Origin of the sequence: Pseudoalteromonas nanhaiensis (assembly GCF_051235485.1) — a bacterium.
Lineage (GTDB): Bacteria > Pseudomonadota > Gammaproteobacteria > Enterobacterales > Alteromonadaceae > Pseudoalteromonas > Pseudoalteromonas lipolytica_C.
The window spans coordinates 230686-288356 of sequence record NZ_JBPNYQ010000001.1; the positions used below are offsets into that span (position 1 = coordinate 230686).

The 57671-nt window shown below is 41.2% G+C and carries 53 protein-coding genes (2 of these 53 only partly in view); 30 read left to right on the forward strand and 23 right to left on the reverse strand.

Annotated elements, in window-relative coordinates; genetic code table 11:
• The 3 genes in view from ACSFVZ_RS00995 to ACSFVZ_RS01005 are tightly spaced (at most 16 nt apart) and all read right to left on the reverse strand, a layout consistent with a single transcriptional unit that may run on beyond the window.
• Nucleotides 1-381, reverse strand: partial view of an ABC transporter permease gene (locus tag ACSFVZ_RS00995; protein ID WP_435557933.1) — the 5' end (the start) only. Its footprint begins 942 nt before the window's first position; only the first 381 of its 1323 coding nucleotides appear in the window; its start codon is at nucleotides 379-381; its stop codon lies beyond the left edge, outside the window.
• The gene (locus tag ACSFVZ_RS01000; protein ID WP_435557934.1) at nucleotides 368-1066 is read right to left on the reverse strand and encodes an ABC transporter ATP-binding protein; all 699 of its coding nucleotides are present in this window, start codon (nucleotides 1064-1066) and stop codon (nucleotides 368-370) included. Before ACSFVZ_RS01000 ends, ACSFVZ_RS00995 begins: the two co-directional genes overlap by 14 nt.
• A gap of 16 nt (nucleotides 1067-1082) precedes the next feature.
• Nucleotides 1083-2156, reverse strand: coding sequence for a CDP-glycerol glycerophosphotransferase family protein (locus ACSFVZ_RS01005; RefSeq protein ID WP_235403855.1), 1074 nt, complete (start codon nucleotides 2154-2156; stop codon nucleotides 1083-1085).
• 217 nt (nucleotides 2157-2373) lie between these two features.
• Here ACSFVZ_RS01005 and ACSFVZ_RS01010 point away from each other — a divergent pair, with 217 nt between their 5' ends.
• From ACSFVZ_RS01010 to ACSFVZ_RS01050, 9 genes are all read left to right on the forward strand, one after another.
• Nucleotides 2374-3480 carry a phosphoribosylaminoimidazolesuccinocarboxamide synthase gene (locus ACSFVZ_RS01010; RefSeq protein WP_138557026.1) on the forward strand — a complete coding sequence of 369 codons (1107 nt, stop codon included), beginning with the start codon at nucleotides 2374-2376 and terminating at the stop codon, nucleotides 3478-3480.
• A gap of 166 nt (nucleotides 3481-3646) precedes the next feature.
• Nucleotides 3647-4294, forward strand: a complete 648-nt coding sequence (locus ACSFVZ_RS01015) for a methylamine utilization protein (protein WP_138557025.1) — start codon at nucleotides 3647-3649, stop codon at nucleotides 4292-4294.
• Nucleotides 4287-6602: a bifunctional diguanylate cyclase/phosphodiesterase gene (locus ACSFVZ_RS01020; RefSeq protein WP_435557935.1), complete on the forward strand. Its 2316-nt coding sequence runs from the start codon at nucleotides 4287-4289 to the stop codon at nucleotides 6600-6602. Before ACSFVZ_RS01015 ends, ACSFVZ_RS01020 begins: the two co-directional genes overlap by 8 nt.
• Nucleotides 6589-7422, forward strand: a complete 834-nt coding sequence (locus ACSFVZ_RS01025) for a DUF3034 family protein (protein ID WP_138557024.1) — start codon at nucleotides 6589-6591, stop codon at nucleotides 7420-7422. Before ACSFVZ_RS01020 ends, ACSFVZ_RS01025 begins: the two co-directional genes overlap by 14 nt.
• A gap of 2 nt (nucleotides 7423-7424) precedes the next feature.
• Complete coding sequence (locus ACSFVZ_RS01030; RefSeq protein WP_135926319.1) at nucleotides 7425-7841, forward strand: group I truncated hemoglobin; 417 nt, start codon at nucleotides 7425-7427, stop codon at nucleotides 7839-7841.
• Between the two features lie 86 nt (nucleotides 7842-7927).
• Nucleotides 7928-8995 (forward strand): CDP-glycerol glycerophosphotransferase family protein, encoded by a 1068-nt coding sequence (locus tag ACSFVZ_RS01035; protein ID WP_135926139.1) that lies wholly within the window; start codon nucleotides 7928-7930, stop codon nucleotides 8993-8995.
• Nucleotides 8992-9384 carry an FAD synthase family protein gene (locus ACSFVZ_RS01040; RefSeq protein ID WP_135926138.1) on the forward strand — a complete coding sequence of 131 codons (393 nt, stop codon included), beginning with the start codon at nucleotides 8992-8994 and terminating at the stop codon, nucleotides 9382-9384. Before ACSFVZ_RS01035 ends, ACSFVZ_RS01040 begins: the two co-directional genes overlap by 4 nt.
• A 77-nt stretch (nucleotides 9385-9461) precedes the next feature.
• Nucleotides 9462-10625, forward strand: a complete 1164-nt coding sequence (locus ACSFVZ_RS01045) for a capsular polysaccharide export protein, LipB/KpsS family (protein ID WP_348714831.1) — start codon at nucleotides 9462-9464, stop codon at nucleotides 10623-10625.
• Entirely contained in the window at nucleotides 10625-11464 is an 840-nt protein-coding gene (locus tag ACSFVZ_RS01050; protein ID WP_435557936.1) for a sulfurtransferase, read from the forward strand. The genes ACSFVZ_RS01045 and ACSFVZ_RS01050 overlap by 1 nt, the downstream gene beginning before the upstream one ends.
• On the opposite strand, the gene ACSFVZ_RS01055 is transcribed toward ACSFVZ_RS01050, so the two are convergent.
• From ACSFVZ_RS01055 to ACSFVZ_RS01065, 3 genes are all read right to left on the reverse strand, one after another.
• Nucleotides 11439-12977: a tetratricopeptide repeat-containing sulfotransferase family protein gene (locus ACSFVZ_RS01055; RefSeq protein WP_435557937.1), complete on the reverse strand. Its 1539-nt coding sequence runs from the start codon at nucleotides 12975-12977 to the stop codon at nucleotides 11439-11441. The genes ACSFVZ_RS01050 and ACSFVZ_RS01055 overlap by 26 nt on opposite strands.
• 86 nt (nucleotides 12978-13063) lie before the next feature.
• Entirely contained in the window at nucleotides 13064-15496 is a 2433-nt protein-coding gene (locus ACSFVZ_RS01060; protein WP_435557938.1) for a TonB-dependent receptor, read from the reverse strand.
• Nucleotides 15497-15680: 184 nt separating this feature from the next.
• Nucleotides 15681-16031, reverse strand: coding sequence for a DUF5522 domain-containing protein (locus ACSFVZ_RS01065; protein ID WP_135926133.1), 351 nt, complete (start codon nucleotides 16029-16031; stop codon nucleotides 15681-15683).
• Nucleotides 16032-16075: 44 nt separating this feature from the next.
• Between ACSFVZ_RS01065 and ACSFVZ_RS01070 the strand changes: the two genes are divergently transcribed.
• The 6 genes from ACSFVZ_RS01070 (at nucleotide 16076) to ACSFVZ_RS01095 (ending at nucleotide 22717) form a co-directional block, all read left to right on the forward strand.
• A complete protein-coding gene (locus ACSFVZ_RS01070) occupies nucleotides 16076-16393 on the forward strand; it encodes a hypothetical protein (RefSeq protein WP_295512637.1) in 318 nt (105 codons plus the stop codon).
• 131 nt (nucleotides 16394-16524) lie between these two features.
• Complete coding sequence (locus tag ACSFVZ_RS01075; protein ID WP_135926318.1) at nucleotides 16525-17166, forward strand: tRNA-uridine aminocarboxypropyltransferase; 642 nt, start codon at nucleotides 16525-16527, stop codon at nucleotides 17164-17166.
• A gap of 839 nt (nucleotides 17167-18005) precedes the next feature.
• Entirely contained in the window at nucleotides 18006-19010 is a 1005-nt protein-coding gene (locus ACSFVZ_RS01080; RefSeq protein ID WP_435557939.1) for a Fe(3+) ABC transporter substrate-binding protein, read from the forward strand.
• A gap of 71 nt (nucleotides 19011-19081) precedes the next feature.
• Nucleotides 19082-20716, forward strand: a complete 1635-nt coding sequence (locus ACSFVZ_RS01085; RefSeq protein ID WP_199527359.1) for an ABC transporter permease — start codon at nucleotides 19082-19084, stop codon at nucleotides 20714-20716.
• The gene (locus ACSFVZ_RS01090; protein ID WP_435557940.1) at nucleotides 20713-21756 is read left to right on the forward strand and encodes an ABC transporter ATP-binding protein; all 1044 of its coding nucleotides are present in this window, start codon (nucleotides 20713-20715) and stop codon (nucleotides 21754-21756) included. The genes ACSFVZ_RS01085 and ACSFVZ_RS01090 overlap by 4 nt, the downstream gene beginning before the upstream one ends.
• Nucleotides 21757-21817: 61 nt before the next feature.
• On the forward strand, nucleotides 21818-22717 hold the full coding sequence (locus ACSFVZ_RS01095; RefSeq protein ID WP_435557941.1) for a Dyp-type peroxidase: 900 nt from the start codon (nucleotides 21818-21820) through the stop codon (nucleotides 22715-22717).
• Here the strand turns inward: ACSFVZ_RS01095 and argR are convergent.
• Nucleotides 22714-23181: a transcriptional regulator ArgR gene (gene argR / locus ACSFVZ_RS01100; protein WP_063702957.1), complete on the reverse strand. Its 468-nt coding sequence runs from the start codon at nucleotides 23179-23181 to the stop codon at nucleotides 22714-22716. The two genes, ACSFVZ_RS01095 and argR, sit on opposite strands and share 4 nt — an antisense overlap.
• A 225-nt stretch (nucleotides 23182-23406) precedes the next feature.
• Here argR and mdh point away from each other — a divergent pair, with 225 nt between their 5' ends.
• Nucleotides 23407-24342: a malate dehydrogenase gene (gene mdh / locus ACSFVZ_RS01105; RefSeq protein ID WP_138557013.1), complete on the forward strand. Its 936-nt coding sequence runs from the start codon at nucleotides 23407-23409 to the stop codon at nucleotides 24340-24342.
• An 87-nt stretch (nucleotides 24343-24429) separates the two neighbouring features.
• On the opposite strand, the gene ispB is transcribed toward mdh, so the two are convergent.
• Nucleotides 24430-25401 (reverse strand): octaprenyl diphosphate synthase, encoded by a 972-nt coding sequence (ispB, locus tag ACSFVZ_RS01110; protein WP_435557942.1) that lies wholly within the window; start codon nucleotides 25399-25401, stop codon nucleotides 24430-24432.
• Between the two features lie 410 nt (nucleotides 25402-25811).
• On the opposite strand from ispB, the gene rplU reads away from it, so the two are divergent.
• The 5 genes from rplU (at nucleotide 25812) to ACSFVZ_RS01135 (ending at nucleotide 28722) form a co-directional block, all read left to right on the forward strand.
• Nucleotides 25812-26123 (forward strand): 50S ribosomal protein L21, encoded by a 312-nt coding sequence (gene rplU / locus ACSFVZ_RS01115; protein ID WP_036965957.1) that lies wholly within the window; start codon nucleotides 25812-25814, stop codon nucleotides 26121-26123.
• A gap of 16 nt (nucleotides 26124-26139) precedes the next feature.
• Nucleotides 26140-26397 (forward strand): 50S ribosomal protein L27, encoded by a 258-nt coding sequence (rpmA, locus tag ACSFVZ_RS01120; protein ID WP_054551015.1) that lies wholly within the window; start codon nucleotides 26140-26142, stop codon nucleotides 26395-26397.
• 154 nt (nucleotides 26398-26551) lie between these two features.
• Nucleotides 26552-27706 carry an Obg family GTPase CgtA gene (cgtA, locus tag ACSFVZ_RS01125; protein WP_135926125.1) on the forward strand — a complete coding sequence of 385 codons (1155 nt, stop codon included), beginning with the start codon at nucleotides 26552-26554 and terminating at the stop codon, nucleotides 27704-27706.
• 79 nt (nucleotides 27707-27785) lie between these two features.
• Nucleotides 27786-28265, forward strand: a complete 480-nt coding sequence (gene folA / locus ACSFVZ_RS01130; protein WP_135926317.1) for a type 3 dihydrofolate reductase — start codon at nucleotides 27786-27788, stop codon at nucleotides 28263-28265.
• A gap of 79 nt (nucleotides 28266-28344) precedes the next feature.
• Entirely contained in the window at nucleotides 28345-28722 is a 378-nt protein-coding gene (locus ACSFVZ_RS01135; RefSeq protein ID WP_135926124.1) for a DUF3718 domain-containing protein, read from the forward strand.
• 145 nt (nucleotides 28723-28867) lie between these two features.
• On the opposite strand, the gene ACSFVZ_RS01140 is transcribed toward ACSFVZ_RS01135, so the two are convergent.
• Together ACSFVZ_RS01140 and rsuA are read right to left on the reverse strand one after the other, a co-directional pair.
• On the reverse strand, nucleotides 28868-30442 hold the full coding sequence (locus tag ACSFVZ_RS01140) for a methyl-accepting chemotaxis protein (protein ID WP_435557989.1): 1575 nt from the start codon (nucleotides 30440-30442) through the stop codon (nucleotides 28868-28870).
• A 154-nt stretch (nucleotides 30443-30596) separates the two neighbouring features.
• On the reverse strand, nucleotides 30597-31295 hold the full coding sequence (gene rsuA / locus ACSFVZ_RS01145; protein ID WP_135926123.1) for a 16S rRNA pseudouridine(516) synthase RsuA: 699 nt from the start codon (nucleotides 31293-31295) through the stop codon (nucleotides 30597-30599).
• Between the two features lie 58 nt (nucleotides 31296-31353).
• On the opposite strand from rsuA, the gene zapE reads away from it, so the two are divergent.
• Nucleotides 31354-32466: a cell division protein ZapE gene (gene zapE, locus ACSFVZ_RS01150; RefSeq protein WP_435557943.1), complete on the forward strand. Its 1113-nt coding sequence runs from the start codon at nucleotides 31354-31356 to the stop codon at nucleotides 32464-32466.
• Between the two features lie 60 nt (nucleotides 32467-32526).
• On the opposite strand, the gene ACSFVZ_RS01155 is transcribed toward zapE, so the two are convergent.
• Nucleotides 32527-35547, reverse strand: a complete 3021-nt coding sequence (locus ACSFVZ_RS01155; RefSeq protein WP_435557944.1) for a TonB-dependent receptor domain-containing protein — start codon at nucleotides 35545-35547, stop codon at nucleotides 32527-32529.
• A gap of 330 nt (nucleotides 35548-35877) precedes the next feature.
• On the opposite strand from ACSFVZ_RS01155, the gene ACSFVZ_RS01160 reads away from it, so the two are divergent.
• Complete coding sequence (locus ACSFVZ_RS01160) at nucleotides 35878-38007, forward strand: winged helix-turn-helix domain-containing protein (protein WP_435557945.1); 2130 nt, start codon at nucleotides 35878-35880, stop codon at nucleotides 38005-38007.
• On the opposite strand, the gene ACSFVZ_RS01165 is transcribed toward ACSFVZ_RS01160, so the two are convergent.
• Both ACSFVZ_RS01165 and ACSFVZ_RS01170 read right to left on the reverse strand, forming a co-directional pair.
• A complete protein-coding gene (locus ACSFVZ_RS01165) occupies nucleotides 38008-38337 on the reverse strand; it encodes a 5-carboxymethyl-2-hydroxymuconate Delta-isomerase (protein WP_054560998.1) in 330 nt (109 codons plus the stop codon).
• Nucleotides 38338-38347: 10 nt separating this feature from the next.
• Nucleotides 38348-38935: an outer membrane beta-barrel protein gene (locus ACSFVZ_RS01170; RefSeq protein WP_135926119.1), complete on the reverse strand. Its 588-nt coding sequence runs from the start codon at nucleotides 38933-38935 to the stop codon at nucleotides 38348-38350.
• Nucleotides 38936-39038: 103 nt separating this feature from the next.
• Between ACSFVZ_RS01170 and ACSFVZ_RS01175 the strand changes: the two genes are divergently transcribed.
• The 6 genes from ACSFVZ_RS01175 (at nucleotide 39039) to ACSFVZ_RS01200 (ending at nucleotide 43978) form a co-directional block, all read left to right on the forward strand.
• Nucleotides 39039-39509 carry a CreA family protein gene (locus ACSFVZ_RS01175; protein ID WP_135926118.1) on the forward strand — a complete coding sequence of 157 codons (471 nt, stop codon included), beginning with the start codon at nucleotides 39039-39041 and terminating at the stop codon, nucleotides 39507-39509.
• A 3-nt stretch (nucleotides 39510-39512) separates the two neighbouring features.
• On the forward strand, nucleotides 39513-40295 hold the full coding sequence (locus ACSFVZ_RS01180; protein WP_421966856.1) for a hypothetical protein: 783 nt from the start codon (nucleotides 39513-39515) through the stop codon (nucleotides 40293-40295).
• A gap of 6 nt (nucleotides 40296-40301) precedes the next feature.
• Nucleotides 40302-40922 carry a LysE family translocator gene (locus tag ACSFVZ_RS01185; protein ID WP_138557008.1) on the forward strand — a complete coding sequence of 207 codons (621 nt, stop codon included), beginning with the start codon at nucleotides 40302-40304 and terminating at the stop codon, nucleotides 40920-40922.
• Nucleotides 40923-40929: 7 nt separating this feature from the next.
• Nucleotides 40930-41445, forward strand: coding sequence for a gamma-glutamylcyclotransferase family protein (locus tag ACSFVZ_RS01190; protein ID WP_135926115.1), 516 nt, complete (start codon nucleotides 40930-40932; stop codon nucleotides 41443-41445).
• Nucleotides 41442-42989, forward strand: coding sequence for a serine hydrolase (locus ACSFVZ_RS01195; RefSeq protein WP_435557946.1), 1548 nt, complete (start codon nucleotides 41442-41444; stop codon nucleotides 42987-42989). The genes ACSFVZ_RS01190 and ACSFVZ_RS01195 overlap by 4 nt, the downstream gene beginning before the upstream one ends.
• 68 nt (nucleotides 42990-43057) lie before the next feature.
• The gene (locus ACSFVZ_RS01200) at nucleotides 43058-43978 is read left to right on the forward strand and encodes a histone deacetylase family protein (protein WP_135926113.1); all 921 of its coding nucleotides are present in this window, start codon (nucleotides 43058-43060) and stop codon (nucleotides 43976-43978) included.
• On the opposite strand, the gene ACSFVZ_RS01205 is transcribed toward ACSFVZ_RS01200, so the two are convergent.
• Complete coding sequence (locus tag ACSFVZ_RS01205; protein ID WP_253038245.1) at nucleotides 43975-44268, reverse strand: DUF4144 family protein; 294 nt, start codon at nucleotides 44266-44268, stop codon at nucleotides 43975-43977. The genes ACSFVZ_RS01200 and ACSFVZ_RS01205 overlap by 4 nt on opposite strands.
• 78 nt (nucleotides 44269-44346) lie before the next feature.
• Between ACSFVZ_RS01205 and ACSFVZ_RS01210 the strand changes: the two genes are divergently transcribed.
• Nucleotides 44347-46851 carry an EAL domain-containing protein gene (locus ACSFVZ_RS01210; protein WP_135926111.1) on the forward strand — a complete coding sequence of 835 codons (2505 nt, stop codon included), beginning with the start codon at nucleotides 44347-44349 and terminating at the stop codon, nucleotides 46849-46851.
• Here ACSFVZ_RS01210 and ACSFVZ_RS01215 read toward each other — a convergent pair.
• From ACSFVZ_RS01215 to rpoD, 9 genes are all read right to left on the reverse strand, one after another.
• Nucleotides 46848-47657, reverse strand: coding sequence for a DUF2797 domain-containing protein (locus ACSFVZ_RS01215; RefSeq protein ID WP_135926110.1), 810 nt, complete (start codon nucleotides 47655-47657; stop codon nucleotides 46848-46850). The two genes, ACSFVZ_RS01210 and ACSFVZ_RS01215, sit on opposite strands and share 4 nt — an antisense overlap.
• Nucleotides 47658-47704: 47 nt before the next feature.
• Nucleotides 47705-50206, reverse strand: a complete 2502-nt coding sequence (locus tag ACSFVZ_RS01220) for an EAL domain-containing protein (RefSeq protein WP_435557947.1) — start codon at nucleotides 50204-50206, stop codon at nucleotides 47705-47707.
• A gap of 94 nt (nucleotides 50207-50300) precedes the next feature.
• Nucleotides 50301-51587, reverse strand: coding sequence for a phosphoribosylamine--glycine ligase (purD, locus tag ACSFVZ_RS01225; RefSeq protein WP_435557948.1), 1287 nt, complete (start codon nucleotides 51585-51587; stop codon nucleotides 50301-50303).
• A gap of 15 nt (nucleotides 51588-51602) precedes the next feature.
• On the reverse strand, nucleotides 51603-52424 hold the full coding sequence (locus ACSFVZ_RS01230; RefSeq protein ID WP_135926107.1) for a class I SAM-dependent methyltransferase: 822 nt from the start codon (nucleotides 52422-52424) through the stop codon (nucleotides 51603-51605).
• 102 nt (nucleotides 52425-52526) lie between these two features.
• On the reverse strand, nucleotides 52527-54113 hold the full coding sequence (gene purH / locus ACSFVZ_RS01235) for a bifunctional phosphoribosylaminoimidazolecarboxamide formyltransferase/IMP cyclohydrolase (protein WP_135926106.1): 1587 nt from the start codon (nucleotides 54111-54113) through the stop codon (nucleotides 52527-52529).
• Between the two features lie 234 nt (nucleotides 54114-54347).
• The gene (gene fis / locus ACSFVZ_RS01240) at nucleotides 54348-54638 is read right to left on the reverse strand and encodes a DNA-binding transcriptional regulator Fis (protein WP_002957804.1); all 291 of its coding nucleotides are present in this window, start codon (nucleotides 54636-54638) and stop codon (nucleotides 54348-54350) included.
• A gap of 21 nt (nucleotides 54639-54659) precedes the next feature.
• Entirely contained in the window at nucleotides 54660-55631 is a 972-nt protein-coding gene (gene dusB, locus ACSFVZ_RS01245; RefSeq protein WP_171040393.1) for a tRNA dihydrouridine synthase DusB, read from the reverse strand.
• Between the two features lie 269 nt (nucleotides 55632-55900).
• Complete coding sequence (gene prmA / locus ACSFVZ_RS01250) at nucleotides 55901-56782, reverse strand: 50S ribosomal protein L11 methyltransferase (RefSeq protein ID WP_135926104.1); 882 nt, start codon at nucleotides 56780-56782, stop codon at nucleotides 55901-55903.
• 64 nt (nucleotides 56783-56846) lie between these two features.
• A protein-coding gene (rpoD, locus tag ACSFVZ_RS01255; RefSeq protein WP_135926103.1) for an RNA polymerase sigma factor RpoD crosses the window boundary here: on the reverse strand, nucleotides 56847-57671 show its end. 1032 nt of this gene lie beyond the right edge of the window; the window shows 825 of its 1857 coding nt (coding positions 1033-1857); the start codon falls outside the window, past its right edge; its stop codon occupies nucleotides 56847-56849.

Sequence of the window (57671 nt, forward strand, 5' to 3'; positions counted from 1 at the left end):
TTTAGCAAAGCGATAGTGCTCAAAATAGTCTTTATTTGTGCCAAGCACAGCTAAGCCTTTGTGGCTGTCGCCAAGCGACATAGGAATAGCCCATTTTACGCCGCGTTGCCCTGTGATGTATTGGTAACTTTTCCAGCTCACGCCATTGTTAGCATGACCAATACGAAATACTGAAGACAGCAATAGTTGGATGTCACCGGTACGTGCGCCAACAATTAAATCAGTGCCTGAAATTGTATTGCTAAAGCTACTTTTGGCATCGACTCGAACGCGCTCAATCGACATCAGTAGCATCACGCTTATGGCTATTGTAAACAAAGTGAGTAGGGCGCTGGCTTTACGGTTTAATAAACTTTTTGTGGCGAGTTTAATGAGTAGCATCTGTGCCTCCTTGTAACTCGACCAGGCTGATACTGCGGGTAAATAGTGTTTGTAATGTTTCATCATGACTAACAAAAATTAGCGTGCTATTTGCTGCGCTTGCCTGCTCAAATAACAATTTTACGAAGGCTTGGCGATTTTGCGTGTCGAGTGCTGAGGTCGGTTCATCTGCAATGATAATTTCAGGGCTGCCAATAAAGGCTCGTGCTGCGGCAACTCTTTGTTGCTGACCAATGCTCAGCTGTGCAACTGCTTGATGCTGCAAGTTATTGTTTAGTCCTAAAGCAGTGAGTAAGCGGCTTGCTTCAGCGGCTATTGTTGTACTATTTTTTAATGCGTTTTTTTGCCTTTGCTTTGAAAATTGGCAACCTAAGGTCACGTTTTCAATGGGCGATAAATAGGGTAGTAAATTAAAGTTTTGAAAAATATAGCCAATATGGTCGGCACGAAAACGGTCACGTTGACTGTTGCTAAGCTCGTTTATCGCCTTATTAAGTAATTCGATACGACCTTGATTAGGAATAGTAACACCAGCGAGCAGTGATAATAAGGTTGATTTACCACAGCCGCTTGGACCATGAAGAAAAACATGTTCGCCTTGATCAATATCTAATTTAGAAATATTGATCGTCGGCTCAGGTTGTTTTGTGTGCCACTTGAATAGCACGTTTGCAAGCGTGATCATAACGACCTATCAATTGTTACCATCGCCAGTAATTTAATTTTTTGCGCATCTTAAAGTTACGAATAAAGTTACGTGGTTTTGGCTTAAGTGCTGGATTGCTCAATAGTAATTCATTGCTTGCAGCAAGTACACGTTGACTCGATAAGCCGTCTTGATATGGGTGAAGCTGTTGACAAAACTGCTCAATTTTTTCCATTAATTCAGCTGGTCGTGTAAAGGCATAATCTATCGCCTCAGTTAGCTTATCGGCATCAGTGATATCTATTAGGTGTTCGCCAGGTGCTTGGTTACAGAAAGTGACAACAGGCTTTCTTTGTAAGATAAACATCAACAAAATAGACGATGTATCACATAGCATGACATCTGCCGCTTGTAATAGCGGTAATACATTATCGGTCTCGACAAAGGTAAGATTCTCATTTTGAAGCGCTTTGTATTTCGCAACAAGCTCGCTTGGCATTTTCGGGTGAAACTGCATTAAAATACGCCACTTTCCTTGCTCACTGTACGCTTTTATCTGCTCGTATAATTTAGGGGCAAGAGATAGGTTGCGAGAAAATGTTGAACAAATTAAAAGCGTTTGCCTTTGATCGCTTTCATCTATGTATGGATTGTTCGCCATTTTCGAAAATAACGGATCAAGAGTTGGCCAACCTGTTTCTTTGGTTATAAAAAAGCCATGTGCTTTAGCTAACTCTGAAAATCTTTTACTCGTATTTGGGCCTTGAGTGCAATATAAGTCAAAACAACCTCTTATATTGAAGTGATCTTCATATCCTCTTCGATTTAACTTTCCTGAGTTAAAGCCATGAAAAACAGCTACTTTTTTACCGGGTATAAAGTTTGGAATAATATTGCCAGGTATAAAAGAAATATCCGGATTCCAATCTATTACCGATTCAATTGAAGTGAGACAAGATTCATCAGAGTGCAAAAAGTCAGGATTAACTTCATCACCCTCTAAAAACCATTTTACTTCGCCTCCGCGCGCTAGAATCTCTTTCTGTAAAGGGCGCAAAATAGCGTAAGAGTAGTTTTGAGAAATATACATTAAGTATTTTTTGTCTGCTGTAGCTGCTAAATAATCCAAGAACACCTCCTATTGCGAGACAATATTATAACGAAATCGCGGTTATGACAGCAAAATTACAGAATCGTGAATTATTTATTGTGTTTAGCGTTCTTGATTATGCGCAGATAACCGGGCAATGATTGAGCTTTAAGCACGTCTGGATTATTATAGGCGGCCATAACCCCAATCCCATACATGTGCTCACAGGAGCATGCCAAATACTATCGGAGATAGCATGACTAGCTATAAAGTTTTAGACGTAAACGATGATTTACCGATCCGTACAAAAGGTGCGGTTCATAGTGGTAAAGTGCGTTCAGTTTATTGGTTAACTGATGAAGACAGCGCTCGTTTAATTAGTGAAAAAGGGTACCAAGTTCCAAAAGGTACTGAGCTGGCTATTATGGTTATTTCTGACCGCATTTCAGCGTTTGATTGTATTTGGCAAGGTGAAAACGGCTTAAATGGCGTGCCAGGTAAAGGGATTGCACTGAACTCAGTGGCATCTCATTGGTTTAAGTTATTTGATAAAGCAGGCCTTGCAGGTAATCACATTGTTGATATTCCTCATCCATATGTGTGGATTGTCCGTAAAGCGAGTACGGTTAAAGTAGAAGCGATTGCTCGTCAGTATATTACGGGTAGCATGTGGCGTGATTACGCTAAAGGTACGCGTAATTTCTGTGGTATTGATTTACCTGAGGGCTTAGCCGCGAACCAGAAGCTAGAAGAAGTGTTAATCACGCCATCAACCAAAGGCATTATCCGCGGTGTTGCTGATATTCCAGAAGTTGATGATGTGAATATCACGCGTGAAAACATCACGAATAACTTAGCTGTTTTTAACTTTAAGTCTGAAGACGATGTCGCTAAATACGAGCAATTACTTGTTGAGGGCTTTAAGCTGATCAGTGATGAACTTGCACAGCTAGACCAAATCTTTGTCGATACTAAGTTTGAATTTGGTTATGTTGAAGACATTGATGGCTCAGATAAGCTTATTTACATCGATGAAGTGGGTACACCTGATTCATCACGCATTTGGGATGGCCCTGCTTATCGTGACGGTAAAATTATTGAAAACTCAAAAGAGGGTTTCCGTCAGTTATTAATTAATAACGTACCAGACAGCGACGTGTTATTAAATAAAGACCGCATGGATGAGCGCGAGCAGTTAGCAAAAGATTACACATTGCCAGAATCTGTGATGCTTGAAGTGTCTAATACCTATGTTGGCATTGCCAGCAAAATAATTGGGCAAGAAATTACGATTCCAGCTGATCCTCGTAGTGAGGTCATTGCGATATTAGATAAAGAGTACGGCTTAATTAAGCACGGTTAACTTTTATCAATCAGATTTAGCAATTTGCTAGGTCAATAATACTAAAGCCAAGCTTTTTTCTAAGAAAACAGCTTGGCTTTTTCTTGCTTTTAACGCTTCTAGTCATTAACTTAAACTAAGATTAACCTATACTAATTAGCTAACTAAGCTAAGCAAGGATCTAATTATGTCGATTTTTGCGCATTGTGCTCGCGCTGTGTGTGGTCTTGCAATATTTTTCAGCTCTATAAACTTATTCGCTGCAGATCTTTCGTTTGTTGTGCGTGATCAATCTGGAGAGCCTTTAGCTAACGCCGTTATTGAGCTTGAAAGTTCAGCACATTCGTCACCGCAATCTTTGCCAGTAGCGATAATGGATCAGGTAGATAAACAATTCTCACCGTCAGTTTTAGTGATCCAACCAGGGCAGTCTGTGGACTTTCCTAACAGTGATAACATTCGCCACCATGTATATTCATTCAAGCACAGTAAAGTATTTGATATTAAATTATATTCAGACCGTCCAGAGCAGCCGGAGCGCTTTGAAGACCCTGGTGTTGTTGTGCTGGGTTGTAATATTCATGACTCAATGGTGGGGTATATCTATGTGGCAAATTCGAACAAAGTCATAAAAACCAATGCTGATGGCAAAGTGACTCTAAACGGCGTGACTTTACCTACTACCTTTACTGTGTGGCATCCTAATCAATTAACACCGCTCACTAAAAAGCAATCAGTCACCTTATCTGAGCAAGGCAAAGATGTAAGCATTAACGTTCAAGAACCTGCACCACGAAACACATTTGGTGAAATGTTTAAGGGCAACAATGATTAATAGTTTAAGAGGGCGCATCATTGCATTGTGTGTGAGCCTAGTCCTTTTGACTAGCTTAGTTAGCTTGGTAAGTTCCTGGTGGTCAGCGAATCGCTTTAATGATCAAAAGTTACTTGAAGACATTAATGTTGCTGAAAATGTTTTTAAACAGTATCTAAGTGCTAAAGAAAGTTTATTACTTACAGCTGCAAAAGTGTTGACCGCTGATTTTGGGTTTAAGCAAGCGGTTGCTACTCAAGACGCAGACACAATTAGTAGTGTGTTGAATAATCACAGTCGTCGCATAAATGCTGATGTGATGATGCTAATTGATTTATCTGGGCAATTAATTTCCGCAAATACTGATTTTAATCATACGCCTAGTGAATTTACCCCATTAATGAATCAGCTTATGGTCAATGCTGATCAATCGAACTTCATTGTGTTAGATAAAACGCTTTATCAGGTCATTTTATTGCCAGTTCGAGCTCCTCGTACTGTGGCATATAGTTTAGTGGGATTTGAAATCACAGACCGTGTGGCTGAAGAGCTGAAAAATCTCACCACGATGGATGTTAGTTTTATTGGCGAAGATGATGGTGTGGTTGAAACATCACTGGCCGAGCAGCCAAAAAATAACTCAGTATTAGCGCATTTTAATACGCAAACAACACAACGTATTTTTGGTGAAAAGCCCGTTTATCGTAATCGACTTGTGCAGTTACCCTCTCTACCAGGACATTTAGTTTCTGTATTGTTAAGTGCAGATCTTACTCATAGTTACCGAGAATTTGAGCAGCTGTTTTTTACTATTATTATTCTTGCTGCCATAACGGTTGTGATAGGTGTACTTACTAGTGGCATATTAGCAAAAAACCTTACCACTCCCTTATCAAAGCTCACCTCACTGGCACAACAATTTGCGCTTGGAAACTATAAAGCTGAGTTTGTAGGTAATAAGCAAAGTACAGAAATCATTACCTTAGTTGATGCATTTAATAACATGGGTAATGACATAAAAGAGCGTGAGCGGCAAATAAGTTTTCAAGCAAGTCATGACTCTTTAACGGGCTTTTTAACCCGCTCTGCGATGTTAGAAGCAATGGAGTCATTATTTGAAGAAGGTGCAGAATACACGCTGGTTGCAATCGATATACGTGGCTTACGTCATATTAATGATAAGTTAGGACCACGTATTGGTGATGATTGTTTAAAAGCGGTTGCACAACGTATTGCCGAATTTGCAGCGCACTCAAAAGGAATGAACGCACGTATTGGGGGGGATGAGTTTTTAACCATTCTGCCAGCAAGAGATACCGGGCAGTTTAAAGATGCTGTCATGAAGATGCTTGCACAATTACAAGCGGGTTATTTAATTCAAAGCTTAAACATCACGTTACGCTTTAGTGTAGGAGTTGTGCATTGCTTTTCACAAAGTGTCAGTCCTGAAGATCTAATGAGACGAGCATTGATTGCGGTTGACACCGCTTCTTGTGAGCACAAAGCCATTCATTATTACCAAGAAGGCGAAGATGAAGAACACCTTGAGCGTTTAGCGATTATTGATGAATTAAAGCAGGCATTATTGGATGATGATGGTCAGTTGTTTATGACTTATCAACCTAAGCTAAATATTAAAACACAGCGTATTGATAAAGTTGAATCGCTGATCCGTTGGCAGCGAAAAGACGGTCAATGGGTGTCTCCAGAGTTGTTTATCGACTTAGCAGAACAGTCGGGTGTTATTGTTGAGCTGACATCATGGGTTGTGAAGACCGTGGTTTCGCAAGTTGCACAGTGGCAACAGCAAGGGATTACGATGCAAGCTGCTATTAATGTTTCTGCACAAGATATTGCTTATCCTCATTTTTATTCGCACCTAGCAAAACAGCTAGAGCAACATAATTTAAGTGGCCATTTGATCACGATAGAGCTAACAGAGCGCGACATGATCGAAAATGAAGAGCAAGGCATTAAAGCGCTAGAAAACTTAAAAACATTAGGTGTAAAAATATCACTTGATGACTATGGCGTTGGGCAAACCTCATTGGGGCGCTTGAAGCTACTACCTATTGATGAGTTAAAGCTGGATAAGTGTTTTATTTTACAACTCGATCAATCGAAGCAAGATCAATTTATTGTTGAGTCAACGGTGAACTTAGGCCACCAGTTAGGTTTCTCTGTTGTAGCTGAAGGTGTTGAAAATAAACCATCGCTAGACTTATTGATAGACATGAAGTGTGATTATGCACAAGGTTACTATTTGAGTAGACCACTAAAATCAGAGCAATTTTTGCAGTGGTTAGAGGTATACAATGAAGCATCTTAATGGTTTTTTTAGCTTAGTTCTTTTAGCTTTTGCAAGTACGGGGCACGCAGCTTCAGGAAAATTATTAGCAACACCAGGCGTATCGCAAGTTGAAGGCAGCGCTGGCGGCGGTATCGTACCTTGGGCGCAACTTGCGGGCTATGCAAGCGATAACGAAATAGCCATCAATGGTTTTTGTAGCCGTGCAGATGTGAGTGATTACAGCTTAGATGTATGTGGTGCACAAGTTAACTTTTATGATCGTGTTGAGCTTAGCTACGCGGAGCAGCGCTTTGAAGTTCCTGCATTAAATACCGATATTGAGCAATCAATTACTAGCGCAAAAGTACGTGTCTATGGCGATATTGTTTACAGTAAATGGCCACAGTTGAGCGTGGGTGTACAACATAAATCATTGGATGATGGGAGTATTGCAAACCTATTAGGTGCAAAAGACACCAGCGGTACTGATATCTACTTAGCTGCCAGTAAGTTGCACTTGGGCGCTCTTGCAGGTTACAACTGGTTTTGGAATACCACCTTTCGCTACAGCGATGCGAATCAACTAGGTTTGTTAGGCTTTGGCGGTGCTGATAGCGATAAAGAGGTATTATTTGAAGCATCGACAGCGGTGTTTTTAACGCACCAATTAGCTGTAGGGGTTGAGTATCGTGAAAAATCCAACAACCTTGGCTTAGGGGAGCAAGATTGGCAGGATGTGTTTATTGCCTGGTTTCCTAATAAACATGTAAGTGTAACAGCTGCGTGGCTCGATTTAGGGCGTATAGCTGGTGCTGACGACCAAACTGGTTGGTATCTTTCTGTAACAGGGTATTGGTAATGATGAAACGTCTTTTTATTCTAGTGTGTTGTATTACTTTTCTTGGTTGTGCAGGCAAAAGTAATAACACCGTTTATCAGCAGATAGGCGGCCAACAAGGTATTGAAAGTCTGGTCGATAGTTTTATCAATCAAATAGGCCGTGATGCTGATATTTTGCCTTATTTTAAGCAAACGAATGTTGCACACTTTCGTCAAGGATTCATTATCCACTTGTGCAGTGTTACCAATGGCCCATGTGAGTATCAAGGTGATAGCATGGTCGATATCCATACTGGCATGCATATCACAGAGAAAGACTTTAATCGAGTTGTTGAACTATTAATAAACGCGATGGATGAGCAACAGATCCCGCAAACAGTGCAAAACAAGATTTTAAGCCGTTTAGCACCCCTTCGCCCTGAAGTCATTAATATTTAGCTTTTAACAAACTTTTTATTGATGGCTGAAACAAAAATGTAATTTATGTACAATGGCCGGCATTATCAACTATAAAGCTGTAAAAAATGCAACTATACTTTGATGTTCAACATCTTTATTACATTCCGCAGTACACCCCTGTATTAAAGGAGTTGTTATCAAATGGTCACCAAGTGTCGATGGTTTTCTATGAAAATCAAGATGCACGCAGTTTGGCTGCATGTAAAAGGTTTATAGAAGAACAGGGTATTAATGCGTTTTGGTTAACAAATAAAGAGGAAACCTTCTCTTTCTATCAAAACTCAGACGCAGATTGGGTTATTTTTGGTAATACCTTTGCCGGGGCTGAGCAGCTCAATAAGAAAACGGCGTTGATGCAACATGGTATTGGCCCCAAGCAGTGTTATTATGATGTATCGCATAATAAAACAACGGTACGTTTTGTTGAGGGAGAGCACAGGTTGCAGCGCCTCCAAGCGTTATACCCAGACGGTAACTTTGTTGATAGTGGCTACGCCAAATTAGATCCTATTTTCAACCAAACAATGAGTCATATTGACCTCAGTCGCTTAGGGTTAGACCCTAGTAAAAAAACACTTTTATATGCCCCTACTTTTTATCCAAGCTCGATAGAGTGTATGAGTGACAGTTTTCCTGCACACTGTGAGAAGTTTAATATCATCATTAAGCCGCACTTCTTTAGCTTGTTTAAACAAAAGTACAAAAAGCAGCGAACAAAACTTCAGCGATGGTCAGAGTTTAAAAATGTTTATGTAGCGAACGAGCATGACTTTGATCTAACGCCTTTTTTAGCAATCGCTGATATTATGGTATCTGATGCTTCATCAGCCATATTTGAATTTGCAGCACTTGAAAAGCCTGTCGTATGGTGTGATTTTTATAAGTTACGCTGGTCATATCGTGGTATTTTTTCATTCCGACTTAAATCTCGATTAGATGAAGATATTAAATACTTCAACAAGCTTTGCTCTCGGGCAGGAGACTATAACGAGTTGCAAACTATACTTAACTCCGATTTTTGTGAGACAGCAGAGTTTAAAGAGTCAAGAAAACACATTATTAATAAACTAGCGGGTAAAACGGACGGTCGCTCAGCTAAAAGAATAGTATCTTATTTAGAGGAGCATAAATGAAACGTGTAATAACGTTTGGAACATTTGATATTTTCCATGTGGGACATATTAATATTTTGGAACGGGCAAAAGCTTTGGGCGATTATTTAATCGTTGGAGTATCTTCTGATGAACTAAATCAAACTAAAAAGGGTCGTAAGCCTGTATATAGTGAATCAGACAGACTGAAAATTATTAGTTCTCTAAAGTGTGTTGATGAAGTGTTTGTCGAACACTCTCTTGAACTAAAAGGCGAATATATTAAAAATCATCAAGCTCACCTACTTGTTATGGGCGATGATTGGGCAGGACGCTTCGATCAATTTAAACATCTATGCGATGTGACTTATTTAACGCGAACCCCTTCTATATCGACTACAGAAATAATTGAGGTCGTAAGGCAGCCATAATACTGTCATCTAAAATTAACATAATAGCTATATGCACATTTATCTTCTTTCTAATTTAGGTTTTAAGATTTTCTCATATGGCTTTTATTTTTATCTCTCGCAGCAATGTACATGCACGCTATTATAAAAAATTAATTAAACAACTATCCTTCAATTGCACACTGCATATTATGGGCGTACCGCGATTAGGCGCTTTAAAATACCTAAAAATAGCGTCGCAAGTTGACTTTAATAAAGTTATTGCAAATCAACTATTACGCAAGCAGGCACGAAATAGCTTGTGGAGTAATGCAGTAATCATAAAAGTTTATACGATGTTTATGTTATGTGTAGAGCGCTGCCGCTTTGCTAAGTACTATGATTTACTTAAATCAGAGTCACCCGAAGCATTGGTGATTTGGAATGGCAATAAGCTGCCAAATATCACAGTATGTATGGCTGCTAAACAGCTAGGACTGACTACTTATTTTTATGAAAATGGGCTGCTACCGGGCACGACTAGTTTAGATCCGAGTGGTATTAACTATGCTGCATCTTTGCCAAGAAACAGTCAGTTTTATTTGAATTTCGACAAAGCTAACCAGCTACCATTTTCAGCTCCTGAGTTAATCCCTCGTATAAATCATAAAAAGCGTTGTCAATTTGATGCTATTGAGCTGCCCGAAAGGTATCTTTTTGTGCCTTTTCAAGTGCCTCATGATACACAGATAGCATGTTATTCACCTTGGTTAAAATCAATGGAAGCGTTATATGATGCAGTTGTGGCCTCGGTGAGAGAATTAGCAGATCCAAACCTTAAAGTTGTATTTAAAGAACACCCATCTTGGCATAAGCATTATGCGCACTTGTACGACAAAGACGACGTTGCAATTTTTGCAAATGGCAACTGTACTCGAGAACTCATCAATGGCGCTGAGGCAGTAATTACAATTAACTCGACAGTCGGCTTAGAGTCCTTATTACTAGATAAACAAGTGATTACCTTGGGACTTGCTTGTTACAACATTGATGAGCTTGTACTACACGCCAGTGATCAAGCTACTTTGATTAAGTCCTTAGAAAAACTACAAAATGGCTGGCAAGCAAATAGTATTGTAAGAGATAAATTTTTTACTTACTTAAAGCATGTGTATTGCTTGCCCGGTGTTTGGAAAGAATGTACAACTGAGCATGTTGAAGCGGTCGAAAAGCGCTTAACTCAGCAAGATACATTTGTACAGCTATCGCAAAAGGAAAGTTAATGAAAAACATTGTCTCGCCAGAGTGGCTTAACGAGCATTTAAACCACGATAATTTGGTTATTTTTGATGCCGGAATGGTGCGTCCTGGCCTGCCTGGGGAATATGCGCCTAAAGCAATGCTACCTAATGCACAGCGTTTTGATTTTAAAAATACGCTGGCAGATAGCACTAACCCTGTACCAAGTATGATGTGCAGTAGCGAGCAGTTTACAGAACATATGCAGTTTGCGGGGGTTAACCAAGACTCACTGGTTGTAATTTATGAAGACCAAGGCTTATTCAGTTCAGCGCGTGCGTGGTGGATGTTTAAAGCCATGGGTTTTGATAACGTAAAAGTTTTAAGTGGCGGTTTAGCTAAGTGGCAGGTACTTGGCTTTGCAACACAAGCAAGCTATTCAGCTGCTTCTGGGCAAGGCAATTTTGTTGCAAGCCCGCGTGCTGATTACTTTATTAGTGCTGAGCAAGTGCTTAACTCACTTGATGAGCAAAGCACACTAACACTCGATGCACGCCCTTATGCTCGATTTACAGGAGAGCAAGCTGAGCCGCGTGAAGGTATGCGCAGTGGTCATATTCCTAATAGTCGTTGTTTATCGCTGTCAACCGTATTGAATGATGGTGAGCTTAAACCGCTTAGCGAGTTGCAGGCATTATTTGAGCAACATATAGCGCCGCATCATACCCAATTGCAATTTAGCTGTGGTTCGGGTGTGACCGCTTGTGCAATAGCATTGTGTGCCGATGAATGCGGTTACGCTAACTTACGTGTTTATGATGGCTCTTGGAGTGAATGGGGCGCTCGTCACGACCTACCTATTGAAACAGGCCCGCATCAATAAACTCAGCGTAATTTTGCCAGCTGCCGATACTGTTTTTATTCAGTGGCTGGCGAATTTGTTTTTTACTTGCGGTGGCTGATGCTGCATTGTTTTTATAAAAAGTTAGGCAGTTTTCCTGCCAGCTTAAATCACAAAAAGCATAGAGCTTCTGAGTTTGTTGGGTAGGCTCGGCCACTAATTGCTCATAGCTTTGTAAAAAAACGTTTTCAGGATACTTGTTGGCAAAATGACTGACTAAAGCCAAGTAATCTTGATGGAATGAGGCTATATCTTCAAGTGTAAAGCTGTAGTGATGAAACACACTTTGCGGGCTATACATCTGCCTAAAATTGGCAATGCTGCAATCACGCCACTCCCGTTGCATACAAACGATTTTAGCATTAGGAAATGCCGCTAAAATAAAATCAATATAGTAAAAGTTAAATGGCTGTTTATCACAACTTATAAGTCCATCACTCAGCAGCTGTGCTCTTTGCTGATAGCTAGCGAGTGCTTTAGTTACAGCGGTTGATGAATAAGCTTTATCAAGCATTTCGCTATCAATCACACGAGCTGATTGCGTGGCGTGTTGTATCAATTGCGCAATATCATTTAATTCCCCAATACCTCGTAGCTGTGTACTTTGATTTAGGATTTTTTCAACTAAGGTTGTGCCAGAGCGGGGCATGCCAACAACAAAAACTGGTGAGAACTCAGAGTCACTACTTGCAAGTACTTGCTGCTTACTTTGCGTAATGAGTTTTTGACAAAAGCGGTGGTGTTGGCTTGCTTGATAATTAAGTTTACTTGCTATGGCTTGCTTACTTAGTGCAAAGTACTTAAATGCATTTTTGTAGTCATTGAGGTGCTCATAATTAAGAGCAAGACTATGAAAATACACTTGTTGTTCAACAATGCTTTTTTCTTTATCCGCTAAAGTTTGTAGTTTTTGAATATGTTGCTCTGCATCTAGAACAGTATTGAGTTCAGCCTGCGAATAGTGGGCTTGATAAAAACTAGCTTGCTTTGTGGTTAGTTGCTGTAACAAGCTTTTAGCTTCATTGAACAGTCCGTGAATTTTATAACACACCGCCAAATTATAGCTAATTTGTAGGTTATCTTTATTGCGTTGGTAGGCTGCTTGTTGAAAGCTAAGGGCGTCGTCATAATGCCCTAAACGGGTGGCAATATTAGCTAATGTATCAAAGTCAGCGGCGCTAAAGTCAGCTGTTTGCAACGCGCTTTGATAGTGTACAGCTGCATTACTTACTTTGCCTAACAGTACGTATAACTTGGCAAGGGCTAAATGGTAAATCGCAAAAGAGGCTAGGCTTAGCGCTTTTTCAAGGAGTTTAATCGCTTTGTTGATATCACCAGCTGCGGTGTTAACTTCGCTGAGTAAAAAGTAACAAACGTGGTCTTCAGGATTTTGCTTTAGGCGCTGCACAAGTAGGTAATGTGCATCGTTTAGTTGCTTGTTGCTTAACAACTGTTGGATATGAGCGCGAAGCGCTTGTTGGGTATCATTTAGCATAAGCGCATATTATATCAATTCACCAGAATACTTAATTATTAAAAAGCCCTGCCTAAAGGTGGCAAGGCTTTTATGGGTATGTTTAATTACAGCTCAAAGTTGTAGCTAAACTTCATACCGATAGTACGAGGCGCAGTGGTGTAGTGACCATAAACACGCTGTAGCTCAGGTAGCTCTTTATTAAGCTCAGCATATTGCGACATACCAGCCCAAGACTTATCACGACGTACAGAAGTGAATGCATATTTATCGAATAAGTTGTCTACGTAAAGCGTTGCAGACCACATATCGCCAGTAATTTTGGCAGATAAGTTACTTAGTGCATAACCCGGTAATACTTCGCCGTCAGCTTTTAAGCCTACTTTGGTGATCACATCGCTTTGCGCTGTGATACCGTAGTTTACACTTAATAACTTATCACCTAAGACATCTTGCTCGTAACGAAGACCAAACGAGAATTGATGCTCAGGAGCGCCCGGTAAACGGTCGCCTTTAGCACCATCATAGTAGCTTTGGTACTGCGCTAAGTCATCGCCTAACACACCAAATAAGTAAGGTGCATCTTCGGTCAATTCAGCCTTTGCATACGCGTATGTCGCATATGCAGCCCAATTATCACCAATCATTGCGCGAGTAGAAAGCTCAACACCTTTCGAATTAGCAGAGCCTGCGTTCGAGGTAATTAATTCTTGGCCATTTACAGTGCTGCTACCAACTTGCGCATCTTTCCAATCAACATTAAATAGCGCTGCATTGAAGTGTAGGCGGTTACGTAACCATGACGACTTAAAGCCTAGCTCATAGTTGACTGTTGTATCTGGCTTGTAATCTTCTTCGTTTGGTAGAGCACAAACAATTTGTTGTTCAGGTAGTACATCAGGGCACGGGGCAATACCGTTACCACCACCAATACGGAAACCCTCACTCACGGTAAAGTAAGCAAGCACACCATTATCGAATGTATAGTTAGCATTAAACTTGAATAAGTTTCCGTTATCGCTGGCGCTTACATTTTCCATAACTAGATTATCGAGTGAATCAAAATCCCCTGAGTAAAGCGGTGTTGCAGAACCTGATGTTGTTGATACATCGTATTCGTAAAAACGAGCACCTAAAGTTATATCAAACTGATCTGTGATGCTGTAGCCGATTTCACCAAAAAGTGCTTTTTCTGTGGTTTCACTATCTGAAATTAGAATATACTCAAGGTCTTGTTCAACATTGGGAATACCGCCACCCCAATACTCAGTCAGACCCGGCGTGTACTCACGGTCATCTGAGTAACTTTCTACTTTGTTGTAGAAGCCGCCTACAATCCAGTTAAAAGCACTATTACTATTTGATACTAAACGAAGCTCTTGCGTAAAGGTATCGCGATCTGAGGTATCGTGCGTGTAGCCAACAAAAGAAGGGAAGTCAGCATAACCTGACCAAATATCGTAAAGTAGATCAGTTTGATCGCGTTGACCAGACTGCTCATAGCTAGACCAACCAGATGCAGATACCAGCTCAGCAAAACCAAGATCTGCTTTTACTTCTAAACTTAATAAATCATTTTCTTCTTCGCCAGGCTCAAGTACACGAGCTACGTTTTCGTACTTTCCTGGGACACCTTGTAGTGCACTACTATCAGCAAGTGAGCCGTATTGCGATGTCGAGTTACCGCCATTTTCTTGCTTTTGATAAAAGTAGTTTAGCGTTGCATCAACATCTTCGGTTGCAAGCCAACGCAGTGATAAACGTGCTGTGGTGATTTGCTCATCGTTAACATCGCTTACGCTTTTTAAGTTGGCATTTACATCGCTGCTGTCTGAAAAGTCAGGGTTTGGGTTTGATACACCCGGTTCTTGAACCACGTGCGTATAGTCAATGTAACCAGGGTTATCGTAATAGTTTAAGCTGGCACGAAATGCGAGTTTTTCTTCAATAAGCGGAGTGTTGAATACCACGCCAAACTCACCGCCGGTGCCGTCGCTTTCGTTGATACTAAATACATCACCTGTAACCTGACCTTCTGTTAGATCTAGATCGGGCTGCTTAAGTAAGTAACGGATCGCACCGCCTAAAGTTCCCGCACCATAAAGTGTACCTTGTGGACCAATTAACACCTCTACACGGTCAACATCAGTTAAACGTAAGTCGATGCTAAGTGGAATTTCACCAACATAAGTGGCCACTGTGCCACTATCAGAAATACGATCAGAGGTATTTGTGTTTAAACCACGAACGATTATCGGAGAACCTTCACGGCCACCTTGATCAGAAATTGTTAAGCCTGGTACCCAGCGCGCGACATCTTCAAGATCACCAATGTTTTGGTCGCTAATTACATCACCATTTAGGGCTGTGATATTAAGCGGTGCATCTTGCACTGAACCTGCACGTCGTGTTGCAGTGATTTGAATAGTTTCAATTGATTTATCAACTTCTATAGCATCTTCAGCTGCAAACGTCATATTGCTATTGATTAAAACCGCAGAAATTGCACTTGCAAGTAGAGCAGGCTTAAAGGTGTTCATGATTGATTCCGATTATGTTGTAGTAAATTTATGCTCAAAAATTAAACAAAGTTAATAATTTAAGCGTAATTCTAGAGTGAATTAGTGAATTTATATCCAATTATAATGTATTTTTATTCTTTTCGTCATGTCTTATTTGCAAAAAAATTCACGTTATTTGAATAAATACTCTAGTGAGGAGTCGTTAGTCATTGAAGGGACAATGAGTACACCCGTTGGTGCAGCACTTACCACGCTTTAAAAAGAACCAGCGGCTAAACACCATATAGTTGTTTTCTAATGTGTAATCGAGGTTTTCAATCAAATTACCATGCTGGTAAAAGGGTTTCGCAAAGGCTATTTGCTCAGCCAGGGGCTGTTCATATAGTTTTGATAAAAAGATATTTATCTGTTTTATAGTACACTCACGACATAAGCAGGATGTTGCATTATTAATAGGTAAGATTGCAGGCAGTTCGTTACACCAGCAGGCATTTATATCATCAGCACGACATGTTAATGAGGCACCGCAGTGTGAGCAGGTAAGGGTTGTCATTGAGTCAAGGATTAACCGGTCAGTTTAAAAGGTAAGCATAGCAAATGGATAAATTACACGCATTAAGTCAGTTCGCTTGTTTTGGGGAGCTTTGGGATGAGGCTATCACTGTAATTGCTGCCTGCCCAGATAGCCAAGAGGGTGAATATATATTGACCAAGGCAGTATTTCGCCAAGTTCTAGAGCGAGCCATTAATGGTGAAATTGATTTTGACGATCTGGTGCTTTGGGCCAGTGTTTTAGAGTCTCGTCAAGATATAGATGAGAGCGCCGTTGAAGGTGCTGTGTATGCTTTAAGTAATCATGAACAAATGGGTGAACTTACAAAGATGACATTAGTAAGGTTGTTAGCCTTGGTATAAAAATAACTCATCATTAGATGGTAGATTTCTATTACCATTAATTTTAGCTACAATATGCGCCGTTTAATTTTTCGGTAATCACAGTGGCTAATATTTTTAATAACGCAGTTTTAGCGCTTCGCGCACAGCAAATGAGCGAATCAAGGCGCGAATTTAAAGCACGAGGTGCAAAGCTTACTCGTTGTGAGCGTTGTTTATTAGCTGAAAACTATTGCATTTGTGAAGGTGTTGAACAAGCGCAGTGTAATGCCGCAGTGTGTTTACTGATGTATCATAATGAAAGCTTTAAACCATCGAATACAGGGCGTTTGATTGCTGAAATTATTCCTGAAAACTATGCATTTAAGTGGGACAGAACAGAACCTGATCACGCATTATTAGCCTTATTACAAGACCCACAATATCAGCCAATGGTGATTTTTCCGGCGAGTGATGTTGAAGATGAAACGCGAGTAATCGATGAAGTATCGCCACAGCAAGGTAAGCGCCCATTGTTTATCTTTTTAGATGGTACTTGGCGTGAAGCAAAAAAGATGATTCGCAAAAGCCCTTATTTAGATAACTTACCTGTATTGTCTATTACCCCAGAAAAGCTTTCAGATTATCGTTTACGAGTTGCTCCACATGAGCATCAACTTGGTACAGCTGAGGTCGCGATAATGGTGCTTGCTCTTGCAGGTGAAGTAGATGCTACACAAAAGCTCGAAACGCACTTTATAAAGTTTAGGGATGCATATTTACTAGGAAAGCGAAATAAAGGACGCCCAGAGTAATACTACTTTGCTTAATTAATCCCTCAAAATGATTAAGTATTGTTGCGGATTGGAATAACTATTTTTAGGCAAAAGAAAAGCGCGAACTATTGCTAGTCGCGCTTGCGGAATCTTCTTAATTTTTTGCATCCTGCAATTGAATCTAATCAACTCCCTAAACTTTGCCTATCCATGCGATTGCACTTTACTTTTTGGTTCTATGCAATGTAAGGCTTTCCAGCCTTGTTTCCTTGTCACTCCTTTACATCCATGCGGGTAATTTCTTTACCTATCCTTTACGCGTCGTCCTGACACATATCCATATGTTAGCAATTCCATTGCGATACCTTTCGGCCTGTCCTTTAATCCACTTTTTAAACATCCTGTATAACAACGTCCTGTTGTTATGCCATTTCACATCATCCTGATGTTGTCCTTAGTGTGTCATTCCATTGCGTTACTCTTCCTGAGCCTGTCCTTAGTTCCTTTTTATCCTAATGAACCTTATTCCGCGGTTTTATGAGTAATACTTCCATATCCGTTTACTCATTAAGCTTCTTGCTTAGTTGTTGTATATAAGTATAGGGAATTAGTGAGCATCGAATAGGTCAAAATCGCAATTAAAATAACGGTTACATTATTGTAATTAATAATAAATCACTATTTATCAATGCTTTAAGCTTTTTTAGGGGCGGTTTTTCGAGTTTTTTTACTCAATAACTGCCATTTAGGTGAGATATATCTTACAAGTAAGTTCTCAAATGGCAGTACATAAAGTTATAGGGGGAATATAAACGGGTGCACTTTTAGCAGAGTATAGGTAAAATATTTTGATAATTGTTATTATTTAGGTGCCAACAATGAAAAAAACAGCCTTACTGATTTTGACTACTTTAATGAGTACGTCAGCACTTTCTGCCGATGTGGTTAATATTTATTCGTTTCGTCAACCATTCTTAATTCAGCCAATTTTAGATGACTTCACCAAGCAGACTGGTATTAAAACCAATGTGGTGTTTGCGAAAAAAGGCTTAATTGAACGTGTGAAACGTGAAGGTAAGCACAGCAAAGCTGATTTGGTGCTTACTTCAAACTTTAGCGCACTTATTCAATTAGAAGATCTTGGCTTAACTCAATCAATAAAAAGCGATGTTATAGATGCAAATGTTCCTAGCACATTTCGTGATGCTGATGGCCAATGGATCGCTTTAACGAAACGAGTTCGTAATGTTTACTCTTCAAAAGAGCGTGTTGGCGCACTCGCTGATTTAAGTTATGAAGACTTGGCTGATCCTAAATATAAAGGCAAAATCTGTACTCGCTCAGGTAAGCATCCATACAATTTAGGTTTAGTTGCTTCTATGGTTGCGCACCATGGCGAAACAAAAACTAAACAATGGTTAGAGGGCGTTAAAGCCAATTTAGCACGTAAGCCACAAGGTAACGACAGAGCGCAAGTCAAAGCTGTGAAAGAAGGATTATGTGATCTGGCATTAGGCAACAGCTACTATTTTGGTAAAATGATGCAAGATGAGCAGCAAAAGTCATGGGCTGAAGCGGTTAATATTAACTTTCCAAACCAAACCAGTCGTGGCTCACATATTAATGTTTCGGGTGTTGTTATGACGCGATACGCTAAAAATCCGGAAAATGCCTTGAAACTGATTGAGTATATGACCGACAATAAAGCGCAAAATATGTATGCTTCGGTCAATATGGAATACCCAGTAAAGCAAGGGGTTGCATTGTCTGAGATGGTTGCGTCATGGGGTGAGTTTAAAGAAGATAGTCTTGCTCTTGATGAAATAAGTAAATACCGTCCTGTTGCGTTAAAGCTTATTGACGAAGTAAAGTTTGACTTATAACGAGGTTTTTCCTCGTCTTTTATAAAAGCTGTTTTTTAACAGCTTTTATTTTATCTGGTATTAATCCACTTATGCATGTGAAGTTTTCGTTGTCGCGTTGGCAAGTATTGGCTTGGCTAATCGGTTTGCTACTTGTTACGCCGCTAGGTTTTTTATTGTTTGAATCTCTGCAAGGTGGTTCGGATGTCTTTCAGCATTTATTCGATACTGTTTTGTGGGACTACACGCGTAATACCCTTGTACTCATAGCAGGGGTTGGGTTATTGAGCTGTGTTATTGCGCTGCCGCTTGCGTGGTTGACTGCGTACTGTGAATTTCCTGGTCGAAAACACTTTGAATGGGCACTGATGCTGCCTTTGGCAATGCCAACTTATCTCATTGCTTATGTTTATACGGACTTACTTGATTATGCTGGGCCTGTGCAAATTGCGCTCAGGGACTGGTTTGATTGGCAGTCACCCGATGATTATTGGTTTTTTGATATTCGAACTTTGCCGGGTGCAATTATTATGATTGCATTAGTACTGTATCCGTATCTTTATCTTATTTTTAAAACGGCCTTAAGAGAGCAATCTTTTAAATTAGTGCAAGCTAGTCAGTTAATGGGGTTATCGCCATTACAAAGCTTTTTACGGGTAAGTTTACCGCTTGGTCGAGGGGCAATTGTGGCAGGAGTTACGTTAATCAGTATGGAAGCTATGGCTGATTTTGCCACTGTTAATTACTTTGCAGTGAGCACACTAACGACCGCTGTTTACGATACCTGGCTTGGCTATTATTCATTAACCGCTGCGGCAAAAATATCAGGCATTATGCTGCTTATTTTGTTTCTCACTATTATGGTTGAGCGCTTTAGTCGTCGTAATCAAGCTGTGTATGAACGCCAGTCGAGCATTAACAGCGCAACTTTATATCGCTTTAAAGGTAGCACAGCATGGGCTGCAAGTTTAGTCTGCACAGTTGTGTTGGTACTTGCTTTTGTCTTGCCAGTTGGAGTGCTTGTTAAATACGCCATTGTTTATGCGGATGAAGCATGGAATGGGGCATTTTTTAATTATGCTTGGCAGAGCTTTAAAGTCGCCATTGCTGTCAGCCTAGTGACAATCCTTCTTAGCTTGTTGGTACTGTTTTATCAGCGTATTGCTAAACAAGCGTATCCACTCATTCCGGGGCGTTTAGCAAGTACGGGTTATGCGCTACCGGGTACGGTACTGGCGATTGCGGTATTGTTACCACTAACACAAATTGATGATGCACTTAATCAATGGCTTGAACCAATAGGTTTATCGCCGGGTTTACTTCTGAGTGGGACATTATTTGCGATGATTTTTGCGTATATTGTGCGCTTTTACGCGATTGCACATGGCGCCCTTGAAAGCAGCTTTTTACGTATTAGCCCTTCTCTTGATATGGCAAGTCAATCTATGGGTAAAAGTGCATTTCAAACCTTGTATAAAGTACATCTGCCTTTACTTAAACGCGGCATTTTAACCGCTGGGCTTCTGGTATTTATTGAATGTATGAAAGAGCTACCCGCGGCCTTGTTATTACGACCGTTTAATTTTGAAACTCTTGCAACTCATGTTTTTCAATATGTTAGTGATGAGCAGTTAGAGTTAGCGTCTATCTCAGCCCTATTTATTGTGTTAGTCGGGCTTATTCCTTTGTATTTCGTTAATCGTTCGATGGAGCAAAATCATTCATGAGTCATTTGATAATTAAAAATTTAGCTTATCAATACAATGGCACTAAGGTATTGGATGCGCTTAATTTGAATGTTGAACAAGACGAAATCGTTTGCCTGCTGGGGGCAAGTGGTTGCGGTAAAACAACGACGTTAAAAGCGATTGCCGGAATTATAGAGCCCTCACAAGGTTTTATGAGCATTGATTCGCTTGTCGTTAATGACGACAAGCATTTTGTTGCACCAGAAAAACGTAATATTGGCATGATGTTTCAAGATTACGCGTTATTTCCTCACTTATCGGTGAGCGACAATATTGCATTTGGTTTAACCAATATGAGTAAGTCGCAAAAGCGTGAGCGCGTGGATGAAATGCTGATCTTAGTTAAGTTAACTGGCTGTGCAGAACGTTATCCGCATCAATTATCAGGTGGTCAACAACAGCGTGTTGCAATTGCTCGTGCGCTTGCTTATAAACCCAGCTTGTTATTACTTGATGAGCCATTTTCTAATATCGATACGCAGGTTCGCTTTGAGTTAATTGCCGACATCCGCCGTATCATTAAAGCTCAGCAAGTATCAGCAGTATTTGTTACCCATTCGAAGGAAGAGGCGTTTGCGTTTGCTGACACCTTGGCTGTAATGCATGGTGGAAAAATAGCCCAACAAGGCTCATCAGAACAGTTATTTAGCCAACCTAACTCAAAGGAGGTTGCAGAGTTTCTTGGTACAGGCATATACTTAACGGCGAAAGTCTTAACGCCAACTGAATACGAAACGGCGTTTGGTGTAATACATTCACTCACAGTAAATAACAGTGCTCACAAACAAGGGCAAGTTTATGTACGGCCTCATTATATTCAGTTATGTGAAGCTGATCAGAGTGATGAAAATAGCCTGACAATTTTGCACAGACGCTTTATAGGCACACGTTATGTTTATCGTGTGAATATAGCGGGGCAGGAGTGTGAAGTCGCTGCAGAGCAAGACCGCGTGTTTGCAGTTGAGCAGCCTGTAAAAATAAAAATAATGCCGCACACAGTCAATTTTTTTCATGATTAGTACTACTTAACAATCTTGAATTCTTGGCTAGGTGCAAATAACGAGAAGCTAAGGATTCACTATGGCGCAAGCGCAATCTGGGATTTGTGCTGAAGCAAACTTACATGGTTTGCACCTGTTTTTTAATGTTTATGATGGCCATGACGAGTCATTACGTAAAAAGCTAAAACGCGTGAGCGTCATTCAAGATGAGTTTGCGGATCAGTTCTCAGAAGCCATGCTGTCGTGCGTGGTTGCGCTTGGTGCGCAATATTGGCCGCATATTTTGCCTGAGTTTATTCCAAGTCAATTACAAAGCTTTCCTAATGTGACTCATAGTGAACATGTTATGAGTGCACAGCCATTTGATTTATTTGTACAAATTCGTTCAGACCGTGAAGATGTTAACCATCTTTTTGCCCTACAGATCTTGAAATTATTTACGCCAGATGTAGAACTTGTGGAGCAAGTGCGTAACTTTCGTTTTTTAGATGGCCGCGACTTTAACGGCTTTATTTATGCGGGTGACACCCCTCATGGTAGACAAAAACGCAGTACCGCATTGATAGACAGGCCGGGGCATTTTGAAGATCAAGGCAGCTACATTCATGTTCAGCGCTTTGTGCACGATTTAAGTGTTTGGCAACATTTGTCGTTATCAGAGCAAGAGCAAATCATGGGGCGTACACGTCTTGATAACACCTTGATTGTGCCCGCTGTAGAAACCAGTCATGCGGTTCGTAGTGAATTAAAAGATGAGCATGGCCAGCCACTATTGCTAAACCAAAGCATGCCATTTGGTGATGTGCATAAGCAGGGAATTTTAATGGTTTCGTGTGCTGCGCAAGGGGATGCGTTTGAACAGGTATTAAAGAGTCGCTTAGGGCAGGGCGATTGCTATGATCATTGGCTCGATTTTACTCAAGCCGATATGGGATCTGCGTTTTTCGCCCCGTCAGTAAACTTTTTAAAGCAGCTTTAAACTGTATCGAATAAAGTGCGCACGCGCTCAAGCGTGACATCGATTTCAGAAATCTTCGCAGGGGCGATAAAAATAGTGTCGTCACCTGCAATCGTACCTAGTACACCATCCGCCTTACCGAGTGAATCAAGTAAGCGAGCAATTAATTGTGCTGCGCCTGGACTGGTGCGAATAATGATCATCATTTCGTTATGCATAATATCGATAACAAGTTGGCGAAGCGGGCTTTTCGCTGTTGGCACACCCATTTCAGCCGGTAAACAATACACCATTTCTTGTTTTGCATTGCGAGTACGTACCGCACCGAACTTGCTTAACATGCGAGAGACTTTACTTTGGCTAATATTATCAAAGCCTTGCTCTTTTAATGCTTCGACAATCTCACCTTGTGAGCCGAAGTTTTCTTCTTTTAATAGCGCTTTAAACGCTTTGATCAGTGCTTCTTGTTTGTCTTGTGGTTGCATGTTGCCGTTTCTTTATTCATAAAATGTAGGGTAATTCTACACAACTCTGCATATTTATGCAGTATTAGTTTACAAAGTCGTCCAAAATGCTGTGTCTTTACAGCCAAGTTTACAACTATGGTCGAAATTATACGCGAAATAAGCAGGATAAATTTGTTTTTAGTCGCTAATTTCATTATCTTTAGGGCCACAAATATTTCCTACCTCAAATTACGGAGAATTCCAATGAAAGTTGCTGTTTTAGGCGCAGCTGGCGGTATCGGCCAAGCATTGTCTTTATTATTAAAAACAAGTTTACCTGCAGGTTCTGAATTATCATTATACGATGTTGCCCCTGTTGTTCCTGGTGTAGCGGTTGATCTTTCTCACATCCCAACAGACGTTAAAGTTGAAGGTTTCGGTGCTGATAACCTAGACGATGCTTTAGTTGGTTGTGATATCGTTCTTATCCCAGCGGGTATGCCGCGTAAGCCGGGTATGGACCGTGCGGACCTTTTCAACGTAAACGCAGGTATCATCAAAACATTAGCTGAAGGCATCGTTAAAAACTGTCCTAAAGCGTTAGTTGGTATCATTACTAACCCAGTAAACGGCACTGTGCCAATCGTTGCTGAAGTATTCAAAAAAGCGGGTACTTACGATGCTGGCCGTGTATTCGGTATCACAACACTTGACGTGATCCGTTCAGAAGCATTTGTTGCTGAACTTAAAGGTTTAAGCGCTACTGACGTTAAAGTTCCAGTGATCGGTGGCCACTCAGGCACTACAATCCTTCCTCTTCTATCTCAAGTTGAAGGTGTTACTTTCACTGACGAAGAAGTGGCAGCATTAACTCCACGTATCCAAAACGCAGGTACTGAAGTTGTTAACGCTAAAGCGGGTGGCGGTTCAGCGACTCTTTCAATGGGTGCAGCAGCAGCACGTTTCTGTATGTCTTTAGTTAAAGGCTTACAAGGTGAAGAAGTGGTTGATTACGCATACGTTGCAGTTGAAAACGGTGACGCAGCATACTTTGCACACCCAGTACGTTTAGGTAAGAACGGTGTTGAAGAAATTCTTTCTTACGGTGAATTAAGCGCTTTCGAAGAGCAAGCTAAAAACGACATGCTTGAAACGCTTAATAAAGACATCCAAGAAGGTGTTGATTTCATCAACGGTTAATTCCGATAGATGATAGGTGCTATTAAAGCACCTAAAACAAAAAAGCCTGCATATGCAGGCTTTTTTAATGGCTCGAATAAATAGCGTTTAATGATCGCGGGCAACGGCGATGCGTGCCAAGCTCTCTAATGCTTGCTTGTATGGCGTTTCTGGTAAAAATGCAATACAGGCGATGGCTTTATCTGCCTCTTGCTCTGCCTTTTGCATTGTAAACTCAAGTGCTTTGGTATCAGCTAACGCCTCAAGAATGCTTTCTAGGTGATCCATACCATTGCCAAGTTCAATTGCTTCACGAACGAGCTTGATTTGCTCTGGCGTGCCTTTTTGCATGGCATAAATAAGCGGTAAGGTAGGTTTACCCTCGGCTAAATCATCACCAATATTTTTACCAAGTTGCTCAGCATCGGCGTTGTAATCAAGCACATCATCAACAAGCTGAAAGGCTGTTCCTAAATGCATGCCATAAAGGTTTAATGCCTCAAGCGTTTTATCATCTTGTTCAGTGATAATTGCTGCAAGGCCAGTTGCTGCTTCAAATAACTTAGCTGTTTTGCTGTAAATGACCTGCATATAGCTTTGTTCTGTGGTGTCAGGATCGTTACAGTTCATTAGCTGTAATACTTCACCTTCAGCAATGACATTCGTTGCATCAGCTAAAATTTCCATGATTGGCATTTTACCAAGACCAACCATCAACTGAAATGAGCGTGTGTAAATAAAATCACCAACTAGCACGCTAGCGGCATTGCCAAACTCAGCATTTGCTGTAGGCGTACCACGACGTAAATGTGACTCATCAACAACATCATCATGCAGTAAAGTTGCAGTGTGAATAAATTCGATGATAGTGGCCAGTGTAATGTGGTCTTTACCTTCATAGCCTAAAGCTTTTGCTGCTAAAATGGCCAACATAGGGCGAACACGCTTACCACCGCTGTTTACTATATATAAACCGAGTTGATTGACCAATGCGACATCTGAGCGCATTTGGGCATGTATAAGTTGATTGACGTCATTCATCTCATGATCGATTAACGTCTGGATAGCTTTTATATCCATTGATCTCCGAGCCAATATTTATGGGTATACGAGGCTGATTGTACAACAAAAAAAGCACTTGCTCGATATTTTGTGCTGATTCAGTAAAAAAACACTGTAAAGTTTTTTATTTTAAATCAAATTTGAACAGTTAATTGTAGTTGTTTGGTTGAATAGTAAACATGCTTGCATTTATTTAACGGCGCTTTTGACGTGTTAATTTAATTGTCATGAGATCGTAAAAACCGCTTGGCATACGTTGTTTTTAGGATAGAATAAGGAAAAATATTGAATTGCTCTCAATGCAGCTATTTTTTATTCATTTTATAGCAAAAGAGGCTTGCTAGTTTTTGCGCATTAGCGTAAACTTCGCGCCCTATTGAAGAATATTTTAGTTGCGTCGATTTGAGGGCGCACAGACGGAGTTAATTATGTACGCGGTTTTCCAAAGTGGTGGTAAACAGCACCGTGTGACTGAAGGTCAAACAATTCGTCTTGAAAAATTAGACGTTGAAACTGGTGCAGCAGTTGAATTTGATTCAGTACTTTTAGTTGCTGATGGTGAGAAAATCGAGATCGGTGTACCGTTCGTAAACGGTGGTAAAGTAACAGCTGAGGTTGTTTCACACGGTCGCGGTGAGAAAGTGAAGATTGTTAAATTTAGACGTCGTAAGCATTCTCGTAAGCAAATGGGCCATCGTCAATGGTTCACTGAAGTTAAAATCACTGGCATTAGCGCTTAATTAGAGGTACTGAGAAATGGCACATAAAAAAGCAGCTGGTAGTACTCGTAACGGTCGCGATTCAGAAAGCAAACGCCTAGGTGTTAAGCGTTTTGGTGGCGAATCAGTTCTAGCGGGTAGCATCATTGTTCGTCAACGTGGTACTCGTTTCCACGCTGGCGCAAACGTAGGTATCGGTAAAGACCACACTATCTTCGCAAAAGCAGATGGTAAAGTTCAATTCGAACAGAAAGGTCCTTTAAACCGTAAATACGTAAATATCGTAGCTGAGTAATCATCTCGATATTTGAAAAACCCCGCCTTTGCGGGGTTTTTTGTTTTAAGGCAAATAATAAGGCGTGTAAATATATATCTAAGCTAAGCCTGCAATCAGAAGGGCTTAGGTATATAATAGAGTTATTAACAAGCCAATCTTAAAGTGAGTAATCATGAAGTTTGTAGATGAAGTAGAAATTCGTTGTGACGCGGGTGATGGCGGCAGCGGTGTCGTATCTTTCCGACGTGAAAAATATGTACCAGACGGCGGTCCTGATGGCGGCGATGGCGGCGATGGCGGCAGCGTTTATCTACAAGCCGATGAAAACTTAAATACCTTAATTGACTATCAATTTGAGCGTTTTCATAAAGCAGAGCGCGGCACAAATGGCCAAAGCCGTAACATGACAGGTAAAAAGGGCGCTGATTTGACGCTTAAAGTACCTGTAGGTACACGTATCACTGACGTTGACACTGAAGAGTCACTAGGTGATTTAACTAAACATGGTCAAAAAATTGTAGTTGCGAAAGGTGGTTTCCATGGCTTGGGAAATGCACGTTTTAAATCAAGTACTAACCGTGCACCACGTCAAAAGACACTAGGTACACCTGGTGAAGTTCGCAGCCTACGTTTAGAGTTAATGTTACTTGCAGATGTTGGCTTACTTGGCTTACCAAATGCCGGAAAATCTACGTTTATTCGCAGTGTTTCAGCAGCGAAACCAAAAGTGGCGGACTATCCGTTTACGACGCTAATTCCTAACTTAGGCGTGGTTCGTCCTGATGCAAATAAATCATTTGTGATTGCTGATATTCCAGGTCTTATTGAAGGGGCTTCAGAAGGTGCAGGCCTTGGTATTCGCTTCTTAAAGCACTTAGAGCGTTGTCGTGTATTACTACACATTATTGATATTATGCCAGTTGATGGCACCAACCCTGTTGATAATGCCTTTGCAATTATTAACGAGCTGCACCAATACAGCCCTAAACTTGCAGAAAAGCCGCGTTGGTTAGTTTTCAATAAGATTGATTTATTGCCGGAAGATGAAGCTGAAGCGCTATGTAATGAGATTGCTCAAGAGCTAGGTGAAGAAACTAATGTTTACCGCATCTCTGCAGCAAATAAGCAAAATACCCAAGCATTATGTCATGACATCATGGCGCTGCTTGATAGTATGCCGAAAGAAAAATTCGCTGAAGAAGAGAAAGAAGAAGTTGAATTTAAGTGGGATACTTACCATCAGAAAGCAACATCTCAAGACGATGATGATTGGGATGACGACTGGGACGATGATGACTACGATGTAGAAGTTATCTACCAACGATAAAATTTGAAACTGAAAAGGAGCCATGCGCTCCTTTTTTATTAATAAGAAAAAAGTATTAAGGTTTAGTGTGAAAATTTCAATGATTGCTGCTATGGCAAATAACCGAGTAATAGGTCAAGACAACCAAATGCCATGGCATTTACCTGCCGATCTGCAACACTTTAAAAAAGTAACCATGGCAAAGCCGGTGATCATGGGGCGTAAAACTTTTGAATCAATTGGTCGTCCATTACCTGGCCGTCAAAACATTATTATTACTCGTAATGCAGATTATAGTGCACAAGGCATTGAGGTAGTCACTTCGCCTGAGGCAGCGTTGGCATTAGTCGCTGATGTTGAAGAAGTCATGATTATTGGTGGCGGAAATATCTACGAACAGTTTTTACCTCAGGCTGAGCGATTATATTTAACGTTCATCGATCTTGAAGTTGAAGGTGACACTCAGTTTCCAGATTACGAAAGTGTTGCTAATTGGACGGTTGCTGAGCAAGAACAGCATCAGCCTGATAACAAAAACCCTTATTCGTATACCTTTGTAACCCTGTATAAAAATTCGTAACATTATTGCGGTAAAACTAATTGGTTGGTATAATAATGTCCGATATTTCTACGAAGAAAGTATTGCATAAGGGCAAAATATGATGAAGTTATCTAACTTATTACTCGTGGCGGCAGTTGTTTCGGCTTCGGTTGCGTATACCGCACCAGCGAAAGCTGATGACCAATTAGCTGTATCTATCTGTGAATATATCGCGGCAGATGATAAAAACCGTTTACGTGATAAGCTTAAGAGCTCACGTGTTAAAATTCGTAACATTTTTGACGCTGTAAAATGTAATGGTAATAATATGCTTCGTCATGCTATCGAGAGCGGTGCTGCTGATACTGGTGAGTACATTGTTAAGAACTTATCTAAAAGCTCTTTAGAAGATGGTGCTGACATCGCATGGGCTGAAGCAAATGGCCATGGTGGTTCACCACTAATTGCTGTTATTAAGGACCGCGCAGGTCTTTAATACTAAAAGTAAACAGATTTTGAAAAAACCGCACAGAGTGCGGTTTTTTTATTTGTATTATGCCAATACGTAATCATGCTGAGACAATAAAAAGAGTAAGCCCAGCGATAGGCTAGGCTTTAGTCAACATTCGTGTTTTTAATCGTTAACTAAACTTATCAGTTTCCTTTTCTAAATCAGTTGTTAGACCTTTAATTAGATCAGTTGCTGTGTGCGCTTGATTAGAAACATCTGCCGTTTGTGATGCTGTATCAGAGATGATAACGATACGTTTGGCAGTGTCTTCGCCTGCATCGAGCTGTTCTTTAGCGGCAATTGCGATTTGGTCGCTCATTTGTGCTATGGCACTTAGTGAGCTGGCAACACGCTTTAACTCATCATTGGCTTTGGTGGATTTTTGCACTGTTTGTTCACTGGTTGAAATACTTAGCGAGACAGCAGACTTGGCATCCTGAGTTGCTGCTTGTAACTTGCCAATCATATTACGTATTTCTTCTGTGCTGGTTTGTGTGCGCTGAGCAAGTCCGCGAACTTCGTCGGCAACCACAGCAAAGCCTCGCCCTTGTTCGCCGGCGCGCGCAGCTTCTATTGCAGCATTAAGCGCGAGTAAGTTAGTTTGCTCAGCAATACCTTGAATAACACTGAGCACATTTGCGATGTTATTTACTTCATCATCAAGCACTTGAATATTATTACCAGCGCTGTCAATTTGTTGCTCTAAAAGCGCGATAGTGTCAGCGGCCTCGCTGGTTAAGTGGCTGGCACTTTGACCTTGTTGCTCCGCCTCTTGCACTGAGTAGGCCGCTTGTTCTGCATGTTCAACAACTGTTTGCGCCGAAGCTGTTAACTCAGTGATAGCTGAAGCAACCATTTGAGTTTCTTCGTTGAGGCTACGAGTAAGTTTATCGAGCTCAACAGAGCGTGATTCATTATCAACACTTTGGTTCTTTAGGCTATCTGTAACGCCTTTTATACCGTCCACAACGCCACGTAAGCCTTGCTGCATGTAATGCATAGCAGCAATAATGCTTTCAGGTGGGGCATCTTGGCGAATATGTGAGTTTAAGTTGCCGCGAGAAACGTTTTTAACAATACCAATTACTTCGTCAATTTCGCCGCCTAAGGCATTGGTGAGTGATGAGCCAAAGCGAGCAATAGCAAAAGTAAGTGCGATAGTGATGAGCATTGATAAACCCAGCAACCACTTTGCGGTATTCCAATAACGTTCATCAACTTCCTTGGCGCTAATGCCTGTACCAACATACCAGCCAAACAGCGGTGTTTTTTGTACTACAGAGGTTAAATCAACGGTTTCTCCATCTCGCACTGAATCCCAGTGATAGGTGATGATTTTATTGGTTGTATTACCCACGAGGTTTTCGACCATACGGCCGATGCTGTTGCCACTGGCATCTTTAAAATCGTTAAAGCTGGTGCCATGCAGTTCAGGGTCGTGAGGAGTCGCAACAAAATCTAAGTTGTTGTCGACAACATAAACATATTCTGAGTCGTGGTATTTATTTTCACGAAGCACCTGAATAGCGAGTTGTTTTGCTTGTGCTTCTTCGAGTTGATTGTTTTTAACCATTAACTCAAATTGCTCAACAATATTGGTGGTGCTCTTCATGAGCTGGTTGATACGCGCGATGTTGTCGCTTTCGCTGGCATGGCGTAAAGATTGTAAGCCAAGTAAAGCTATCGCAGATAACGCAATAAACATAGCGATAGCAAATAAGGTGATTTTTGTTTTTAAAGCTAATCCTGATAACACAGTCAGCCTCCTTTATTATTTCCCCTTATTACTTCTACCACGTTTGTATTATTTTATTAAGTAAAAATGACAGCGTTATCATGATATTTGCTCAAGTACCTATTTAGAGCTTCAGTTCGGCTTCTGTAAGCGCTCGATATTCACCGCTTGCAAGGTTTTCATCAAGAGTAATATCAGCTATTTTTTCACGATGTAATTCAACAACTTTATTACCTACAGCGGCAAGCATTCGCTTAACTTGATGGTATTTACCTTCGCAAATTGAAAGGCGTAAGCTGTAGCTTGCAAGTTTTTCAACAATAGCAGGGCGAGTTAGCTCTTTCTCGTTGTGCAATTGCACCCCTTGCTCTAACGCTGCAATTGCCTCGTCTTCAATAGGTTCTTGAGTTTCAACTAAATACGTTTTGAATTTGTTATGCTTTGGTGCGGTAATTTTATGCGACCAGTCGCCGTCATTAGTGATCAGCACTAAACCTGTGGTATCGATATCTAATCGACCTGCAACATGAAAGTCGCTCATGTTTGGCTCATCGATTAAATCAAATACAGTAGGGTGAAGCTCATCTTTATTAGCGCATACATAACCTGCAGGCTTATGTAGCATGTAGTAGCGTTTACCTAAAAATACTAGAGGCTCACCTTGCCAGCGAATATCATCATCTTGTGTTACAGACAAATCGAATGAGGTAATCACCTCACCATTAACAGTGGCGTATTTGCGTTTAATACCAGCTCTGGTCTTACTGCGCGGTAACTCAGCAATATGGCTAATAAATTTATCTAAACGGCATGGAAATTTCATTGGGATCACATTTTTAGTCAGCTACAATGGCGGCGAGTATAGCGGATACTAGTTACCTATGACAGTACAGCAAGGACAAATATTACAGCACTACCAAACAGAGATAGCGAATGGCAACTTAACTGAGGATGTCGCTCAAAGAGCAGCTATAACCGCACTGGATCAGTTATCACAATTGCTAACTACGCCAAGTCATTGGTGGCAAAGAGCAAAGCCGATTAAAGGTGTGTATTTGTATGGCCCTGTTGGTCGCGGTAAATCAATGTTAATGGATATATTTTATCAACGAGTTAGCATTGAGGGTAAAATCCGTTTGCATTTTCACCATTTTATGAAGCAAGTGCATGAGCGTTTAAGTGAGTTGCAAGGGCAAAAAAATCCGCTAAATGTGATTGCTAAAGAATGGGCAGAGCACATTCGCTTGATTTGTTTTGATGAGTTTTTTGTGTCTGATATTGGCGATGCCATGATCTTAGGAGGCTTATTTAAAGCCTTGTTTTCGCAGCAAGTCGTGTTAGTGGCAACGTCGAACTGCCAACCGGAACAGTTGTATCGTAACGGTTTACAGCGAGCTCGCTTTTTACCCACTATCGATTTATTAAATGATCATTGCCATATTCTGAGTGTTGAAGGCCATACAGATCATCGCTTTCGCTTTGGTAAACAAACCGAACATTACTTTATTGATAATAAAGAGGCGCTAACAGAGCGCTTTTTAAAACAAGAGCAAGCAATACAGAGGCAAACAACGATAGAGGTTTGCCATCGCAAGCTTAGCTGTGTAATGCAAGCTCAAGACGCCATTATGTTTGATTTTATGACACTTTGCTCAGGACCCAGAAGCATCGCGGATTACATTTATTTGGCAGAGTGTTTTCAGCGTGTTTATTTACTCAATGTGCCGGTAATGGGGCGTGGAGCAACGGGAAAACAAATTGTGCATGGCATTGAAGATAGTTATCAGCGAGAAAAACAGGATTTACAAGAACACTTTTTAGATGATGAAGCACGGCGCTTTATTGCTTTGGTTGATGAGTTTTATGATCGCAACCGATTACTGGTGATCTCGGCCGAGGTCGGTATAAGCGATTTATATCAAGGGCAAAAGCTGGCATTTGAGTATGCACGTACCGAGTCTCGACTAGTTGAGATGCAAAGCTGGAAAAGATAAAAGGCACATTTTAAATGCGCCTTTGTTGTCAGCCTAGCTGGGGATCTTCATATGAAACGGTTAAAAGCTATATTGAGCACCTACATACACGTAGCGACCAGCACCACCGCCGTATGCGCTATAGTAGTTACCACGGCCATATGGATAAAAGTCACCTTTATTATCAAACACGTTATTTACACCACCGAATACGCGCAGTTGGCTCTGTTCACCAAGTGACATGGTGTAAGACGCTGAAAGGCTGTGCTTTAAGAACGAGCCATAATCTTGGTAAGCAAGTTTTTCTGGGTTACTGATACAGGTATCTTCACCAGCCTCACAGCGGGCATCGTTTTCGGCAATATACTCTTGATAGTCTTCTTCAAGACTCTGGCTTGCTTTAAACGAGCCTAAGTAATTTGTGCGCCAGCGAATACGTAAGTTATCGTTACGCCATGTAACTGACATTGATGCTTTATCTTTGCTGCTGCCATAACCTGCGTAGTGACTGGTTACCAAGCTGCCATCAAGGCCTTCATAAGTTTGCGAGTTTTCGATTACATGGTTGTAATCTAGTTTAAACGACAACTGACCCAGGTTATCTAAGTCTAATTTGTACTGTGCAACCACGTCATAACCGCGCGCTGTTAGCTCATCGAGGTTATATTGACGTTGTAAGATTTTAATAATATTACCTTCGCTGTTACGGGTAATGTCATTACAAAATACGTTGTCTTCGCCCCATGCTGCTTCTGAGTTGTAGCACTCACGCATGATGTTTTCATTACTGATCTGCGAAATCGCATCAACAATGGCGATATCATAGTAATCAACGGCAAGATTAAAGTTTTCTAAAAAGGTTGGAGCCACTGTAACCCCAAAGGTATAGGTATCAGCGGTTTCTTCTTTTAGGTTTTCGTTACCAGTACCCGGTGAATAGCTGTTGTTCTCATCGCTAAACTCAAAGTTAGGATCAGCAGCAAGTTGTGCAGCTAATGTAGGCTCCTTACGGCAGTTATCGTGACCTGGTTTAGTGGATGTTGCCGTTAAACCGTCACAAATATCGTCATAGCTGTCGTAATCGCCACGTGGTGGTGACATAAGCTCGGTGATCGTTGGCGCACGTTGAGCACGGGCGTAGTTTGCTCTAAATGCATAGCCTTCGATTGGCTCCCAAAATACACCTAGCTTGTAGCTGGCAACAGTATTGACGTTTTCCATGCTGTAGTTAGCCAAACGTAGTGAGGTTTCTGCGCTTAAGCTTTTTGCTAAAGGAGCATCTTTTAACAGCGGGATCGCAAGCTCTGCAAAGGCTTCGTAGACTTCAACTTCACCATAAAAATTTGGTACATAGTTAAAGGTAATACCGCCAGCTTTCATGTCGTCGCTGGTTGATAAGTCTTGGCTGTCTTTACGGTATTCGCCACCAAATACTGCGGATACTGAGCCTGCTGGTAATTCAAATAAATCACCCGTTATGTAGCCAACCACACCGTATTGCTTTATTTCGGTATCAATAATTGGGTTAGTGCGGATCCAAGCGGCCATCTCTTCGGTGATAGAGCCTTCACCAAATAAGTTAATTGGCACACAGCCTTCAGCGCGAGCTGCTTCATCAATACATTGAATGGTGCCATCCGCTAACTGTTCAGCTTGCAAAGCTTGATTAAGTTTTACGGTATTTAATTCATTGCTGCGAATTTGGTGCTGGGTAAAACGACCATAACTTGCAGATAGATCCCAGTCCCACTCATCGTTAAATAACGTGCCTTGAAGACCTGCCCAGCTGCGAATCGTTTTACGGGTATTATCTGTGCTGATATTACCGACTTCGCTGAAGCGGCGATCCCAATAAATGCGATCTTTATATGGGTTGGCATCGAGGATTTCTTGCGGCACATACGGGTTGTCGATTGGGATATAACCCGGTGCTACATCTGCAAGGGGCTCGCCAGTCGCTGGGTCGTAACGTGGTACATACGCACCTTCGTATTCATCTTCAGGCGACTTATTGTTAAACGAGCCACTTTCGCTGTATTGAACTTGTGCGTAAAACATCACATCGTCAGTTAAGTCATAATCAATTTTAACTGCCGCAGACACGTTATCGCTTGGAACATCAAGCATTACGTATTGATTTGAGTTAATACCGTAAATTTCTTCATTGCCTTTCCAGTCATCACGTAGAGTTTGACCGTCATACCAAAACTGCGTGTCGTTGCGGCTGTTTTCTAAAAATACACCGCCCGGAATACCATCACTTTTGCTAACCCAGTCAGCTTGTGTGATGTCACGCATACATTGATCGCCATCTGCTGTTTGCATTACATTACACATGCGATCTGGATCGTAATCGTAACTATCTTCAATTTGTGCGCGTTTACGATCGTAAAAAGTCATACCAAAATCACGGTCCCAGTTGGCACTGAAATAAGCGTAGCCACGCTCATTAGCAAACGAGGTACCGTAGTTTAAATCAAGGGTAAATTCTTTACCGCCGCCATCAGTGGTTTCACCTGTGTTCGCTTTAAAATCAAAGCCTTCTTTTTTTGATTGGGTGATAATATTCACCACACCTGCTACGGCATCAGCACCATAGGTTGCCGATGCACCGCCACTGATTATCTCCACGCGCTCTACCATGCCGCTTGGAATGGTATTTAAACTAACATAGTTGCCGCTGTAGCTATTTGATACAACACGACGGCCATCAATCAGTGTTAGAGTGCGGTTAGCACCTAAATCTCGTAGTTCGACGGTAGATAACCCCGTTGCTGAAACACTTGATTGGCTGGTGGTGTTACCTATGCTCTCACTTAGAGCTGGCATGTTATCAACAAGAATATCTGATAAATTGGTTAAACCGGTATCGGCAATGGCTTCACGGTCCATTGTGACCAGCGGTGTAGGAATTGAAAAGCTATCACGCTTAATACGCGAACCCGTTACTACAATTTTTTCAGGCTCTTCAGTTTGTTCATTAGCTGTTGGGGTGGTGTTGGCGGTGCGGGCAATCTCAGCTTCATTGGCAAATGCATGTTGGCTAAAACCACTGGCAACAGCAAGTGCAATAGCACAGGGTTTGGTTAGTAGATTTCTCACAGGTGTTCCTAGTTGTTTTATTTTTAATTTTTAGAACCAGAGTGATGCTCTTTTTAAGGGCAGTTAAAATTTACAGTGAGCAACACTCTGGCTGGTCGGTATTGACGTAAAAATATTTATAGAAATGTGAACTTAACTACAATCTTAGGTGGCTCGTTTATGTCTCTATTTTATATCTACTGAATATCTATTCATTTAAAATCAGCGGCTTAAGAAATGGTCATTGTTAACTGTTTTGCAACGTTAAAGCTGGTGAAAGAAACGCTTTTAAGATAAATTGATAGGGCTTTATACTGCTGTACTTCTAAAATGGGGTTTTATTTAGAGTTAATGGAAACATCTAATCGCGCGTATCGGCTGGGTTCTTGTGTTATTAACCCACTCGAAAACAAACTTAACTGTAATGGTACTGAACAAATACTACAGCCTAAGTTTGTTGAACTATTAGGGTGTTTAGTCGCACGGTATCCTGAGCCCATCACACGCGAAGAGCTTATTAATCATGTGTGGGATGGTAACTTTTATGTTGGTGAAAAAGCCTTAACAAACGCTATTTGGCATCTACGAAAAGCATTTAAAGAACTCGACCCAGAACAAACTTACATAGAGACACTACGTAAAACGGGCTATCGTGTTTTGTTAAAGCCTGAGCCAATAGATACAGCTGATAAAGAAAAGTCAGTGGGTATTAGCATCACTACTGCGCAAATTCGTCAGCTGTTTGTGGCAATGTGTGTAATTAGTCTTGTGGTAATGTATTGGCTGTTCTCTTCGCCTTCGGAACAAATAAAGTCAAGCTTTGTGTTACCGCTTAATAGCATCGAAAGTGTTACTGCAAGCCCAGGTCGCGAGATTTACCCTTCAATTTCTAATGATCAGCACTATTTGGTGTATTCATGGCGACAGCTTGGTAAACCAAATAACTTATATTTACGCGATTTACATTTTCCTGAGCATCCAGCCAAGCAACTAACTGACTCTCCTTATACAGAAGGGCGCTCTGTGTTCAGCCCAGATGCAAATACTTTGTACTATTACCGCATGGGGTCTGATGTCTGTGAAATTGTTAAGTTGTCTTTGATTAATGCCACCAGTGTCGTATTAGGGGAGTGTAGTAATAAATATCCGACTGATCTCGATATTAGTAGTGATGGTAAAACCTTAGTCTATATTGCTGATCACACCACGCAATCAGGTGACTATGTCACTCGTATCAAACTGCTCGATTTACAGGCAAAACAAACAAATGAAACGTTTATTCCTTGTAATGATGACTGCGAAACTGTGTATGAGTCTGTGTCGTTTTCGCCAGATGCACAGCGAGTTGTGGTTACGCGTAATGTTAAAAACAACCAAAAAGCGCTGTTTTTAATTGATGTAAAAACAGGGCAAAGCCAACGCCTAACTCATGATTTTGTTGATATTCATGGTGTAGATTGGCATCCATCTAAAGCGCAATTGGCGTTTAGTGCAGTTGAGGGTGGCAAACGTTATGGCTACTTCTACGATATTGATAATCATACCCTAATCAACACGCAAATCGCTGGCATGAGCTCACCTAACTACAGTAGCGATGGCAGTGTTTATTATCATCAGTGGGATTTAGATAAGGTGATCACGCGCCTGAAAATAGACGAACAAGTGGCCAGTTCACCGTTTTCTATGTTATCGACTAATTTTAGCTCGCTATTCCCAGAATATAATCAGCAGCAAAACAAACTGCTATATGTGTCGAATGAATCGGGCAGTTCACAACTTTGGATTGTTAACCCCGATAGCAGCTCGCGAAAGCAGCTTACTGACTTTGCACATAACACCGGGGAAATTCGTGACCCAACTTGGTCAGCCGATGGACGCTATATTTTGTTTTCATTGTATGACAATGGCAGTACCCGCTTATATTTTTATGATTTCAAAGTAGAGCAAAGCCAACAAATCAAACTGCCATTTAGTCATGCTGTTAAACCCAAGTTTAGTGCTGATAGCCAGCATATTTTAGTCTCTGATGGAGACTATCTTTACCGTTATGACTTAACAGCAAAAAGCTTCGGTAAAGCAGTTGAAGTGCCAGCACAGTATGGTGTTGAAACACAAACAGGTGATATTTTATTTACTAACTCGCGCCATGCTATTTGGATTAAACATCATGATACGGGTGTAGAAGAAATGCTGGTGAATGATATTAAATTAGCGCGCAGTTATGCATGGTTGCTAGTGGCAAAGAATGCTTATCACGAGGGACGTATTTATTACTATAAAGAACGCTTAGGTGATTACCGTATTAGCTACTATGACTTAGCAAGTCAGCAGCATCATGATTTAATTGCTTTACCAGAGCGTGCTTATAGTCGCTCATCGGGCCTGACCTACATACCCAATGAGCGTTGGCTAGTTTACACTGCGTATTTATCGCCTGAGATAGAAATCAAGCGCTTACCCGCAGCCTATTTACCAAAGTAATTAACACTTACGGTAGATATCAGCATCCATATCGTAAATATTAACGCTTAGGCTATAGGAGCGGCGACAGTATGTTCTTAAGCAACTTAGTAATTGCTCACTGAGCATTTGCTTTTGCTCTATGGTTCTGCCTGCCATGATTGATGCGCCGATGTGAATAAAGCCATCTTTGCCTTCACCTAATTCGTAATGCTGATAAGCAATTGCACGAGTCTTTATGGTCGAAAGCTCAAATAAGCCAGAGTCAAAAACGGCTTGGTGAACTTTTTCAACTAACACTTGTGGCAGAATTGGCAAATCTTCTGAGTGTTCTATAACAATGTGCGGCATGGGGTCTTCCTTAAAAGCGGTAACTAAAACCGATGTTTGTCTGAAATTGGTTTAACACATCACCATCAAAGTGCCATAGACATTGATTGTCTTCTGATGTTGGTAAAGTGCACGATACGTTACTTGCATTATTTACAATAGTTGCCAGCCAGCGAGTTTCAACATAAACCCGTGCTTGTTCAGTAAATAAATAATCGACGCCTGCATAAAGGCCCGAGGTAAAATACGTATCTGAGTCGGCAAAGTCAGTGCTGACGTGGTTTGCGCCAATTTGGGCGCCAACAAAGCTAACCACACGATTAGCTAGTGGCACTTCTATGGCACTTTGAAATAGCAGGTATTGCATCTCGACTTGCTTGTTGGTTTGGTCTTTCATATCAAGCTCGGTTGCCGAATAGAAGAAGCCATAGCGAGCATTATCAATGGTTCTATCGAAGCTGACAGTAAAATGGCTGTCATCCTCAAGCTCAATCTTTAGATTTTCTTCGGTTTGCACCGAGTTAGTAAAGTTTTTGCCGAAACCGGCGCTAATTGAGTAGCCAGCTTGAGCTGTACTACTTAAGAACATGAAACACAGTAAACCAAGCGATTTTTTCATTGTTTAGGTGCTCGTTGTTGAAGATATTTTGAGATAGTATTGAAACATAGCAAGCAAATCGTTGTAAACGGACAACTATCGCTTTTTAATAAGGAACACTAGGATGAAGTTACTAAAATTAGCTGGACTTACTGCGTCACTTATTTTGTTGAGTGGCTGCTCGGATGATGCTGCTTCGGTAAGTTTAGGGTTATTTACTACAAAAGACATTAAAGTAGTATCACAACAAGACCCAATTATTAGCGGTGTAACCTGTCACATCAGCCACATTGAAGCCAACCTAGACTTTGCTGATCCTTCTGATATGTCTATTGCCTGTCGTCAAACAGGGCCTATTACAGCGGAACAATTACAAAAAATAGATCGTAGTAAATCGGGTGAGGTGGTTTTTAAATCATCAAAAAGTATTTTATTTAAGTCGTTAAAAGTGCGCCGTATTTATGATGCGCCAACACGTACACTTTTATATTTGTCGTATTCAACAAAAGAATCAAGTGGCAGTCATCATCACGCTTTATCAACAGTGCCTTTGTATAACACTGATGCATGGCAATGGGCACAATCACAAGAGTAATTTATGTTAGCGTTATTTAAATCAAGTCCCCTTATTGATGAGCAAGAGCAGCAGTGGCTAATTGATACCTTTTTGTGGGCTGTTGAGCACTTTGATAGTGATTATTTTTTAAAGCATACGAAAATCATTTTACCTAATGGGCAGTTCTTTCCTGATAGGGTATCGAGTGTAGCCGAAATGGCTGAAAAGGTATTTAGTCGGGTGGTTGATTATGCGGGTATGCAGGCGTGGCCAATTAACTTGGTTGCACCATCTGGGCTGACACCTCAGGTGTTTCCACATTTTGAATTTTTAGACGCAATACGCGGCGAAAATGTACAGTTGATCGTTCCTGCAAATCATCACGTGAATATTTCATATAACCCGAACCAAATAAATCAGCCACAAGATTTAGTCGCTAGTTTTGCAGGGACATTAGCGACGATTTTGATTCACCATGTGGGTGTGTTACCACCCGGCGGTAAAGAGTATTTACCGCAGGCAAGTGATGCGTTGGCATGCTATTTAGGCTTTGGGGTGATGATGAGCAATACTGTGTATCAATTTAAAGGAGGTTGTGGCTGCGGTTATAACCCATATGCTAATCGTCAAGCGGCGCTGACTGAGCCACAAACGCTGTTTATGCATGCGCTGGTTACACACTTTAAAGGGGACAGTCAGTCGAAGACGTTTTTAAAGCCACATCTTCGCAGCCAATATAAAAAAGCGCAAAAACAAATTAAAGCTCTCATGCATAACAGTGCTAATCCTATGTTATTGGCATTAGATCAAAAAGCGATAGGGTAAGTAGTTGTGCAGTATCTAGATGAATTTTTATTGATTGCCATTGCCCATTTTTTTGCGGTAGCCAGTCCTGGACCTGACTTTGCGATAGTGCTTAAGCAAAGTATTCAGCAAGGACGTAAAAATGCACTTTGGACTAGCGCTGGTGTTGGCGCAGCTATTTTGTTGCATATTGCCTATTGTGTATTAGGTGTAGCGTTAATTTTATCGCAGTCGCCTAGCTTATTTATGGCTTTAAAATACGTAGCAGGGGCTTATCTGGCTTACTTAGGCGTGCAAGCTTTACGCAGTGCCAAGCCGAGCGATAGTAAACAGCAGCCCCTTGCTCAGGCTGAGCCAGAATCGGTGTATAAAGCATTTCGACGCGGGTTTTTTACCAATGCACTTAACCCTAAAGCAACCCTGTTTTTTATGTCGTTATTTACCCTTGTAATTAGCCCTGAGACACCCGTTTTAGTTCAAGCTGGTTATGGCTTATATATGGCTATTGCAACTTGGCTATGGTTTTCATTTTTATCTTTGGTGCTATCAAAAGCATCTGTTCGTTCATTTTTCTTAAAAAGCGGGTACTGGTTTGATAGAGGCATAGGTATTGTGCTTATTGCGTTAGCTATTCGCGTTGTTGTGTGAGGTGACTATGACTATTTATAACTTTTCATTTGGGTCAAATATGTCTTCGAGCCGTTTGCTTGCAAGGCTTCCAGAAGCAAAGCGTATTGGCACAGCTATTTTAAAAGGCTATGAGCTTACGTTTGATATGGTCAGTACCGACGGCTCTGCAAAGTGTAGTATTCGCGAAACAGATAATACTGATGCCTTGGTGTATGGCGTGGTATATCAGCTCAATGAGATGGAAAAGTCGATTCTTGATGAAATTGAAGGCCCGCGTTATGACTGTGTAGATATCACCGTTGAGCTTATTGATGGCGAGCGTGTATCAGCTCATTGCTACATTGCCAATACCGTTGATGACTCACTTTTACCATTCGACTGGTATCTTCAGCACGTTCATCGCGGAGCGCTTGAAGCGGGCGTACCAAATCATTACAGTGAAGCAATACTCGCAAGACAAAGTTGCGATGATCCAGATAAAACCCGGGCAGCGAGAGAATTCGCTATTCACAACAATAAAAATCACCAAGGGACATTATGATATTCCGTAAATTAGCCGTTGCAGCGGCATTGTTATCAAGCTGTTCATTTTACAGTTATGCCGACATTGATACTAAAAAAATAGAAGACGTTATCGAAACCTCAATGGCGCGTTTTGATGTGCCGGGTATGGCAGTGGCGATTGTTGAAAATGATAAAGTCGTGTTAGCAAAAGGCTTTGGTATCGCAAACCTTGATACTGGTAAAAAAGTGAATAAAGATACCTTATTTGGTATCGCGTCAAACACCAAAGCATTTACTGCCGCAGCGTTAGCTAAATTGATTGATGAAGGTAAGCTCAGCTGGGATGACAAAGTAATCGATCACTTACCTGAGTTTCGTTTATATGACCCTTATGTAACCCGTGAAATGACCATTCGCGATTTATTAAGCCATCGCAGCGGATTAGGTTTAGGGCAAGGCGATTTAATGATTTGGCCTGATACTGACAAATCAATTGATGAAATTATTGCGGGTCTTAAGTATTTAAAACCGGCGAGTAGTTTTCGTAGTAAATACGCGTATAACAACCTGATGTTTGTAACCGCAGGTGAAGTGGTTGCGCGTGTGTCTGGTATGAGCTGGAATGATTACATTGAGAAAAATATTCTCGAGCCACTCGATATGAAAAACTCACGTGCAGGGTTTTCACGCATTCCTAGTAGTAATAAAAATTGGGCGACGGGCCATATTCCAATGGATGGTCAATTACATCCATTTTTTGTGAACTACCTTGAAGATTTCCGTGGTGCAGGTGCAATCGCTTCTAGTGTGAGCGATATGAGCCAATGGCTACGCACGCAGCTTGCGCATGGTAAAATGCCAAATGGTCAGCAGTTATTCACTGAAAAGCAGCAACAACAAATGTGGCACCCGCACATTACCTCACTGGCATCAAAAAGCGCTTACGAAGCTTATCATCAACAATTTAGAGGTTATGGTTTAGGCTGGAGCATTGAAGACTTTCACGGTATTAAAAAACTGGGTCACGGTGGCGGCATCTTAGGCATGGTGTCTCAAGTGACGCTACTACCAGAGAAAAACCTTGGTATTGTTATTCTAAGTAACCAGCAAGCATTTAGTGCGCTATCTGCGGTGACCTATGAAGTGCTTGAAGATGCGTTAGATCTTGAAGACAAAGATTGGGTCGAAGAGTTGGCTAAAAAGCATTTCGAAAACAAAGAAAAAGCGTACGCAAATGCAAAACCAGAAACGCCAGCAGATTATCAACCAAAACTGCCAAACATCAACTACACAGGCACACTACATGACAACTGGTACGGTGATGTGGTCATTGAAGAATTAAATGGTCAGTTACGTATTGATTTTACTCATACAAAGCGTTTGAAAGGCCAGCTTGAGCATTACACCGGCAATACCTTTATTGTTAAGTGGGATGAAAAGTTACTTGAGGCCAATGCCTTTATTGAGTTTCAAATGAGCCCAGATAACCGTGTGAGTAGTGCAAAAATGCGGGCTGTCTCTACTGAAGTAACTGACTTTAGTTTTGATTTTAGAAATCTAGATTTACACGCTAAAAAGTAAACAAAAGTCGCAAAGCCACCATCAGGTGGCTTTGTTATACTGGGGGAAAATAATCCAAGGAGTGTATTATGAGAACGGCTGTAATAACTCATCCATTTTGCCGTAAGCATAAAATGATTGACGATCACCCTGAATGTCCCGCACGGTTAGATGTGATCACAGACCGTTTACTCGCCAGTGGTGTTGATGTTGCAATTACTCACTTACAAGCTCCTAAAGCTACCCGAGACGATTTTTTACGTGCTCATGACGAATCACTCGTTAACCACGTCGAGCAGACTATTCCTGATGAAGGGCTCGCTGAATTAGACGGCGATACTTGGTTATGCCCAGATTCAATGAAAGCAATTGAACGCGCTGTAGGCGCTGGATTATTAGCGGTTGATGAAATTCTTGCTGATAATCTCGACGCGGCTTTTTGCTCCGTTAGACCGCCAGGCCATCATGCAAACCGCAGCACCTCTGCAGGGTTTTGCGTTTTTAATAATCTAGCCATTGCGGTGAAATACGCGCAAAGCAAAGGCGTTAAGCGCATTGCTATTTTGGATTTTGATGTACACCACGGTAATGGTACCCAAGATATCTTTTTAGATGACGACAATGTGTTGTTTTGCTCTTTGTTTCAACATCCGTTTTATCCTAATACTGCCGTTGAAAATAATGCGACTTTAGTTAATTCGCCGCTGCCGATAGCCAGTGATGGTAATGATCTTAAAGCTGTTTACCTTGAGCAGTGGCTACCAAAACTTAATGATTTTAAACCTGAACTGTTGTTTATTAGCGCCGGTTTTGATGCTCACTTAGAAGATGACATGGCAAGCCTCAAATTTGTTGAAGACGATTACGCATGGCTAACTACGCAACTTGCTGAGTTTTGTCAGCAGCAAGAATGCAAGGGGATTGTCTCGTTTTTAGAGGGGGGCTATGCCTTATCAGCCCTTGGTCGAAGTGCCGTGGCGCATATTAAAGCGCTGGTGGATGCACCTTAATCTGCCAGCATCGCAAAGGCTTGCGTTGCAGTAAGCCTAGTTATTTTACTTAAACAGCACACACCTTCTTGTGCTAGATGCTCAGTCACTTTATTAGCAAGCTCTACGTCAGTTAACGCTTTAACACTTTCTCCCTGCAAGTTGACATAGTGCCCTGTTGCTAAAAGTATCCTCGCTTCTTGTTGCTGCTCTTCACTTAAACCATAAATAAAGCTTTCTATATCGGCTTCATCTTCAACCAATGCTAATTCATTAGATGAAAAAATTATCTTAGGAAAAGATGTGTGCATTTATTGTCCTGCGTCAAAGTTGCCAAGGATGAAATGATTATAATTGTCAGTCCATGCAAGAACTAGGATTATTTACCTATGAATCAACCAAGACGACATCAAAAGGTGTGCGATGTATTTTCGCAAAAACTCGTTTCATGTCCTGCGCATACGCCTTTGGTTGATGCCGTAAGGTTGATGCATGTGCATGGTGTAACCGCCATTTTTATTAAACATGAAAAGTCGATTGTTGGTATCTGGACTGAAGCTGATTGTTTAAAGGTAGATATAACTAATCCCACTTACAAGAATCTTGCAATTCACGAAGTGATGTCGGCACCGGTTATCTCAGTGCCAAGTCAGTATCCAGTAAGTGATGCAACATTACGTTTTCAACAACACGGTATTCGTCATTTATTGGTAATTGACGATAATAGCCAGCCTTTAGGGATGTTGAACCTTTCTGATATCGTTCACAACCAAGGTTTAGACCACTATCTGCAGTTTAGGCCCATTCATGAACAGTATTGTACAGAATTAGAAGTGGTTGATGCCGATACGCCTATTGAGAAAGTGGTTGAACTGATGCGCATGAAACACCTTGAAAGTGTATTGGTTTATAATCAATCACTTGAAATTTATGGCATCATTACCCAGCGTGACATTGTTGAGTTAATTTTACAAACTGAGTGGTTAAACCCGTGCTGGGAATACGCGAGTTATCCACTTATTGAAATTGATAATAAAAGTAGTCTTTTTGATGCTTATCGAGTCATGACAGAACGCAATGTGCGTCATTTGGTGGTCAGAGACACCGCTATTTGTGGAGTGATTTCATTTGCTGATTTAATAACAGAGATTGAGTCGGCTTATTGCTGCGAGCTTGAGCGAGCGATTGAACAGCGTGATATTGCTTTGCAAAAATCACAGCGAAACCTTTTTCTTGCAAATAAAATTATTGATGCCTCACTCGATGGCATTATGTTAACCCGTAAAGACGGCACTATTATTCAAGTTAACCCTGCTTTTACTAAACTGACTGGCTTTGCTGAGCATGAAGTTATTGGCAAGCGGCCCAACATTTTAAGTTCAGCAAAACATAGCCGTTCCTTTTATCAAAAAATGTGGCACGCCATTGAATACGAAGGGGTTTGGCAAGGAGAGATCTGTAATCGTAGAAAAGATGGCGAAGAGTATGTTGAGTGGCTAACGATCATTCAGATCAAAGATCCCAATTTTGACGAAGTGCTCTATGCCGCTATTTTTAGTGATATTACAGAGCGCAAACGTGCCGAAGAAAAGATTGCCCAACTTGCCTATTACGATGAGCTGACTGGTCTGCCTAATCGGCGTTTGTTTCATGATAGGTTATCAATTGCATTGAGTGCTGCAAAACGAAATCATGACCTACTGGCGGTGATGTTTATTGATTTAGATCGCTTTAAAGAAGTGAATGATAGTTTAGGACACGATGCTGGTGATAACTTGCTTGAGCAAGTTGCAGAGCGAATTTTATCGATCCTTCCGGATGGAGATACCTTGGCGCGGTTAGGTGGTGATGAGTTTGTTTTACTATGTGAAGTAAATCGTATTGAAGACTTGCTAAACTTTGCTGAGCAAGTACTTCAACAAGTTAGTATGCCTTTGGCTATTAACGAGCATGTTGTGGCCATTACAGCATCGATTGGCGCAGCGGTTTACCCTGATGATGGTGTAGATAGCGCTACTTTGCTGAAGCACGCCGATATTGCGATGTACCGTGCTAAAGAAGTTGGTCGTAATTCATTTCAATTATTCAAACCTGCGATGAATGCGCGCTCTTTAGAGAGACTTGCAATGATGAGCCGGTTACAAAATGCAATTGAGAGTGATGAGTTTGAGCTGTATTTCCAACCTAAGCAGCAGTTAACTTCAGGGAAAATTTTAGGGGTAGAAGCACTCCTACGTTGGCACGAACCAAGTTTAGGGGTGATTTCTCCAGCAAAGTTTATTCCCTTGGCTGAAGAGTTAGGCCTTATTGTAAAGCTAGACTTGTGGGTGATAGAAGAGGCTTGCAAAGAGTTAGTTAATTGGCAGCAACAAGGCATTGAAGCAGGGCGCTTAGCCATTAATATTTCGGCGAATCATTTACGACAGGGGCAACTTGCGTCGAATGTAGAGCGGTTACTTGAGCACTATGAGGTTAACCCCTACCAGTTAGAGATAGAGCTCACAGAAAGCTGTTTTATTAGTCACTTTAGTGAAGCGAAACAAGAACTCATGGCACTGAAAAAACTCGGTGTGCATATAACTCTTGATGACTTTGGTACGGGTTACTCTGCGCTTAGCTATTTGACTAAATTGCCAATCGACACACTAAAAATTGATGCCAGTTTTATCGCTAAAGTGCCTGATGAATACGGCAATAGTGAAATTGTAACGGCAATCGTCACATTAGCTAAAAGCCTTAATATGCATGTGGTTGCAGAAGGGGTTGAGAAAATAGAGCAGTTAAATTACTTACGTTCACTTAACTGCGATACTATTCAAGGTTATTACTATTGCCGCCCAATTACGAAGCAGCAATGGTATGCCTTTTACCTCAATACCGAAAAAAGTGCCTAAGCTAGGCTAATTTCGTAAGAAGTAAACTTACGAATATTAATGACGCCAGTATCAAAAATTAAGTACTGGCCTTTAATACCTTTTAAAATGCCCGATACTTCTGGCGCTTTATCAAAATTGAAAGAGCTGATTTTGCTAGGGTATTCACTCACGGGATACTCTAGCTCAACAACATCTTCATCTAGTTTTTCAATGGCTGTGGCCCCAAATAGCTCAGCGAGTTCACTGAGTTTTTCATCAATTTGTGGGATAAGCTCTTTGGCAGCGGCTTTCAAATCAATTGCTTCTGATGGGCCTTTTAGCATGTTTCGCCAATTCGTTTTATCAGCAATAAACTTGGCTAGTGCAACTTCAACTAATCCTGATTGCAAGCGAGTTTGTACTTTAAAAATAGGCAGTGCTTGCGTTGCACCTTGGTCAATCCAACGTGTTGGAATTTGTGTATGGCGAGTAATCCCTACCTTTAACCCTGATGTATTCGCTAAGTATACATAGTGTGGGATCATACAGTTTTCTTCGCCCCATTGTGGCTCGCGGCAGGTACCTTTATCGAAGTGGCAGGTTTCAGGCTTCATAATACACATATCACAGCTAGCTAATTTGCGCATACATACAAAGCAGTGTCCTTGTGAGTAACTCTTTTTGGTTTTTTTCCCACAGTTACAACAAAAAATATTGCCCGTAAAAGTAAGTGTTAGTGGCTTACCAATATAGTCATTTAATGAAACTAGCTCATCACCAATAGGTAATTGATATTCGACTGGAGAGGTGAGGGTCGACTTTAATTTTCTGAGCGTACCTTGCATCTTCACTTGGCCCCTAAAGATGTTAAAAGAGGCAAGTGTAACATGGTCTATTTAAATTGTGTGGCAATAAACGTTAGATACTCACTTAATGGTATCGCTTTGCTGTAATAATAGCCTTGGCCTTGATCTGCGCCCATTTTTATAAGCATCTGTTCTGTTTCTTGATCTTCTATGCCTTCAATAGTGATATTCATATCGAGGTTATGGGCCATATCAATGGCTGTTTTCACGATAACTTGGTTGTTGTCGTTAGTTGTTAAATCAAGGGTAAATGATTTATCTACCTTGATAGTGCTAAATGAATAATTAACCAGATAATTGAGCGATGAGTAACCTGTACCAAAGTCATCTAAAACCACTTGGCTACCTAGTTTATTCAGCTCATTGATGAAAGATACCATTTCATTATGGTTTTTAATTAGCGCGAACTCGGTAAGCTCAAACTTTAATTGGCTGGCCATAATGCCATGCTTCATGATGGTATTTTCAACTTTTTCAATAAGCTTTGGAATGGTGAGATTTTTGGCACTTAAATTAACACTGATTGTATGGTCACGATAACCATGCTGATTAAGGCTTGCAACACTTTGACAGGCTTGATCAATTACCCATAAGGTAAGCTCGTTTATTAGCCCTGTGCGCTCAGCTAATAGGATCAGCTGCTCAATATGGATCTCTTTATCGGCGCAAGGCCAGCGTAATAAAGCTTCTGCGCCCGCCACTTTGCCTGTATTTAAGTTGATAATTGGTTGCAGGTAGATAGCTAAATTATTGTTTCGAATAGCGTGTTGCAGTGCAGCAGCTAAACTTAGATTCATATCTACATGAGGTTTTGCATGTTCAATATTATATTGAGGTCGTTGAGACAAGCTTAAGTAACCACGCTGTAACCAGGCATCAAATCCGTCGTCAGCAATCGGTTCTGCGACACTGCAGCGATAGTTAAGTTGTAGATCAAGACCCAAAATGCTGTATTGTTTTGGCAACTGTTTCGATAAGTCGTTAAGCTCTGCATAGAGCTCCTCTGGTGGCTGAATCTTTGTAGAGATAAATGCCAGTATTCCGTTTCCTAAATCTGCTATTTTAGGGCTGTTATCGAGGGCTGATTCAAGGTTAATGAATTGCCTATGTTTACTTACTTGACGTTCTAGTGAATCAGCAACTGTGATGATGATATGACTGCTTTGTGTTGAATTTAGAATATTCATCAGTGCAGTGAATTGCTCTATCTTTATAAGGCACAGATTAGCTGATCTTTGTTGTTTTCTCAGAACCATATAAGCTTGTTTGAGCATGGCCTGATTTAGAAGTTGTGTTTGTTGAGTATGAGTTGCGTGATAGAGAGCTTTCTCTCTTTGATAGCGCACTCTATCTGCTAGAGCCATAGCCATTAATACAATCTCGCATAAAATAGCGACTAAAAATATATGCCTAACGGTAAAGCTATAAGGGATAAAGCCGGTAAGTTCTAACGGTTGAATTGCTGCGCCAATAATCAGAGGGACCCATGACATCACATAAAATTTTGCCCACCGAAAGCCACTCACTAATTTTTTATAAATCATGCAAATACATAAAATGTACAGCGGCACCATAATGGCAAAGAAAATTTTTGATGAGTGGTATTCGAGCATAAAAAAGCTAATTAAGCTTAAGCTGAACAGTAGGGCTAAAAAGCTGAGACTAAGTTTATATAAGCGGCAATTGTCTTTGTGGTAGCGTAAAAACATGGTGCAAAAAGCAACGGTAAAAAAGGCAATAGCGTAGTTACTAAATACCACCTGTTTATTTAAAAATAACTGCCACGATAATGGCCAGAGATAAAAGCCAAAGCCGAGCACTGAGCCCATTAATAACAGCGCCGAAATAATATAGCCAATGTAAATTAGGTATACACGATCTCGTATGCCAAAAAATAACACTAGGTTATAGAGCGCAGCCATGATCAGCACACCAATAAAAATTCCCCATACACCTACTTGTGCGCGAACTAAGTCTTGAAATTCATTTTTACCATAGATGTTAATAGGCGTTTTACTGATCCCCACGGTATCAACTTTAATGATGATGGATGTTTGCTCATTACCATTAAGAGTGAAAGACGTATGTGGGGTACTGTATTTAAATAGGCTTAGATCAGGTACTTTATCGCCTAACACTGTTTTTTTAATAAGCTGTTGTTGTGTGTTTACACGGTAAACAGTGAGGTAATCAACCATAGGGTTATCAAAGTGAATAATGAGATCAATCGGCTTCGTTTGACGGTTTTCTAAGTCGAGTTTTAACCAGTAATCTTGAGCGCCTAAATGCCACTCAATTTGCGAGAATGGCTTTTTTATAAGTTGTTCTGGCTCTGCAAGAAATTGGTTAAGGGTGAGAGATTTACTTTGGTCAATACGATAAGCCATTTGAGAATACACTGGCGCTGTCTTATCAATTGTATAGCGAGTTGGACTGGCCAGATGCGCGCACAAATTGGCGATGATAAAAAACAAAGTAGCAAGAATAAAAAAAGAAACAAAATTATATTTCAATGCTTTATTATTCAAAACGCGTTCTTTATCTAGTTAATTGTTCTTAATAGTGTAGCATTAAAAAAGCGCAGATAAACTGCGCTTTTAAGAGAAATGAGTTTTAACTTACTTACTTTTGTTCGCGAGCAATAGCGCGGTAAGCGATATCAGTACGATATTCCATGCCTTCCCAGCTGATTTGATCAACGAGTTTATAGGCACGTTGTTGCGCTTCAGTTACAGTGTTACCAAGTGCCGTTGCACAAAGCACACGACCGCCAGCCGTTACTACGTTATCACCGTCTTGCTTAGTACCTGCGTGGAATACTTTCTCACCTTCAGGGTAATTAACTTGCAAGCCGTTGATAGTGTCACCTTTCGGGTAGCTATCAGGGTAGCCTTTAGCTGCTAATACAACACCTACTGCTGCGCGCGGGTCGAACTCGATATCTGTTTTATCTAGCTCTTCACGGTTAGCCGCTTCGATAAGTTCAACAAGATCAGACTTAAGACGAAGCATCATAGGCTGTGTTTCTGGGTCACCAAAACGACAGTTGTATTCAATCACTTTTGGCGTGCCATCAGCGGTGATCATTAAACCTGCATATAAGAAACCAGTGTATGGGTGGCCTTCTTTTGCCATACCTTCAACCGTTGGGTTGATCACTTCGTTCATAATGCGTTGGTGAATTTCATCAGTCACTACTGGTGCCGGTGAGTATGCGCCCATGCCGCCAGTATTCGGACCTTGGTCACCATTATAAGCGCGTTTGTGGTCTTGGCTGGTTGCAAATGGTAGTACGTTTTTGCCATCAACCATGACGATGAAAGACGCTTCTTCACCTTCTAAGAACTCTTCGATAACTACACGGCTACCCGCTTCACCGAAGCTGTTGCCTGCTAGCATATCGCGAATAGCTTCTTCAGCTTCAAGCTCAGTCATCGCAACGATAACGCCTTTACCTGCTGCTAAGCCGTCAGCTTTAACAACAATTGGCGCACCTTTTTCTTTCAGGTAAGCAAGCGCAGGTTCGATTTGTTCAAACGTTTGGTAATCAGCTGTTGGAATATCGTGGCGTGCTAAGAAGTCTTTGGTGAACGACTTAGAGCCTTCTAACTGTGCTGCACCAGCCGTTGGGCCGAAGATAGCCAGACCGTTTTCACGGAATGTATCAACGACACCTAAAACCAGCGGTACTTCAGGGCCAACAATGGTTAATTCAACGCTGTTTTCTTTTGCAAAAGTAACTAAACCAGCTAGGTCTTCAACATTGATAGCTACGTTTTCGAGTTTTGGCTCAAGTGCAGTACCAGCATTACCTGGAGCGACGAAAACGGTGTTTACTTTACTATTTTGTGCAGCCTTAAACGCAAGAGCGTGTTCGCGGCCGCCACTGCCGATGACAAGTACATTCATGGCGTATAATCCTATTTAAAGCGGTTTTTTAAACTTCAGCGTCATACGATCACTTTCACCAATCGCTTTATACTTCGCGGCATCTTGCTCGCCTAAACGAAGGCTTGGTGGTAGTGTCCACACCCCTTTAGGGTGATCTGCTGTATCAAGAGGGTTTGCATTAATGTCACTGCTTGCCACTAGTTCAAAGCCAGCTTGTTTTGCAATATCAATTACATAGCTTTGCTTCATATAACCTGATGATTTCTGATCTTCATCGCTGCGCGACTCAGGAAGGCGGTGTTCAACTACGCCTAATGTGCCGCCCGGCTTAAGGGCTTTGTAAAATGCTTTAAATGCACTCAACGCGCCTTCTTTATCTTTACCCATGTACCAGTTATGAACATTTCTAAAGGTTAAAACAAGATCTGCGCTACCCGCTGGTGCAATATCAAGGTGTGTTACTGGCGCAAATTCAGTCAGTTTAACTTCACTGAAGCGCGCGTCTTCGCTCATCTTTTTCTTAAAGCCAGCTAATGAACGTTGGTAATAACCTACTTCAGAATCTGCTGGGAAATGTGCCGCGTAGTAAACACCATGGCCTTTTACAGCTGGCGCAAGGATTTCGCTGTACCAACCACCGCCTGGTGCAATTTCAACGACTGTCATATTTGGCTTAAAGCCAAAGAAATCAAGTGTTTCAACTGGGTGGCGGTATTGATCGCGTGCGCTATTTTTAGCATCACGTTCGCTTGATTGTACAGCACTTGTAAGCGCTGATTCATGGCTGTGGCTTAAAGCCTGTGCTGATGTTAGTGCAAGGCCTGCAACTAGCAGTGTTTTTACGGCAAATTTCATCATCTATTCCTTCATTATATGGGTCATTATTATTAGTAATCAGAATACGTGAATTTGTGGCAAACAAAAAGGGCTAAACTTTTCGCTTAACCCTTTGTGTTATTAGTGACGGAAATGGCGCATACCTGTAAATACCATTGCCATACCAGCTTCATCAGCTGCAGCGATAACTTCCTCATCGCGCATTGAACCACCTGGTTGAATAACTGCTGTGATGCCAGCCTCTGCTGCTGCATCAATACCGTCACGGAATGGGAAGAATGCATCAGATGCCATAACAGAACCTTTCACTTCAAGGTTTTCGTCAGCGGCTTTGATACCTGCAATTTTCGCCGAGTAAACACGGCTCATTTGGCCTGCACCAACACCGATAGTCATACCGTCACGTGCATACACAATCGCGTTAGACTTAACGAATTTAGCGACTTTCCAGCAGAATAATAAATCTTTTAATTCTTGCTCAGTTGGTTGACGCTTAGATACAACTTTAAGATCGCTCTGCGTTACCATACCTAAGTCGCGGTCTTGAACCAAGATACCGCCATTAACACGTTTAATGTCGTGACCTGTTGCATTACCAGACCATTCACCACATTCTAATAAACGTACGTTTTGTTTTGCAGAAACGATCTGTGCAGCGGCTTCAGAAACTTTAGGCGCAATGATAACTTCAACGAATTGACGAGAAACAATTGCTTCAGCTGTGTCTGCATCAAGTTCTTTGTTGAATGCGATGATGCCACCAAATGCTGATGTAGGGTCAGTTTTGAATGCACGGTCATACGCTTCAAGAATGTTGTCACCAATTGACACACCACAAGGGTTTGCATGTTTTACGATAACACACGCTGGTACGTCGAATTCTTTTACACATTCTAATGCTGCGTCAGTGTCAGCAATGTTGTTGTAAGAAAGTGCTTTACCTTGCAGTTGAACCGCAGTTGCAACAGATGCTTCTGTTAGGTCGTTTTCAACATAAAAAGCGGCGTCTTGGTGTGAGTTTTCACCGTAGCGCATATCTTGCTTTTTAGTAAACTGCATGTTGATAGTGCGTGGGAACTTAGTCTCTTCAGCAGCTTCTTCTGTGTAATCAGGAACCATTTTGCCGAAGTAGTTTGCAATCATGCCATCGTACTGAGCAGTATGCTCGTAAGCTGCAATTGCAAGGTCAAAACGTGTTTTATACGTTGTTGAACCGTTGTTGTTTTGCATTTCGCTGATTACACGGTCGTAATCTTTTGCATTTACTACGATAGTTACGTCTTTATGGTTTTTCGCCGCAGCGCGAACCATAGTAGGACCACCAATATCAATGTTTTCAATTGCATCTTCTAGGCTGCAGTCTTCTTTCGCAACAGTGTTTGCGAAGGGGTATAAGTTAACTACAACGATATCGATAGCAGAGATGTTGTGATCCTCCATTACGTCTTCATCTTGACCGCGACGCGCTAGGATGCCGCCGTGAATTTTTGGATGAAGTGTTTTTACGCGACCATCCATGATCTCAGGGTGACCAGTATGGTCAGATACTTCAGTGACTTTAATGCCGTTATCAGCAAGTAATTTGCAAGTACCGCCAGTTGATAAAATATCTACGCCTTGAGCTTCAAGAGCGCGAGCAAATTCAACGATACCGGTTTTATCTGACACACTTAATAGTGCGCGACGAATTGGACGATGTGTATCCATTGTAGTTTTGATTACCTCAATGTTTGAGCTAGCTTAGAAAGGCGGTATTTTAACTGAATATTGCTGAGAAAACGATGTTTAAAGCGTGAGGATTTTGCATAGTTTTTAACAGCAATAAAAAAAGCACCCTAAGGTGCTTTTTATTCAAAACTTTTATACCAGTTGTAATGGGGGAGTAAGCGTTTATTAGCACAATGAATATGCAGGCTTACTATCAGTCCATTAAGACGGGTATCAGTTCATGCCGTATTTTTTAAGCTTTTTACGTAAAGTACCACGGTTGATACCTAGTAAGATTGCTGCACGAGTTTGGTTACCACGCGTGTACGTCATTACTTCTTCAAGTAATGGTGCTTCTAGCTCAGAAAGAACAAGGTCGTACACGTCTTGAACGTCTTGACCATTAAGTTGCTTTAAGTAGTGATGAACAGCTTTTTTCACTGCATCACGCAACGGCTGTGGTTTCTCGTGTGACTGTACATGAGGGTTTGTGATAAATGGAGAAGTCACGTTTTGTTCGAACATCGTTATATGTCTCTTTCTTTCTTAGTTAGCTGCTAGTGTTTTAAAGTATTCTTCTAATGCGTCGACTTGTGCCTGTGGGTTATCTAACGCATTAAATACTCGCCTAAACTGACCGTCACTGTCATGGGTTTGCAAATACCAAGATACATGCTTTCGAGCGATACGCGCTCCCATTGGCTCCCCGTAAAACTGATGAAGATTGTCTAGATGCTCCATCAAAATGCTACGCACCTCTGCAATTTCAGGTGCTGGCAAATGTTCTCCAGTTCGCAAATAGTGGTCTATCTCCCTGAATATCCAAGGGCGACCTTGGGCGGCTCGACCAATCATAATGGCATCTGCACCCGTATAATCCAAAACCTGCTTTGCTTTTTCTGGTGAAGTAATATCACCATTGGCAACCACAGGGATAGACACTGAACGTTTAATATCCTTAATTGTGGCGTACTCAGCTTCACCTTTATACATACATGCGCGTGTACGCCCATGTACGGCCAATGATGCTATGCCATAACGTTCAGCGATTCTCGCAATCTCGACACCATTACGGTTTTCCTGATCCCATCCGGTACGGATTTTTAATGTGACAGGAACATCTACGGCATTGACTACCGCATCAAGTATCTCTTCCACTAATTCAGGAAACTGTAATAAGGCAGAGCCTGCAAGTTTCTTATTCACTTTTTTAGCTGGGCACCCCATATTGATATCTATGATCTGTGCGCCATTGCTGACATTGAATTGTGCTGCCTGTGCCATAAGCTCAGGATCGGCTCCGGCGATTTGCACCGAGCGAATTCCCGACTCACCGCTGTGATCCATACGGTTCATCGATTTTTCGGTTTTCCATACTTTCGGGTTTGACGAGAGCATTTCAGAAACAGCAAGGCCAGCACCTAAGCGACGGCAAAGTTGTCTAAATGGTCTGTCTGTAATGCCTGCCATTGGCGCGACAATTACGTTGTTCTCAAGTTGGTATGAACCGATACGCACGTTATTCAATTGGCCTCTTTTCAAGGGGCGCTAAGTTTACGGTTTTTTTTGCAAAAATCAAAGGCTATAAATTGAACAAAAGTGACTTTTTTTTGCCCTTTTCGTATTGACTTTTGATAACAGTTTGACGAGTAGGTTGATTTGTTTGTTATTTGAACAAAAATAATTTTGCTTGTACAAAGGCGAGAAACTGCTGACTGTAAAAATAAGGTAAAGCCTGTTAAATACTGGCTTTACCTATTAGCTTAGAGTTAATGCTCTAGAGAGGGTTAAGCCTTCTTCGTACCACTTACTCGGGTCCATTCACCTTCAATAGCAATCTCATCAAGTGCTAAAAACGGGGCATAAACGTCCGCTACAGACTGAGCTTGCTCTTCTAAAATACCTGACATAGCAATTTTACCATTCGGTTTTAAAAGACCTAAGATCACTTCATGTAGTTCGCGAAGAGGCTGAGCTAAAATATTTGCAACGACTATATCGGCAGTAAACTCTGGTTGATCCTCTGGTAAATAGACTTCAAGTTTATCTGCGACACCGTTACGCTGTGCATTATCACGGCTTGCTTCAAGTGCTTGAGGATCAATATCGATGCCGATCATACGCTCAGCGCCAAGTTTGATCGCGGCTATTCCTAAAATACCCGATCCACAACCAAAATCGACTACGGTTTTACCTGTTAAATCTTGGCTTTCAAGCCACTTCAAGCAAAGCGCTGTGGTTGCATGGGTGCCTGTACCAAAGGCAAGGCCTGGGTCGAGTAATACATTAACAGCATTAGGATCTGGAATATCACGCCAGCTTGGACAGATCCATAAGCGCTCACCAAATTGGATAGGGTGGAAATTATCCATCCATTCACGTTCCCAATCTTTATCTTCAAGCTGTTCTATTTTATAAACGAGCTTATCGGCAAGGGTTGCTTCAGCTTTTAGAGTTTCTACCACGCTGTCCATGTCATGGTTAGCGTCATAAAGACCAATTACAGTCGTATCGGCCCATAGTTGAACAGTGCCAAGCTTAGGTTCATAAATAGGGGTATCTTTGGCGTCAACATAAGTTACTGACGCGCTGCCAGTGTCCATTAATAAGTCGCTGATTAATTCTGCGTTGTCAGCATTTGCATTGATGCGAATTTGGATCCAAGCCATGAATATCTCTCGAATAGAAAAAAGGCCGCAACAGCGGCCTTTTAGTTAATAATGCGATACTAAGTTACTTAGCATCTAAGAAGCTTTTCAGTAAGTCTGAGCGAGAAGGGTGACGTAATTTACGTAACGCTTTCGCTTCGATTTGACGAATACGCTCACGTGTTACGTCAAACTGTTTACCTACTTCTTCTAATGTATGGTCAGTGTTCATATCGATACCAAAACGCATACGTAGTACTTTAGCTTCACGTGCTGTTAAGCCCGCTAGTACATCGTTTGTTGCGCCACGTAATGATTCCATTGTTGCAGAATCAATAGGCGAATCGATTGTGGTATCTTCAATGAAGTCACCTAAGTGCGAATCTTCATCATCACCGATTGGTGTTTCCATCGAAATTGGCTCTTTCGCGATTTTAAGTACCTTACGGATCTTATCTTCAGGCATTAACATACGCTCAGCTAATTCTTCTGGGCTCGGCTCACGACCCATCTCTTGCAGCATTTGACGAGAGATACGATTTAGTTTGTTGATCGTCTCAATCATATGCACAGGGATACGGATGGTACGTGCTTGGTCAGCAATCGAACGTGTAATTGCTTGACGGATCCACCATGTTGCATAAGTTGAGAACTTATAACCACGGCGGTATTCGAACTTATCAACCGCTTTCATTAGACCAATGTTACCCTCTTGGATAAGGTCTAAGAATTGTAAACCACGGTTGGTGTATTTTTTCGCAATCGAGATTACAAGACGTAAGTTCGCTTCAACCATTTCTTTTTTAGCACGGCGAGCTTTCGCTTCACCAATACTCATACGACGGTTGATGTCTTTAATTCGCTCGATACTTAAACCCGTGCTTTCTTCAATTGCACGTAACTTGCTAAT

Coding starts and splice junctions, on each gene's coding strand:
- ACSFVZ_RS01000 (WP_435557934.1), bottom strand. CDS start 1,066: ATGATCACGCTTGCAAACGTGCTATTCAAGTGGCACACAAAACAACCT.
- ACSFVZ_RS01010 (WP_138557026.1), top strand. CDS start 2,374: ATGACTAGCTATAAAGTTTTAGACGTAAACGATGATTTACCGATCCGT.
- ACSFVZ_RS01015 (WP_138557025.1), top strand. CDS start 3,647: ATGTCGATTTTTGCGCATTGTGCTCGCGCTGTGTGTGGTCTTGCAATA.
- ACSFVZ_RS01020 (WP_435557935.1), top strand. CDS start 4,287: ATGATTAATAGTTTAAGAGGGCGCATCATTGCATTGTGTGTGAGCCTA.
- ACSFVZ_RS01025 (WP_138557024.1), top strand. CDS start 6,589: ATGAAGCATCTTAATGGTTTTTTTAGCTTAGTTCTTTTAGCTTTTGCA.
- ACSFVZ_RS01030 (WP_135926319.1), top strand. CDS start 7,425: ATGAAACGTCTTTTTATTCTAGTGTGTTGTATTACTTTTCTTGGTTGT.
- ACSFVZ_RS01035 (WP_135926139.1), top strand. CDS start 7,928: ATGCAACTATACTTTGATGTTCAACATCTTTATTACATTCCGCAGTAC.
- ACSFVZ_RS01040 (WP_135926138.1), top strand. CDS start 8,992: ATGAAACGTGTAATAACGTTTGGAACATTTGATATTTTCCATGTGGGA.
- ACSFVZ_RS01045 (WP_348714831.1), top strand. CDS start 9,462: ATGGCTTTTATTTTTATCTCTCGCAGCAATGTACATGCACGCTATTAT.
- ACSFVZ_RS01050 (WP_435557936.1), top strand. CDS start 10,625: ATGAAAAACATTGTCTCGCCAGAGTGGCTTAACGAGCATTTAAACCAC.
- ACSFVZ_RS01055 (WP_435557937.1), bottom strand. CDS start 12,977: ATGCTAAATGATACCCAACAAGCGCTTCGCGCTCATATCCAACAGTTG.
- ACSFVZ_RS01060 (WP_435557938.1), bottom strand. CDS start 15,496: ATGAACACCTTTAAGCCTGCTCTACTTGCAAGTGCAATTTCTGCGGTT.
- ACSFVZ_RS01065 (WP_135926133.1), bottom strand. CDS start 16,031: ATGACAACCCTTACCTGCTCACACTGCGGTGCCTCATTAACATGTCGT.
- ACSFVZ_RS01070 (WP_295512637.1), top strand. CDS start 16,076: ATGGATAAATTACACGCATTAAGTCAGTTCGCTTGTTTTGGGGAGCTT.
- ACSFVZ_RS01075 (WP_135926318.1), top strand. CDS start 16,525: ATGAGCGAATCAAGGCGCGAATTTAAAGCACGAGGTGCAAAGCTTACT.
- ACSFVZ_RS01080 (WP_435557939.1), top strand. CDS start 18,006: ATGAAAAAAACAGCCTTACTGATTTTGACTACTTTAATGAGTACGTCA.
- ACSFVZ_RS01085 (WP_199527359.1), top strand. CDS start 19,082: ATGCATGTGAAGTTTTCGTTGTCGCGTTGGCAAGTATTGGCTTGGCTA.
- ACSFVZ_RS01090 (WP_435557940.1), top strand. CDS start 20,713: ATGAGTCATTTGATAATTAAAAATTTAGCTTATCAATACAATGGCACT.
- ACSFVZ_RS01095 (WP_435557941.1), top strand. CDS start 21,818: ATGGCGCAAGCGCAATCTGGGATTTGTGCTGAAGCAAACTTACATGGT.
- argR (WP_063702957.1), bottom strand. CDS start 23,181: ATGCAACCACAAGACAAACAAGAAGCACTGATCAAAGCGTTTAAAGCG.
- mdh (WP_138557013.1), top strand. CDS start 23,407: ATGAAAGTTGCTGTTTTAGGCGCAGCTGGCGGTATCGGCCAAGCATTG.
- ispB (WP_435557942.1), bottom strand. CDS start 25,401: ATGGATATAAAAGCTATCCAGACGTTAATCGATCATGAGATGAATGAC.
- rplU (WP_036965957.1), top strand. CDS start 25,812: ATGTACGCGGTTTTCCAAAGTGGTGGTAAACAGCACCGTGTGACTGAA.
- rpmA (WP_054551015.1), top strand. CDS start 26,140: ATGGCACATAAAAAAGCAGCTGGTAGTACTCGTAACGGTCGCGATTCA.
- cgtA (WP_135926125.1), top strand. CDS start 26,552: ATGAAGTTTGTAGATGAAGTAGAAATTCGTTGTGACGCGGGTGATGGC.
- folA (WP_135926317.1), top strand. CDS start 27,786: ATGATTGCTGCTATGGCAAATAACCGAGTAATAGGTCAAGACAACCAA.
- ACSFVZ_RS01135 (WP_135926124.1), top strand. CDS start 28,345: ATGATGAAGTTATCTAACTTATTACTCGTGGCGGCAGTTGTTTCGGCT.
- ACSFVZ_RS01140 (WP_435557989.1), bottom strand. CDS start 30,442: ATGTTTATTGCGTTATCTGCGATAGCTTTACTTGGCTTACAATCTTTA.
- rsuA (WP_135926123.1), bottom strand. CDS start 31,295: ATGAAATTTCCATGCCGTTTAGATAAATTTATTAGCCATATTGCTGAG.
- zapE (WP_435557943.1), top strand. CDS start 31,354: ATGACAGTACAGCAAGGACAAATATTACAGCACTACCAAACAGAGATA.
- ACSFVZ_RS01160 (WP_435557945.1), top strand. CDS start 35,878: ATGGAAACATCTAATCGCGCGTATCGGCTGGGTTCTTGTGTTATTAAC.
- ACSFVZ_RS01165 (WP_054560998.1), bottom strand. CDS start 38,337: ATGCCGCACATTGTTATAGAACACTCAGAAGATTTGCCAATTCTGCCA.
- ACSFVZ_RS01170 (WP_135926119.1), bottom strand. CDS start 38,935: ATGAAAAAATCGCTTGGTTTACTGTGTTTCATGTTCTTAAGTAGTACA.
- ACSFVZ_RS01175 (WP_135926118.1), top strand. CDS start 39,039: ATGAAGTTACTAAAATTAGCTGGACTTACTGCGTCACTTATTTTGTTG.
- ACSFVZ_RS01180 (WP_421966856.1), top strand. CDS start 39,513: ATGTTAGCGTTATTTAAATCAAGTCCCCTTATTGATGAGCAAGAGCAG.
- ACSFVZ_RS01190 (WP_135926115.1), top strand. CDS start 40,930: ATGACTATTTATAACTTTTCATTTGGGTCAAATATGTCTTCGAGCCGT.
- ACSFVZ_RS01195 (WP_435557946.1), top strand. CDS start 41,442: ATGATATTCCGTAAATTAGCCGTTGCAGCGGCATTGTTATCAAGCTGT.
- ACSFVZ_RS01200 (WP_135926113.1), top strand. CDS start 43,058: ATGAGAACGGCTGTAATAACTCATCCATTTTGCCGTAAGCATAAAATG.
- ACSFVZ_RS01205 (WP_253038245.1), bottom strand. CDS start 44,268: ATGCACACATCTTTTCCTAAGATAATTTTTTCATCTAATGAATTAGCA.
- ACSFVZ_RS01210 (WP_135926111.1), top strand. CDS start 44,347: ATGAATCAACCAAGACGACATCAAAAGGTGTGCGATGTATTTTCGCAA.
- ACSFVZ_RS01215 (WP_135926110.1), bottom strand. CDS start 47,657: ATGCAAGGTACGCTCAGAAAATTAAAGTCGACCCTCACCTCTCCAGTC.
- purD (WP_435557948.1), bottom strand. CDS start 51,587: ATGAATGTACTTGTCATCGGCAGTGGCGGCCGCGAACACGCTCTTGCG.
- ACSFVZ_RS01230 (WP_135926107.1), bottom strand. CDS start 52,424: ATGAAATTTGCCGTAAAAACACTGCTAGTTGCAGGCCTTGCACTAACA.
- purH (WP_135926106.1), bottom strand. CDS start 54,113: ATGGATACACATCGTCCAATTCGTCGCGCACTATTAAGTGTGTCAGAT.
- fis (WP_002957804.1), bottom strand. CDS start 54,638: ATGTTCGAACAAAACGTGACTTCTCCATTTATCACAAACCCTCATGTA.
- prmA (WP_135926104.1), bottom strand. CDS start 56,782: ATGGCTTGGATCCAAATTCGCATCAATGCAAATGCTGACAACGCAGAA.